Raw genomic sequence first — 57,671 nt, 5'->3', positions numbered from 1 at the left:
AGGCTCCACGCCACCAGCCAGAAATTACAACCCGCTGGCGCGTCCGCTCTGCCGCTGCCGGTAAGCGGAGAAGCCATTCAGACCCAGATCACCATCGTGCGCAAGATTGGTGAAGAATGGCGCAAACAACTCGTCGAAGAAGATTCAGAAGTGCTTCCGGGAGATACGATCGAGGTGAGGTTCAGCAGCGATCTAGGACGTGCAGCAAGCCAGTAGGGGGCCGCGTTTGCGGTCCCGCTATTGCTTGAAGGCCCGGGAAATCTGATCGGTCAATGGCTTAAGCAAATACGACCAGACGCTGCGCTCCTCGGTGCTTATGTGAACTTCGGCAGGCATGCCTGGCTTTAGGATTTTCTCGCCCTTCAGGCAGGTGGCCTGGTTGTCGACGTGGATGCGAGCCGAAAAATAGGAAAGCTGGCGTTCCTGATCCTTGATCAGATCTGCAGAGATACGCTTCACCGAACCCTCGCAGACGGGTGTCGTTCCGACGTCGAAAGAGGGAAAGCGGATTGATACCCGCTGCCCGGGCTGGACATCATCCATCCGGGTCGGCGGAATGAGCGCATCCACGACAAGGTTGTCGGTGTCGGGTACAACCACCATGAGCACCTCCCCCGGTCCAACTACGCCTCCGACGGTGTGGATAGAGGATTCTTGTACCGTCCCGGTCTGGGGAGATCGGATATCCGTCCTTGCGAGCTCGTCGTCGGCCACTATCTTGCGCTCTTCGAGCTCTGTGCGCTTCGCTTCGTTTTCGCGGAGCTCGCTTGTCACGTCGCTGCGCATCTGCTCGTCGAGCTGAAGCACCTGCAAGTCCGTTTCGCTGATGTGGGCTTGCACCTCAGCGATTGCTGCAACAAGTCGCCCCGACTCTCCGCGAGAACGAGCCTCTTCCAGGCTGACATTGCTCAGTCGCTCTTTGGACACCAATTTCTTGGAGTAAAGAGCTTGGACGTCGGCAAGGCTGCGGGTAAGGAGATCCAGGGAGTCATTCGTCGCGGCAAGCTGAGCCTTGAGACCGTCAATCTGATGTCGGAGTTGCATCGAGCGGCTCTGCAACTGCGCCTTTTGGCCAGCCAATGCCGTAGCCCGGCTTTCAAACAAGGCACGTTCCCCGTTGACAAGGGCAGCCACCCGCGGGTCGCTCATCCTCACGCGCAGACTGGGTGGAACCTGCATTTCCGGCAGTCCTTGCCGCTCTGCCTCGAGCCTGGCCAGACGGATGGTGACCCGGTCGAGATCTTCACTGACAATCTGCAGGTTTGAGCGTGTGAGCGTGTCGTCAAGCCTGACCAACACGGCGCCGGCACGCACATGATCACCATCCTGGGCGAAGATTCCACCGATGGTGCCGCCGGTCCGATGCTGGACCTTCTTTACACTGCTTTCGACCACAACAGTCGCTGGCGCGATCACAGCGCCGGCGATCTTGGTTAGTCCCAACCACGTCCCTCCGCCAACGAGCAGAAAGGCGGTGGTTGCCAAGCCCAGAACCAGGTTGGCACGGATGCCATCCGGATCATTGATCAGCCTGGTTCCGAGCCAACGACTTGCGTCGTCGACACGAGCATAAGAAATCGTCGCGTCAGACACGGAATAGAACCTCAAGCGTTGCCGGCATTTTTTTGCAGCGGAACGACTGCCGGCTGGGGGAAGGGGCGGACGACATTTGAGAGAACATCTTCTCGCGGGCCAAATGCGTGGACCATCCCGTTCGACATGACCAATACCTGATCGATATTGACGAGCGCAGAGGGGCGATGCGCCACGACGATCACGATACCGCCACGCTGACGCACCGCCAGGATCGCCCCCGCCAACGCAACATCACCGTCTGAATCCAAGTTAGAATTCGGTTCGTCGAGCACGACAAGAAACGGATCGCCATAAAGTGCCCTGGCCAGGCCGACCAGTTGCCTCTGCCCGGCCGACAGGGCCGTCCCGCCTTCGCCGATTCGTGTTTGGAATCCTTGAGGCAATCGCATGATCATCTTGTCGACACCAGCCGCTCGAGCGGCTGCCATGACGCCTTTTGGGTCGCTCTGGCCACCAAATCTCGAAATGTTGTCGGCAACCGTTCCATCGAACAGTTCGACATCCTGCGGCAAATAGCCGATATGAGCACCGAGCAGTTCCGAACTCCACTGATCGAGAGCAGCGTCGTCCAATCGAACCGTTCCCCGAATTGGCTTCCATACTCCGACCAGGGCACGCACCAGCGTTGTCTTCCCGGAACCGCTAGGGCCGACGACTGCCATCCCAGCGCCGCTCGCCAGGCGAAAGCTTACATTTAGAACCGTCGGCCGTTGTGCGCCTGGGGGGGCTATCGTCAACTCCTCGACGGAGAGTTGCCCCCGCGGGCTGGGAAGCTCCATAGGAGCGCTTTGGCTACCGAAAGCATCCAGCGCTGCAGTCAAGTCGGAATAGCTTCGGCGCGCGGCCAGAAATCCTCTCCAGTTTGCGATCGCGGCGTCGACCGGCGCCAAAGAGCGGCCAAGCAATATCGAAGACGCGATGATCACACCCGGGGAAGCGTCCCCCCCGATCACCAGATAAGCGCCCAGCCCGAGTACACTCGATTGCAAGGCCATCCTGAGTGTCTTCGACAATGATCCGGTTCCGCCCACGATGTCGGAGAGCCGTTCCTGGTTCTTGAGATAGGCATGGCTGACTTCTCCCCAGCGTCGGCCAAGCCTGGCGGAGAGACCCATCGCCTGAACGACTTCCGCGTTGCGGCGGCCGGCATCGGCAAGGACGCGTTGCGCGACCAGTGTTTCGGAAGTTCGGGCTGCGGGGCCGCGGCCGGCAATTTCTGCGACCACGGTCAAAAGCACGACAACAACGGCGCCGACGGTTGCCAGTAGCCCAAGGGAAGGGTGCAACAGGTAGATGACCACCATGTAAAACGGCATCCACGGGGCGTCGAAAAAAACCGTCGGCCCCAGGCCGGAGAGAAAGCCGCGCAGCTGGTCCAAGTCGCGAAGCGGCTGCACCCGGTTCGCGTCCTGCCCGGCGACCAGGGGCACCGACAGCGATATGGTGAAGGCCTTCTGCTGCAGATTTCTGTACAGGCGATTGCCGATTCGAACCAGCAAGCGAAGCCGCACGAAATCGAGCAGCCCGTATATGGCATAGAGGCCCAGCATGCCGACCGTAAATCCCACGAGCGTCGGAACGCTCTGCGAGGGAAGCACACGGTCATACACCTGCAGCATGTAGACGGAGCCGGTCAGGGCTAGAATGTTTATCACCGCCGAAAAGAGACCAATGCCAACCAGCCCGGACCAACAACCCGACATGGCTGAGAGCAAATGTTGCGTACGATGTTCCCTCACGACGCGCGATCTCTCACTCGAGATTGTCGCACGGCCTCGTGGACGCTGTCAGCGTAGGACAAGATCTTACCTTTCGTTGTGACCCGCCCACCCCGAACATTACATCAAGCTAACATTCGTCAAATTTTATCAAAATGCAGCAAAATCGTGACGCTCAGACGCTAAATCGTGAATCGCCACGAACAAGCTGGGGATAACCGACCCTGGAAAGCGAGCGTTTATTGACCATTTGAAGGTCGACGGGGTTTGCCCTTTGTCGGATCACGTTTTGATGTCTGTTGGATGAGGAAAGTGACCTGATCAGACATTCGACGCGCGTGGTTCATCGGGGTTCTTCATATGGGCGACAACGACACGGCCCTCGCCAGCTTCGTTCGAGATCGTGCCAATATTCTCGTACGCCTTTGCGCGGTTGAGCAGACTCACGACTTGCCGGTCCTGGCCAAGGCCAACCTCGAACAGCAGTATGCCACCTGGCCGCAGGTATTGCGGCGCGTCTCTTATCACCCGCATGTGGATGCTCAGGCCGTAAGGGCCAGCCGCAAACGCCTCGCGCGGCTCGTGCTCGGTCAAGTGAGAGCGGTCGCCCTCGAGCCGCTTTTCCGAGATGTATGGCGGGTTGCAGACGATCATGTCGATCCTGCCGACAAGTTCCGGGCCGGAGAGAGGCTCAAACAGGTCGCCCTGCAGCACCGAAACGCGCCCTGCCAGTCCATGATGGTCGACGTTGCGGCGCGCGGCTTTAACGCACCCATCCGTTAGGTCGCTCGCCCAGATCCGCGCGGTGGGGGTATAGTGCGCTATGGCGCATGCCAGATTGCCGGCGCCGCAGCACATATCGATAACGCGGGGTTCTGCAGTCCTCAACTGATCCAAGGCGCCGAGGGCGGCTGTGCCCAGCAGTTCCGTCTCCGGGCGTGGCACAAGCGCGCCAGGTGCCACGAGCAACTCCAGCCCCATGAAGATGGTGCGCCCTTTGCTGTAGGCATCCTCGACGCTGATTTCTTGGCTCACGACAACCCGCTTTTCCCAATGCTGTCGTTCGGGAGACAGCTATGATCAGTTCTTTTTTCGGATGACGTATTGTGCAATCCCTTGGATGGAATCGAGGTTCTCAGGCAGAAGCTCGCTGTCTTCGACGACAATGCCAAAGGTTTCCTCAATGAATCCGATGACCTCCAGGACTCCCGTCGAGTCGACGATACCTTGGTCGAGCAGTGACGTATTGTTTTCCAGAGCCTCAGCGTCAGCAACATAGAAGTTGGACGCTAGGAATCCCCGAATTTTCTCGCTGTAAGTCTCTATCCTGTCTTCGCTGGACAACATTTTGCTTCCCCGATTAAAACAAGAAAATTGACGCCAAGTCTCGCGGAAAACGCCTCATGACAAAGCCGTCTTCTTAAGTTTTCCCGTATCTGTCATTGGCAGGCTGGGTACAATGACAATTGATTTTGGGACCATGAAATTTTCCAGGCGCCTCTGACATTCCTTCTGCAGTTGTTTCTCGTCGATGGACCTCCCTTGCTCCATCACGACGAACGCCTTCACCGCCTGCCCAAGAAGTTCGTCCGGAACGCCTATCACGGCGGCCTCCCGCACCCCTGGAATGCCAACAAGCGCGTTCTCAACCTCTTTGGGCGCGACCTTCTCGCCACGGGATTTGATGATCTCATCGCCACGACCTACGAAATAAAGGTACCCTTCCGCGTCGATCCGACAGTAGTCGCCGGTGTAGAGGACCTGTTCACCGGGCAGAGGACCAGGTTTAAGCTTCCTTGCGGTCGCCTCTGGCTTGCCCCAGTAGCCCTTCATCACGGTCGCGCCGCGGATGACGAGCTGGCCGACGACGTCGGGGCCGACCCGCTTGTCGTCGTCGTCGACGATCCACATTTCCGTGTTCGGGATCGCTATCCCGACGCTCGACGGCTTTCGTTCAAGGTCCTCTGGCGGCAGGTAGGTGCAACGCTTGCACTCGGTGAGCCCGTACATTGAATAGATGCGCGCGCTCGGAAAAAGATCCTGGAGCATGAGAATATGCTTCAACGGCAGGGCGGCCGCGGTATTCGTAACATAGCGAATGCTCGAAAAATCCTGATCCTTCAGCGATTTGAGCTCCGAGAGCGCCGCAAAAATAGTAGGCACGCCGGGGAAACCTGTGACCCGTTCTTGCTTGATCAGTCCAAGGATCTGCGCTGCAAAAGCAAACGAGCGTTCAAGCACCAGACGGGCGCCAGTGCGGAACGCCATGATCATCTGGTACAGGCCGTAATCGAATGCCAAGGGCAGGACATTGAGGATCACTTCGTCTTCGCCGAGCTCAAGATACGATGCGATCGAGGTGCAAGCCGCCATCATGTTTGTGTGCGTCAGCATCACGCCCTTGGGCTCGCCGGTAGAACCTGACGTGTAGATTATGGCGGCGAGATCAATGTCGATGCATCGGCGCGCCGGTGCCTCCCCGTTGCCGGCAATCGCAACATCCCAGCGAACCGCATGAGGCAGTTGCATCAACTCGGCGTCATCTATAGGCCCGGAGACAATCATCCGGCGCAGTGACGGGCAGTTGCGGGCCGGCTCACTGAAGACCGAGGTCAGATGGTTGTCCGTTATCAGCGCGGCTGGCAGGCAATCGTTGAGCAGGTAATGAAGCTTGTCGCTCTTGGTCAGCGGATTGACGATGCACACCACGGCATTCGCCTTGAGCACGGCCCAGAAGCTGACGACCGTCTCGACGGTGTTGTCGGCGAAGATCATCACGCGATCGCCGCGCGTCACTCCGGCGTCAGCCAGGTGTTGCGCAACGTTGTTGGCACGAGTCTCGATCTCGGCATAGGTCACGCGTTGCCCGCCGCAGACCAGCGCCACCTTGTCACCCAGCCGATCGGCCGAGTGCCTGAGATAGTCGTGCAACAGCGGTATGGCTCCATGCATCATGCCAACACCTCTTCCTTGATCTCATGGTCAACGTCGACGCTGAGCTCGATCTTCTGCCTGCCGATGGGGCGGCTTGCGATAAACTGCTGGTGAAGAAGCTGGGTAGAGAGCACGCCCACCAGCGCCATGTTGTCGGAATTGGAAAGGTCTTGGTCCACGGTCCGGGCTCGACACTTGCCCAACAGGCGCGCGACCGACTCCGCATCGAAGACGTTTGCGTCGCGCAACGCTCTTTCCGAAAGTGCCTCGCGCACATAGGCTGGTGCATTGTCGGCAACGAAGCATTGAGCGTTCGGCGCCCTGTAGGGCTGTTTCTTGCGGGCGATGATTTCCGGCGGCAGGATCGGCTCGGCCACCCGCTTCAGCACGTGCTTCTCGTCCAGAATGCGCAGCTTGTATTTGGCTGGAAGCGAGTTCGCGAGTTTTACAACGTCATCGTCGAGGAACGGGAACCGCCCTTCGACAGAGTTGCCCATCAGCATTCGGTCTCCCTGCGAGGAGAGCAGATAGCCGGACATCAAAGTCTGGATTTCGATATACTGGTCCTGTGCCAGAGAGTCCCAGCGCGAAAATTCGTCGGGCAGGCGCGCAAGGAACGCGGCGGCCGCGTTGTACGGTTCCGTCTCGGCTTTCATGTCGGCAGAAAACAACCGCTTGAGAGCGCTGGTCGTGCGCCAACGGGTGCCATGTGCGAAGCCTGGCGCATCATGGGCGTGGATATCATGTCCGAAGAACTGACGCGCCATTGCTTGCTGATGCACCGGGGAACGAGTGAGATAGGGATACAGGCGTTCCAGCAATCGCGCGCGTCTCGTCGAGGATGGTTGATGCCCCCAGAAACGGCGCACCTTCCCTTCCCGGAACAGGTCGTAGCCAGCGAACATTTCATCCGCGCCTTCGCCCGTCAGCACGACCTTGATTCCGTGCTCGCGTACCAATCTTGAAAGCAGAAGCAGTGGCGCCGGCGCGGTCCTCAGGATCGGACGTTCGGTGTGGTAGATCACCTCCGGAAAGACATCGGCGATATCGCTGCGAGAAACCGTCACCTCGTGGTGCTCGCTGCCGGTCGCGCCTGCCACCAATCGCTGGTAGCTGGTCTCGTCATATTCAGCATCGGCAAACCGCAGCGAAAACGTCTGGAAGCGGTCGCCGGCGATGCGGCTTGCCATCATGGCGACAAGCGAGCTGTCGAGTCCGCCAGACAGGTAGCAGCCAACAGGCACATCGGCCTGGTCGATCCGCAGCGCCGTCGCGGACTGCAGAGCCTCGCGCACTTCGTCCACGGCATCATCGAGCGACCCCGGGAATTCATGGCGTTCGTCGAACGCCTCCGGATAGCTGGGTTTCCAGAATGCCTGCTCACGAACGGTTCCGTTCTCATAGACCCGAATGTGGCCAGGCTTGAGTTCCCAGACCCCTTTGAATACGCCTTGCGGCGGGACCACCGTCCAGAGAGTGAACGTCTGATCAATGCCGGCTGGATCGAAGGCTCGCGGCAAAGCCGCGTCGGCCGCGAAAATGGCCTTCACTTCGCTGGAAAAATAGAGGCGCCCAGCGTGCTCGCAAAAATGCAGGGGGCATATGCCGAACCGATCGCGCGATAGCACGAGGCGGCCGGCCAGCGAATCCCAGATCGCGATTGCCCATTGCCCGTTCATCCGCTCAAAAGCGGAGTCGCCCCATTCGCGATATGCATGAACTGCCACTTCGGTGTCGCTGCGGGTGCGGAAGCGATGACCGAGCGCGACCAGCTTCTCGCGAAGCTCAACGTAATTGAAAATCTCGCCGTTGAAGACAATCCAGGTCTTGCCGCTCGTGTCGGCAAGCGGCTGTTGCCCATTCGAAAGGTCGACAATTGAAAGGCGTGCGTGGGCCAGCCCCGCGCGATTGTCGCGGTAGAGGCCGTGTTCGTCCGGACCGCGATGCACGAGCGACCCCGCCATGCGCAGAAGCGCCTCGCGCGAAGGCCGCGCCGCGGTAGCGTCCAGTGCCACGATTCCGGCTATGCCGCACACGCTCAGCCCTCGTCCATCTCGACGGCGGGCAGGGGTCTCGCGTGAAGATAACGCGCTGCGCGCCGCTTGCTTTCAATGTCCTTGAAGACTTTCTGAACCTGGTCGGGAGTGAGGCCGGCGACCGCTGCGATCTCGTTGGCAGAAATGCCGTGGTTCAGGCCATAGAGACACAAATCCGTCAGGTGATATGGCAATGCGAAATAGAACTCCTCCTGGCTTTGCGCCATGGAGAACGTATCCGTGGTTGGCGGCCTGCGCCGCACCTCAGGATCTATCCCGAGATACTCCGCGAGTTGATAGACTTGCGTCTTGTAGAGGTGGACGATCGGCAGCACGTCGGCGATTCCATCGCCCTGTTTGACGAAAAAGCCTTGGTCGTGCTCCAGCCGGTTTGGCGTGCCTGCCACCGCGTAGTTGAGACGGTCCGCGTGATAATACTCCGTCATCTTTCGCACGCGTTGCTTGTAGTTGGTGGCGGCGACGATCTGCAGATAGGTTGCGGGTGGCAGTCTGACCGTGTCGACTTTGCCATCCGGATCCTCGACCGTCAGTCTGGTAATGTTGATGCCGTTGCTTTCCAGAACCGACGCCATCACCAGCTTGCACTTCCAGCCTTGACCGTAGGCGGGAACGACGGTCCGTATCGCCTCGATCTGACGTGAATAGGCACCGATGCCCTCCAGGGCAGGCGTGATGTCTTCAACGATCGAATCGATACCAAGTTGCGACGCAACCGTTCGGCCAAGCCGCAGCGAGTCGCCGGAAGAATGGGATTCCGGCATGAATAGGCCGAGGACCTTATCTTTCCCGAACGCGCCGACGCAGAGTGCTGCGACAACGGAGCTGTCGATGCCCCCAGAGAGGCCGACAACGACGCCTCGGCGCCGGAGTGTACCAAAGACCTGTCGACGCAAGGCTTCTACGATGCGATCGACCTCGGCACGAGCGTCGAGCACCAGGGCATCCTTGCCAAACCCGGAGATCACGTCGATGACCGTTCCTCCCCCTGGCGAGATTCTTCTGGCAGATAAGTTCGGGCCACGGCCGCCTCGATGAGCGGTCGGTTGAAGGCCACGTTAGGCTCTGAGACCATGTCGATGTGGGTGCCAATGATTGGGATTACATCCAGGTCTGCGAAAGCATTGTCCCACCCGATGGCGCGAGGCATTCCAGGACGGGCGCAGCGAAATAGGGTACCGGTGATCGGCAGTCGGGGTCTTGGCGTCTGGAGCCACTGAAAAAACGCTTTTGCCCTCAAAACTTCCTGAAGCTCCAGCTTGGCCCTAAAGCTGGTCGCGTTGAATTTCTCCTGGGCATAGCGATCAAGCAAGCGGGCCAGTTGCATCTCGTAGCCCATTCGGACCACGACTTTTGCAAGGGCGCGGCAAGCCATTCTGTAGGCGGTAATACGATTGGTTCGGATTCGATGAATTGTGCGGACGACCGTCTCTCGGTAAGTGCTCCGTTCACCGAGCAGGCTGGTGTCGAGGATGCCCAGAAATTTCACATTTCGCCCGACAGCCAGCAGCCTTGAAGCAACTTCAAAAGCAACGACGCCGCCAAGCGAATGGCCGAGAAGTCGTACGTTACCTTCAGGCTGGGCGCGGCGTATCTGGTCGAGCGCGGCCTCGGCCATATCTGCTACCGAGTTTTTTCCCTGCAATATCATTGCCAGGGCGGGATACCTGATCGGGACAACCCGGGCGGTTCTACCCATGGAGGCCGCGAAGGCGGCAAGGCTAGGGCCATAGCCGACGGACCCGGGGAGCAGGAAGAGAATTGGCGGATGCTCTTTGCGCGAGCTGGCCTGCTCGTTACCTGCTTTCGCGGCCGCGACGGCCTTCACCATTTCGTCGAAATTCATTCCGACGGTGAAAGGTTCAAGGTCGATCTCCAGGCCGAGGACGCTTTCGATCTCCATGACACAATGCAGCAGCTTCAGCGAATCGCCGCCGGCGTCATCCCAACGTCCCGCGGCAACGCGCGTGTTCAGGATCTTGGTCCAGGCACGTTGCACGATCTGCTGGATAGTCCGTTCGGGTCCTGTATTCGGAGCCTGGACAATGCGGTCTTGCCTCACGCTTGCGCCGTCCAACTCGGCAAGCCTCGCCATGTCGACCTTCCCGCCCGGCAGGCGTGGAATTTCGGCAATGGCGTGCAGTCTCAATGGGCACAGAGGCGGCGGCAGTGTCGTTCGGGCAAGATGGCGGAGATCGTCCGCGAAGTTGGAAGTGGCCGGCCCGCGAGGTACGGCGAAGGCGATGAGCTCCGTTGACGCCGTCACAATCGCTACAGCGTCCTCAACGGAAGGCGCGCCACGCAAAACCCGCTCCAGCTCCGCGGGCTCAACGCGTCGGCCGTTGATTTTTATCTGACGTCCCTTGCGACCCATGATCTGTAGCAGGCCATGGTTGTCCAGTTGGACGAGATCACCCGTTTCAAAGATGCGGACGGACGGGTTCTCGGGGTCTGCAGCCACGGGCACGACGACGCCGTTCTCCCAATGGCCAAGCAAGACATACGGACTTTTTATGACAAGCTCTCCAGTCCCGCCGGGCGGCACCGGGCGTCCTTGCTCGTCGATGATCGCGAAACTAATCCCTGGAAGGAGCCATCCAACGGGAACCGAGGCAGCCTGCTCCGGCCAATCGGTCGGTACAAACCATTGTGATCCTGTCGTCTCGGTTGACGAGTAGCCGATCTGCACCAGGCAGTTGGTTGAAACGGCGTCGCGTAGCAGCTTGATGTCAGACCATGACACCTTTTCGCCGCCGATCCGAGCCACCCTGAGACTGCGGAATGCGTCTTCTGATTTGTTCGCCATAAGCGCACGCAGGAGGGCCGGCACCAGGTAAGTGACAGTCACTCCCTCGGCTTGCATCCGGTGTAAAACCGCGCGCAAGCCTACGGCTTCGACCTCAAGAAGATGCAATGTGGCGCCGGTAAGAAGGGCGGCGAGCACCTCTCGACACCCAGCGATAGTGGCCGGTCCCGTAAGAGGCAGGAATACATCCTGCGCATTGATGTGACAGGCATTTACATATTGCTGAACACGCCATAGCAGGCTGCGTTGACTGTTAACGATGCCTTTTGGCCGACCTGTACTGCCTGAAGTGTAAAGGACGATCGCGGGGGCATCCACGGATACCGGATGGAGCTTGGGAACGCGATCGCTCTTCGGTTCGCCGCGGGGCGAGACATTTATCCAGCCGACAGCTCGCGGCAGGCCCGTGGGTCGGACATCTCCATCCCCTATGATGGTCGATAACCGCGCCTCGGACACGATCGCATTGATCCTGGTATCCGGATCCCTCGTGTTCAGCGGTACCAAAGGCCGCCCTGCGGCCATGCTCGCCAGCATCGCCAATGGAAAGAAGGCCGTATTCGCAAGAAGAATACCGACGGCGTTTTCGGCGGGAGTGATGGCGAGGATGCGGCTAGCCAGTGCTTCGACAGCCGAGACGAGTTCCGAATAAGTGAAGCGGTTGGTTGCGTCGGTAATCGCCAGCTTTTCGGGATACTGACTGGCCACATTTTTCAAATGATCGACAATGGCGACATCGGCATAATCAGCGTCCATCCGCTGATAGGGGCGCAAGACAGGGCCGCCTTGGTCGAGAGCGTATTCCGGGACGTTCGTCCATTTGTTATTTGCCGCCGATTGAGAATCCGTCCGCGGATATTCAATCGCGAGTTCCGATCCTGAGTAGGCTGGTGACATGACGGGCTCACGCTATGGATAGCGTCAGTTATCGCCGCCCGCCCAAACCATTTCATCGATCATTCTGATGATGCTGGCGACGCTAGAGGTGTACATCGAAAAATTTCGCGCCCGCCTCATGGCGGCGGGGCGTCAGACTAAAGAACAGCCGTGCGACCTGGAGAGCTGATGCCGCGGCGCGGGGCGGGGCAGATTTTGCATTCTAAATGGCTCGTCTAGCGCCACGGTCTGTGTTGCCAAAAGGCATGTCGCGCTCAGCCACTCGCTTACACGATATCCACCGAGAAAATTTTGACGATAGTTACAGCGCGCAGCGCGCGATCGACTCGGTTGCTGTCCTTCGGACGGTCCTTTGGAAATACCGCAATCTATACGACCGGCGATACGACCGGTTTTGCATCGACGGCACTTAGCGAGTTCCGCCAGCGATCCTGTTTGTCCACGCGGCGATGGCCAGTCCGCAGATCGCGCCTGCAAAATCAGCAATCCAGTCGAACATGTCCATGTCCCGCGCCACCAGCGGGGTGGCCTGAAGAACCTCGATCGCCGCCCCTACAAAAAGGACGAATACAACCAGCCTCAATTTTTGCTTGGGCCAACCGAGACCGCCGAGGACCCCCAAAGTCGTGAAGGCGACCGCATGATTAAGCTTGTCGTGGCTGAACGTGAAACCCATGCCCAGCATATCGAGGATACCGCCGGGCAGCAGAGCTAACAAAACAATTCCCACCAACGCGAATGGAAAGGTCATTCTCGCCACCAGCGAGCAGGTGTCCGTTGCCGGCAAACGCGTCAGTCCTTCAATCAAGCCTGCTGAAGCTTTCTCAAGTCGCGGCAATTAACCTCATCAATTCTCCCGCTTAGAACCTCCGCCATGCCGGCGCATCGGCTAAATGAATGAGGGCCTCGGAGGTGAAAGCTCATTGGGTTTAATAACACCGGGATGTGCCTGCGTTGCCGCAGCGGACCCGATCATCCGCATGTGAAAAGGTTCACCTAGCCAGGTGTTTAGTTGCGCTATGTACGAGAGGAGAGTCGCAACGGTTTGGGGAACACGGCGTCTGGAGCAGCGGGGTGGCAGCAGCTAGCCGCCGGGCCTAGCCAGCACGGTTTTCGCAATCTCGCCAGAACGAACATATCCGTTCGGACCAATTGTGGGCGAAACATGCGAACGAACCACGTGGGTATCTAAATTTGCTACCCTGTGCGTGCTCTCGGGGTGGCAGGTGTGCAGCTGGCGCGGAGATATTCGTGGAAGAAACGGCTGTCGACAATCACTTCACCCTACCAGGGGAGTGTCACTTGGAACGAGGAAGCCGCCTTCTAGCAGGTCCAGAGCGTCCAGCGCTTCTTCGACCCGCAAATGCGCCAAAGGAATTCCGTCAACGAGCAAAACTTTTTGGTCGCCTACGTCGTAGACTTCCCAAAGCCTGTCCATTCCCCGCCGGATGGCGTGCCGTCGTTCCATGTGCGGACAATATGAGCCATATGCGAGTTTGAATAGGGAACGATCCCGGCGGTGACAAATTATAGCGTGGATAAACTGGTCAAGCTTGGTTGCACTTAATCATGGATACAATCCTGGAATGGTTTTACAGTGAGTGAACGAGGCCTGAAATTCCTTCAGGAGTGGATGGATAGCAATCTGCCGCATCATTCATCATCTGACACGATCTTAGCGCAAGAGCTTGCAAGGCGATTAACCAGCGACGCAAAAAAGGCTGGAATTCGATCAGAAGAGATCTCGGAGGAGGTCGGCAGCATCTTCTCAACGATGCTCGAGGCGCTTGGAAGTAGGGATCCCGTGCCGGATTGAGAGCAGAACGTGGGCTGCGCAACCGAAGAAGCGCTCCGGCCCACAACGATAGGAACTACAGCTGCCCTGTCGGACATGTTGAAGTAAGATGCCTGGTTGGCGCCCTCATGCCGCCATCCTGCCGATCGAGAAGTATTCGATGCCGTAGCGCGCGATCACCTTGGGATCGTAGAGATTGCGGCCGTCGAAGATGACCGGCGTCGTCAGCGCGTCCTTGAGCGCGTCGAAGGACGGCGCGCGGAAGCTCTTCCATTCGGTGCAGATCAAAAGCGCGTCGGCGCCGCGCAGCGCCGCTTCCTTGGTGCCGCACAAAAGCAGATCCTCGCGCAGGCCGTAGATCGCCTGGCACTCCTGCATCGCCTCGGGATCGTAGGCCTGCACCTTGGCGCCGGCCGCCCACAACGCTTCCATCAGCGTGCGCGCCGGCGCCTCGCGCATGTCGTCGGTGTTGGGCTTGAAGGCCAGCCCCCAGACGGCGAAGGTCTTGCCCCTGAGCGCGCCCTTGAAATAGTGGTTGACCTTGTCGAACAGGACCGACTTTTGCGCATTGTTGCGCTCCTCGACGGCGCGCAGCAGCTTGGCGTCGAACTTGACGCCCTCGGCGGTCTTGATCAGCGCGCGCACATCCTTCGGGAAGCACGAGCCGCCATAGCCGAGGCCGGGATAGATGAAGTGGTAGCCGATGCGCGGATCCGAGCCGATGCCCTTGCGCACCTCCTCGATGTCGGCGCCCAGCTGCTCGGCGAGATTGGCCATCTCGTTCATGAAGCTGATCTTGGTCGCCAGCATGCAGTTGGCGGCGTATTTGGTGAATTCGGCGCTGCGCACATCCATCACGATCATCTTCTCGTGGTTGCGGTTGAACGGCGCGTAGAGCTCGCGCATCACCATCTCGGTGTCCTCGCTGGAGGTGCCGACGATGATGCGGTCCGGCTTCATGCAATCGGCGACCGCCGAGCCTTCCTTGAGGAATTCGGGGTTCGAGGCGACGTCGAAGGCGAGATCCTCGCGGCCGCGCTTCTTCAGCGTTTCGGCGATCCTGGCCTTCACCTTCTCGCAAGTGCCGACCGGCACGGTCGACTTGCCGACGACGATCTTGGCGCTGTCCATCTCACGGCCGATGGTCTCGGCGACGGCCAGCACATATTTCAGATCGGCCGAGCCATCCTCGCCGGGCGGCGTGCCGACCGCGATCATCTGGATCTGGCCATGCCTGACCGCCGCCGCCGCGTCGGTGGTGAAGCGGATGCGGCCGGCCGCGTGGTTTTCCCTGACGAGAGCCTCCAGGCCCGGTTCGAAAATCGGCACCAAGCCCTGGTTAAGCCGCTCCACCTTCTTCTCGTCGATATCGACGCACACCACCTCATGGCCGACCTCGGCCAGCACAGCGGCCTGCACGAGACCGACATAGCCAATCCCAAACACCGTCAAATTCATTTGGCTCTATTCCTGTCAAAGGCCGGGCCGCGGTCCGGTAAACTGGATATGCCGAAAAGGTGGGCTGTTCGACAACACTCCCCGTCATATCCGCTCTTGAGACGCTGCCGACCAGAGCGGCCCGACAGTCCGCCGTTTGGGGTGGATCGGGATGAACCGCCGGGCCTAACCGACTTTAAAAAAGTCGGCTGGCGGCCTCTATATCAACTCTGGCTAATGGTTACGCCCTTTGAACGAAGGACGTCGGGCAGCTCTTCTACAGCTGGGAGTGCTGCACCATCAAGAGAGGCAATGCTTCCCATGATTAAAATTCGGCGTAACAAAGAGCCCGTGACCGAAGCCGACGGCTGGTACTGAGTGCCCAGGAATGCGGAAACTGGCAATGTGTGCGGCAGGCGATTTGGCAACGAGGGAGAGCCTGCGCTGTTGCGCGAACAGCTGTGCCTTGTCCGTCAGTCGGACCTTGCGTGAGACCAACGTCTTAGCAGGCAACTCATAGGTCCCGGCCACGAAACATCTTCCAGAGAAGTCCATTGGTGGGTGCTGGCGAGCATAGTCTCTTCATTGCCAGCTCGTGGATGCCCACCATCACCTGCGATGGGGGATCTGCATCAATCGGGGGTGTTTTGATTGCCGATCCCAGACAGCTTAAATCACGAATATCTCAGATTTGATTGTCCAAGATGCGAGCATCCAATCATCCGCAAGGGCTCATGGTTCAAGGTCATTGCCACTTTCAGATGCCCCCGCTGCAACACGACGCTGCGGCTGGGATATCCTGAAAAGTTACGCATTTTCGAGACCCACAGGCATCTGACAGGCGGACCACCGCCAGCCGGAGCCAGCGGGTGAAGGCGGTTGGCGTCGGTCGGCAGCGCCGACTCGTGGCCTGATCCGACAGTCGGGGTGCAGCAACAGCAACGCTGACGCGCCACGGCGTGGCAAGGTCGTCGACTAGATCGGCGACGTGCGCAAAGAGCCGGGAACGCTGCTCTTTGGCGCGACTCCCGGTAAAGGCCAAGATCGATCTTCATGGTCACTTCACGCCGATGCCGGCGGTCAGGCCGCCATCTATCTTGTAGTCCGCGCCGGTGCAAAAGCCGGCCTTGGAAGAGCACAAAAAGGCGATCAGCTCCGCCACTTCCTCGGGCTCGCCGATGCGGCCGAGGGGATGCGCCGCGCCGAAGCGCCTGTAGGCTTCCTCGACATCGGCATCGCTGCCGTTGTCGCCGCGCGCGGCCTTCTCGAGGATCGGCGTGCGGATCGAGCCGGGGCTGACCGAATTGACCCGGATGCCGGCTGCCGCATAGTCGAGCGCCAGCGAACGCGTCAGCGTGTGGATGGCGCCCTTGGTGGTGGCATAGGCGGCGACGTTCTGCTGGCAGGCGAAACCCTGCACCGAGGCGACATTGACGATGGCGCCGCCGCCGCGCTTGATCATTTCCGGAATGCCGAAATGGGCGGTCAGATAGATCGAGCCGACATTGACCGTCATCGCCTTGTTCCAGGTTTCCCAGTCGGTCGTCGTCGCGGTTCCATAGGGATGGACCGCCGCCGAATTGACGATCACGTCGAGGCCGCCGAAACGCTCGACTCCGGCCGCGATGGCCCCGCGGACCTGGTCCGGCACGGAGACGTCGGTGTCCACGACCAGCGCGCCGGCCCCGGAGCTTTCCAACTGCGCTCGCATCGCGGCATTGGCCGAACGGTCGATGCCGCAGGCGACGATCGCAGCGCCTCCGGCGGCGAGGCGCCTGGCAGTTGCGAGACCGATCCCGGTCGTTCCGGTCACCAGCGCGACCTTGCCGTCAAAATCCTTCATTGCCGAACTCCTTTGGTCACGTCTCGGAAGCCGGCTCTTCCGTCTGGAACCGCAGGCCGAAATCGAGATAGCGGCTCGTCAGATAGGCGTACGCCAGCCTGTCGCGGGCCTATTTGACTCTCGTTGTCGTCCAACAATAAGTTGCCCACCTCGCGGAGGAAAGCGGCAATGGAACAGTGCTGGCGCTGGTATGGCCCGGACGATCCGGTAACACTCGATCATGTCAAGCAGGCGGGTGCGACAGGCGTGGTCTCGGCCCTGCACGACATCTATGACGGGCGTGTCTGGCCGCTGGAAAACATTCTCGAGCGCAAGCGCATCATCGAGGCGGCGGGGCTGACCTGGTCGGTGGTCGAGAGCATTCCGGTCCACAACTCGATCAAGATCGGTTCGCCGGAGCGGCTCCGTTATGTCGGTTTCTACAAGGACACGATCTGCGCCCTGGCGAAGGCCGGTATCGCGACGATCTGCTACAATTTCATGCCGGTGGTCGACTGGACGCGGACGGATCTGGCCTACCGCCTGCCGACGACGGGTTATGCGCTGCGCTTCGATGCGATCGATTTCGCGGCTTACGATCTGTTCGTGCTGAAGCGCCGGAATGCCCGGGACGGCTACACGCCTGCCCGCATCGCCGAGGCGGAAGCGCGGCTGAAGGAGCTCGGCGACGAGAAGATCGACAGGATCGAGCGCAATCTCATCGCCGGCCTGCCCGCCACCGAGCGCGCCTACAACCGCGACAGCTTTCGCGAGGCCCTGGCTGACTATGATGCAATCGGACCGAAGGAATTGCGCGAGAACCTGGCCTGGTTCCTGCGCGAGATCATTCCGGTGGCCGAGGAGGAGGGGGTGCGCATGTGCATCCATCCCGACGATCCGCCATTCTCGCTCTACGGCCTCCCGCGCATCGTCTCGACCGCCGAGGATGCGCGCTTCATCCTCGATACCGTCGACAGCCCGGCCAACGGGTTGACGTTCTGCACCGGCTCCTACGGCACGCGCGCCGACAACGACATTGTCGCCATGGTCAAGGAGTTCGCCGAGCGCATCCATTTCGTCCATCTGCGCAACGTCACCATCGAGGGCGACGGCTCCTTTTATGAAGCCGAGCACCTCGAGGGCGGCACCGACATGGCGCATGTCATCCTCGCGCTGATGCAGGAAGAAGCGCGCCGCCGCAAGGAAGGCCGCGCCGACTGGCGCATTCCGATGCGGCCAGACCATGGGCACCTCCTCGCCGACGACATCGGCAAGACAAGGATCAATCCGGGCTATTCGCTGATAGGCCGGCTCAAGGGCCTCGCCGAACTGCGCGGCATCATGCGCGCCGTCGAGCGGTTCGGGCTGGCTTGACTTCCAAACGGGCTCGGCTTCGCGCCCGGCCCTTAAATCCGTAAAGACATAATGGCGCCGCCAATGGGCGATGGTATCCTTCGGGCCGCCATCGGCAGGCAGGCTCAAGCGGGCGTGTCAGGTCGGGGTTGCGGCGCCGATCCGCCGGAACATGAAACAGGCCGATAGTCGCGGCGGACGGGGAGAAAGCAATGCGCACCAGAACCAGCATCCGCGTCGTCGGCTGCCACGCCGAGGGCGAGATCGGCGATGTCATCGTGGGCGGCGTGCTGCCGCCTGCCGGCCGCACGATGATGGAGAAGATGATCACGATGGAACGCGATCACGACCATATCAGGCGCATGCTGATCTGCGAGCCGCGCGGCAGCGTTGCCCGGCATGTCAATCTCCTGTTGCCCTCGACGCGCGAGGATTGCGCCGCAGGCGCCATCATCATGGAACCGACCGAATATCCGCCGATGTCCGGCTCCAACACGATCTGCGTCGCCACCGTGCTGCTCGAGACCGGCATGGTGCCGATGCAGGAGCCGGAGACGCGCTTCAAGCTCGATATGCCCGGCGGCGTCATCGAGGTGCGCGCCGAATGCAGCGACGGCAAATGCCTGTCGATCACGCTGCGCAATGCCCCCGCCTTCGCCGAGCGCCTCGATGCCGACATCGAGGTGGAAGGGCTCGGCACGATCAAGGCCGATATCGCCTATGGCGGCATGTTCTACGCGATTATCGATGCGCCCGCGCTCGGCTTCTCGGTCACGCCCGACGAGGCGCGCGACTTGGCCGTGGTCGGCGAGAAAGTCCGCCGCGCGGCGCGCGAGCAGCTCGATGTCGTGCATCCGCAGTTCGACAATGTGCGCGGTGTGTCCATCGTGCAATTCGCCATGCCGTTCCAAGGACCGGGCAACGTCACGCGCAACACCTGCATCGTTTCGCCCGGGCGCTCGGACCGCAGCCCGACGGGAACCGGCACCTCGGCCCGCATGGCTGTGCTGCAGGCGCGGGGCCAGATGAAGGAAGGCGAGGTGCTGATCCACGAATCGATCATCGGCTCGCGCTTCACCGGCAAGATCCTCGAGCTCGCCGAAGTCGCCGGGCGCAAGGCAATCGTGCCGCAGATAACCGGCAGGGCCTGGATCACAGGAGAGCACAACTACTATCTCGATCCGACCGATCCCTATCCGCAAGGCTACGTGCTGTCGGACACCTGGGGCACCTCCACTTCGGTGACGCAATAGAATTTCTTGCAACGGCTCGAATCATCCCAGCGTCCAGACGCTTTCCGGCTCCTGGCCGAGGCGTTTGCGCTTGCAGAATGTCAGCGGACCTTGCAGGGAGGCGCCCGCTCTGATTCCCTGCGGTTGGTGGGGATCGCCTGATTCGTGTGCTTGTTGTTCCGGTTCCGCATGATCGTGCGGCGGCGCAGCAGGTACCCACGGTAGAAAGATGAGAAAATGACCGCCAAGCCGGAAATCCTGGAGATGAGGCCCAAGATCACCGTTGTCGGGGTCGGCGGCGCCGGCGGCAACGCCGTCAACAACATGATCGCCGAAGGGCTGCAGGGCGTCGAGTTCGTCGTCGCCAACACCGACGCGCAGGCACTCACCATGTCGAAGTCGTCGCGGCTGATCCAGCTGGGGGCGCATGTGACCGAGGGCCTGGGCGCCGGATCGCTACCCCAGGTTGGCAGTGCCGCAGCGGAGGAATCCATCGACGAGATCATGGATCACCTGGCGGGAACGCATATGTGCTTCATCACCGCCGGGATGGGCGGCGGCACGGGGACCGGTGCGGCGCCCGTGATCGCGCGTGCCGCGCGCGATGCCGGCATCTTGACGGTGGCCGTGGTCACCAAGCCTTTTGTGTTCGAAGGCAAGCGCAGGACTCAGGCGGCCGAGGAAGGCATAGAACGGCTGCGCGAGAGCGCCGACACGGTGATCGTCATTCCAAACCAGAACCTCTTCAGGGTCGCCGACGCCAGGACAACATTCGCCGACGCCTTTGCCATGGCGGACCGCGTTCTCTACGCGGGTGTCGGCTGCATCACGGACCTGATCGTCAAGGAAGGCCTGATCAATCTCGATTTCGCCGACGTGAAGTCGGTGATGCGCGACATGGGCCGGGCGATGATGGGAACCGGCGAGGCCTCCGGGGAGGGGCGCGCCAAGATCGCAGCCGAGGCGGCGATTGCCAATCCGCTGCTCGATGAAGCCTCCATGTCCGGCGCCAGGGGGCTGCTGGTGTCAATCTGCGGCGGCATGGACATGACCCTGTTCGAGGTCGACGAAGCCGCGACACGGATAAGGGAAGAAGTCGACGCGGATGCCGACATCATCGTCGGCGCTATCTTCGACCACGCATTGGCGGGAAAGTTCCGCGTGTCCGTCGTCGCGACCGGTCTGCGCAAGAGCGCGGACATCGCGCAGTTCGAGCAGCGGATCGCCTGAGACTACGGCGATATCGCGGCTGCGCTTGTTCCCGACGGCATGGTGCGACCGGTCGATGTCCGCTTCCGGTGGCGAGCAATCCCGGACCGCGCATGCTACCGGTCAGCGCGCGCCTCTTCGTCGCAAGCCGTCACGACGGCATCCGGCTAGCGTCTGTCCATATTGGACACTAATTGACCGATCCGTTCAATGCCGCCAATGTCTGGCAAAGCGTCGGCATCAATCCCTTCCTGCTGCGTGTCGAGAATCGCGGCTGACGGAGGAGAGGCTCGATGAAAAGCTTCGTCTATAACGGCCAGCCGGCACGCGTCGTTTTCGGATCTGGCACCATCGCAAGATTGCCGGAAGAGATCGACCGGCTCGGGCTGAAACGCGTGCTCGTGCTGGCAACGCCGCCGCGCGAGGCTGATGTCCGGCGTCTTGCCGGATCGCTGGGCGGCGTGGCCGCCGGCGTCTATGCCAAGGCGACGATGCATACGCCGGTATCGGTGACCGAGGACGCGCTGCGGGTCGTGAAGGAACTCCAGGCCGACGGCCTGGTTGCGGTGGGCGGCGGCTCCACGACGGGCCTCGCCAAGGCGATCGCCTTGCGCACCGACCTGCCGCAGATCGTGATGCCCACGACCTATGCCGGCTCGGAAATGACGCCGATCCTCGGCGAGACGAAGGATGGCGTGAAGGTCACCCAGTCGAGCCCGAAGGTGCTGCCGGAAGTGGTGATCTACGACGTCGACCTGACGATGACGCTTCCTGCTTCCTTGTCGGGAACAAGCGGCATGAACGCCATCGCCCATGCGGTCGAGGCGCTCTATGCCAGGGAAAGCAATCCGGTGATAAATCTGATGGCCGTTGAGGCCATTGGCGCGTTGGTGCGCGCCTTGCCGGTCATCGCCGGGAGCCCGCATGACCGCTACGCTCGCTCCGAGGCGCTCTACGGCGCCTGGCTCTGCGGCATCTGCCTCGGCTCGGTCGGCATGGCGCTGCACCACAAGCTCTGCCACACGCTCGGCGGCAGTTTCGATCTGCCGCACGCGGAGACCCATACGATCGTGCTGCCGCATGCGCTGGCCTACAACGCGCCCGCGGTTCCGGCCGTCATGGAAACCCTGCGGGCCGTGCTGAAGGCGGATGATCCTGCCGTGGCTCTCTACGATCTCGCTGGCCGGATCGGAGCTAAACGCGCTCTATCTGAGATAGGCATGCCGCCAGACGGGATCGACATCGCGGCGGACCGCGCGCTGGCCAATCCGTACTGGAATCCGCGGGTGCTGGAGCGGGAACCGATCCGGGCTCTTATCGCGCGCGCCTATGCCGGCGAGCCGCCGCAGGCCTGAGAAACCGAGCGTCGCAGGATTGAAAACCGAGCCGCCGCAGGCCGGCCTCACCTGAATATCAGTCTGTCTGGATCCAAATCGCCTTCGTCTCCAGATATTCGTGCAGGTGCTCGACGCCGCCTTCGCGGCCGTAGCCGGACATCTTCATGCCGCCGAACGGCACGGCCGGGTCGATGGCGTGATACATGTTGACCCAGACCGAGCCGGCCTTGACGCGACGTGCGAGCTTGTGCGCGGCGCCGAGATTGGTGGTGAAGATGCCGGCCGCGAGGCCGTAAGGCGTCGCGTTAGCACGCGCGACAACCTCATCCAGCGTGTCGAAGGGCATGGCTGAGATAACCGGCCCGAAGATTTCTTCGCGCGCGATCGTCATCTTGTCAGACACCGCACCGAAGACGGTCGGGGCGATAAAATTGCCGCCGTCATAGAGCTCGCCCGTCAGCCGCGAGCCGCCGGCGACCAGTTTGGCGCCTTCGTCGCTGCCCGCCTTGATGTAGCCTTCCACCTTGCCGGCCTGCCTGGCATTGATCAGCGGCCCGATTTCGGTCTCGGCCTCGATGCCGTGGCCGACGCGCAACTTGCCGGCGAACTCGGCGACCCGGCGCACGAACTCGTCATGGATCTCGCGCGCCACGAACAGGCGCGAGCCGGCGATGCAGATCTGGCCCGAATGCACGAACACCGCCATCGCCGCGACCGGCACGGCCTTGTCGATATCGGCGTCGCGGCAGACGATGATCGGCGACTTGCCGCCGAGCTCCAGCGAGATGCGCTTGAGGTTGGCGACGCCGGCGCGCGCGATCGCCTGGCCGGTCAGCGTCGAGCCGGTGAAGACGATCTTGTTGACATCCGGGTGCTCGGCAAGCCGCGCGCCAGCCTCGGCGCCCGTCCCGGTGACGATGTTGACAACCCCGTCGGGGACGCCGGCCTCCTGCATCAGCTTCGCGATCAAGAGCGGCGTCAGCGATGCCTCCTCCGACGGCTTCAGCACGATGGTGCAGCCGGTGGCCAGAGCCGGCGCGATCTTCCAGATCGAGGCGGCAGTGGGCGCATTCCAGGGAATGATCGCGCCGACGACGCCGACCGGCTCGCGCCGGGTGAAGGTGACGATCTCGCCGGGGATGGAATTGTCGATCGTCTCGCCGTGCAGCGCGGTCGCCATGCCGCCATAAAAGCGCAGCATGCCGATGACCCGGCGCCGGTTGGCCAGCGTGCGGGTGATCGGCAACCCCATGTCGAGCGTGTCGGAGACGCTGAGCTCTTCCCAATGCTTCTCGAACAGGTCGGCGATCCTGAGCAGCACGCATTGCCGCTCGTAGGGCGAAAATTTCGACCACGGGCCTTCGAAGGCCGCGCGTGCCGCGGCCACTGCAGCGTCGATATCCGCTGCTCCGCCGCGCGGCACCGTCGCCAGCACTTCGCCCGTCGCCGGGTTCAGCGCCTGCATCTGCTGGCCGGATTGCGCCGCGACCCACTTGCCGCCGATGAACATCGGCCGGAATTCGCCATGGTAGAGCATGGCGGCCTTCGCCTTCGGGTCGAAGTTCAGCGTCATCATCTCCTCCTCATGAATTCCGACGCGACTATTACTCCCGCTGGCGGCGACCTCAAACAAGGAAAGCCAGAAGGGTGTTCAGATAATCGGACGCGCAACGCGCGTCTTGCCTCGGCGATGCATCGATGGGCGGCGGCACAGGCCGCTGTTGCTCCGGCGGGGCTAACGAGCGCCGGGCTGTTCCATCGCCTCGACAGTTTTGCCAAGCGTACGGTTGCGCAGGCTCCGACCGGCGGTTATGCCGGATTGAGATTTTCCCGCGAGAGGCAGGGCTGATGAAGGTCGTTTCCATCTCCAAATCGCATGGCGGAATCCAGGGCGTCTATTCGCATGCTTCCGAAGTCTGCGCCTGCGACATGACCTTTGCGGTATTCGTGCCGCCGCAGGCCAAGGACGGGCGGCTCCCGGTCCTGTGGTACCTGTCGGGCCTGACCTGCACGCACGCAAATGTCATGGACAAGGGCGAGTACCGGCGGATGGCGTCCGAGCTCGGGCTGGTCGTCGTGTGTCCCGACACCAGCCCGCGCGGACCCGACGTTCCGGACGAAAAGGACAATTGGCAGTTCGGCTGCGGCGCCGGCTTCTATCTCGACGCGACGCAAGAGCCCTATGTCAAGAACTACCGGATGTATTCCTACGTCGCCGAGGAATTGCCGGCGCTCGTCGCCGCCAACTTTCCCGCCGACATGTCACGCCAGGCCATCTTCGGCCATTCGATGGGCGGGCACGGCGCGCTGACGATCGCGCTCAAGAACCCCGAGCGCTACCGGAGCTGCTCGGCCTTCGCGCCGATCGTGCAGCCGTCGACGGCCGGGTGGTCGCGGCCGGCTTTCGAAAAGTATCTCGGAGCGGACGAAAAGAACTGGTGCGCCTATGACGCCACGCTCCTGATCGAGGATGGGAAGCGCTTCCCGGAATTCCTCGTCGACCAGGGCACCGCTGACGGCTTCCTGCAGGACGGCCTGCGCCCATGGCTGCTCGAAGAAGCTTGCAAGAAGGCAGGGATCGACCTCACCCTGCGCATGCAGGAAGGCTACGACCATTCCTACAACTTCATCTCGACCTTCATGGACGATCACCTGAAATGGCATGCCCGCTGCCTTGGGTGATTTTCGGCGTCAGGATGCGCGCCACATGGTCGGCGATCGCCAGGCTGGAGGTCAGGCCGGGACTTTCGATGCCGAAGAGGTTGATCAAGCCGTCGACGCCATGCGTCGCGGCACCCTGGATCATGAAGTCGCTGTTGGCGTCGCCCGGCCCTGACAATTTCGGCGGGATGCCGCTATAGGCTGCCTGCAGGCTGTCGTCGGCCAGATCGGGCCAGTATTTGCGGATTTGGGCATAGAAGCGCTCGCCGCGCGCTGGATCGACGCGATAGTCGATTGTGTCCGTCCACTCGACGTCAGGCCCGAAACGGGCGATGCCGGCCAGGCCGAGGGTCAGATGGACGCCGAGGCCGCCAGGCTCGGGCACGGGATAGACCAGATGTGAAAACGGCGCCCGCCCGGCGATCGAGAAATAATTGCCTTTGGCGTAGCGAAGCGCCGGCAGGAATTGCCGGCCGAAGCCTTCGATCGAGCCGGCAAGCGCGACCGCGCCGAGACCGGCCGCGTTGATGAAGCGCGGTGCGGCGACCTCGAACTCTGCGCCGCTCGCGGAATCCATCGTCCGCAGAACGATGCGGTCGGCCTCGGCGCGGCCCGAGACGATGCGGGTATTGAGCGAGAGCATTGCGCCGCTCTCCTCGGCATCGCCGAGCAGGGCAAGCATCAGCCCGTGGCTGTCGACAATGCCGGTCGAGGGCGAGAGTAGTGCTGCGGTGCAATGCAGCGCCGGCTCCAGCGCTTGCGCCTCCTCAGCGGTCAGGAAGCGCAGGTCATCGACACCGCAGGTGTTGGCGTTGGCGCGAATGGCGGCCAGCACCGGTTCCTGCGTCTCGTCGGTCGCAACAATCAGCTTGCCGCAGCGGCGATGAGGGACCGAATGGCCGGCGCAGTAGCGATAGAGCATATCGCGTCCCGCGACGCAGAGCCGGGCTTTCAGCGAACCCTGCGGGTAATAGATGCCGGCGTGGATGACTTCGGAGTTGCGCGAACTCGTTTCGGTGCCGATGGCGTCCGCCGCTTCGACGATCAGGGTTTCGAGGCCAAGCGCCGCCAATTTGCGCGCAATCGCCAGACCGATCACGCCGGCGCCCGCGATGATGCAATCGACCTGCTCCACGTCCTGATCCTGCTGCGCGTCACTTATATCATTGCCGAGACAGGCCGAAGCTTGTTGGCGCTATCGATCCCGACGTCGCGGCTCTTGCGATCAGCCAGCGCGATGAGGCATCAACCGCCACAATGCAAGGCGGAATCTTCGGACTTCTCGATCAGAGGAGCGGTCCTATTTCCGCTTTGACGCCTGCACACAGGAGCCATCATGATGGATGCCACACCGAATTCGCCTGAAGCCCGCGACATCCGCTATCACATGCATGGCTATACCAACGCCCGCAAGCATCAGGAAACCGGTCCGCTGATCATCGAAAAGGGCGACGGCATCTATGTCGAGGACATTGCCGGCAACCGCTACATCGAGGCGATGGCGGGCCTGTGGAGCGTCGCCGTCGGTTTCTCGGAAAAGCGGCTGGTCGAGGCGGCGACAAAACAGATGTCGAAGCTGCCCTTCTATCACGACTTCGGCTCCAAGGCGCATTCGCCGCTGATCGATCTCGCGGAGAAGCTGGTGCAGATGGCGCCGGTGCCGATGAACAAGGCCTATTTCACCAATTCCGGCTCCGAGGCCAACGACACCGCGATCAAGATGATCTGGTATCGATCGAACGCGCTTGGACAGCCGGCGCGTAAGAAGATCATCAGCCGCAAGCGCGGCTATCATGGCGTCACCATCGCGTCGGCAAGCCTGACCGGCCTGCCCAACAACCATCTCTCCTTCGACCTGCCGATCGCCAATATCCTGCACACGTCGACACCGCACCACTGGCGCGACGCCGAGCCTGGCGAGAGCGAGGAGCAGTTTTCCGCGCGACTCGCCGAGGAGCTGGAAAAGCTCATCCTCGCCGAGGGACCCGAAACGATCGCCGCCTTCGTCGGCGAGCCGATCATGGGCGCCGGCGGGGTCGTCGTTCCGCCCGCCGGCTATTGGGAAAAGATCCAGGCGGTGCTGGCGAAATACGGCATCCTGCTGGTGGCCGACGAGGTGATCTGCGGCTTCGGCCGCACCGGCAAGATGTTCGGTTCGCACACCTTCAGCATCAAGCCAGACATCATGGTGCTGTCGAAGCAGATTTCCTCGTCCTACCTGCCGATCTCGGCGCTGCTGATCAACGATCGTGTGTTCGAGCCGATCGCCGACGAGAGCGACCGCATCGGCACCTTCGGCCACGGCTTCACCGGCGGCGGTCATCCGGTCGCCGCCGCCGTCGCGCTGGAGAATATCAAGCTGATCGAGGAGCGCGACCTGGTCGGCAATGCGCGCAAGGTCGGCGCGCATCTGCAGGCGAGGTTGCGTCAACTCGCCTCGCATCCGCTGGTGGGCGAGGTGCGCGGCGTCGGTCTCATCGCCGCCGTCGAGCTCGTCGCCGACAAGGCAACCAAGGCTCCCTGGGGCAAGCCGGCAGCGCTCGGCGCGCTGGTCAACGGCTTGCTGCAGCGGAACGGCGTCATCTCGCGCAATATGGGCGATGCGATCGCCTTCTGTCCGCCGTTGATCATCACCGAGGCGCAGGTCGACGCCTTGGTCGATGCGTTCGAGCGCTCGCTCGACGAGGCGATACCGCAGGTCCACCCGCGGAGCTGACCAAGCCGCGAAGGCCTAGCCAGCGGTAGCCTGCGGGCTGACAATCGGACGTTCACCTTCCGGTGAGCGCGAGAAATTCCGGCGGAACATTCGCCTTTTTGCGCTGTTACATCCAAGCTGCAGCGCGGAAAGGAGCTTCCGCATGGAAAATCCGCAATCCACGGCGAGCATTGCCGGCCATCCCATCCATCCCATGCTTGTCACCATCCCGATCGCCTGTTTCGTCGGGACCTTGCTCACCGATATTGCCTACTGGCGGACAGCGGAAATGACCTGGGCCAATTTCTCGGCCTGGCTGCTGACCGTGGGTGTCATTGTCGCCATCCTGGCCGCCATTGCAGGACTTACCGACTTTCTTGGGGACCGCAAGATACGCGCTCAGCCGACCGCATGGCTGCACATGGGAGGTAACCTCGTCGTGCTCGTGCTGTCCTTCTTCAACATGCTCGTCCACACGCGCGATGCCTGGACGTCCGTGGTGCCGACCGGGCTGATCTTGTCGGCGCTGGTGGTGATTATCTTGATCTTCACCGGCTGGCTCGGCTGGGCTCTGGTCTATCGCCATCATGTAGGAGTGGCCGATGAGGCGACTTGACAGCGCAATCAAATGGACGACCGTGGCGCTTTGCTGCGCAATGGCCCTGGGCGTTGCCGGCTGCAGCGATGACAACACCGACCCGAACGCACAGATCGGCCCGAATCCGAAACTGCCGGAGATAACGCAATACCTATTCCCGCCGATGCATCTTGCCTCGGTGGTCGGCTGGAAGAACGATGAAAAGCCGACGGTCGCGCAAGGCCTGCAGATCGAGGCGATGGCCAAGGGGCTTCAGCATCCGCGTTCGCTTTACATGCTGCCCAATGGCGACATCCTGGTGGTGGAGTCCAAGGCGCCGAAAGAAGCGTCGGTCAAGCGGCCGAAGGACATCGTCATGGGTCTGGTCGAAAGCTGGGTCACCTCTGGCGGCGACACCGGCCCGAGCAACCGCATCACGATCTTGCGCGACACCAATGGCGACGGCAAGCCGGATTACCAGGGCGTGTTTCTCGACCATCTCAACGCGCCCTTCGGCGTGGCGCTGGTCGGCAACGACTTCTATGTCGCCAACACCGATGCCATCATGCGCTATCCCTATCAGCCGGGCGACACGAAGATCACGGCGCCGGGCAAGGTGCTGACGGAACTGCCGGGCGGGCCGATCGATCACCACTGGACGAAGAGCCTGGTGGCGAGCCCAGACGGTTCGCTGCTCTATGTCGGCGTCGGCTCGAACTCCAACATCACCGAGAACGGCATCCAGGCCGAGAAGGACCGCGCTGCGATCTGGGAGGTCGACCGCGCCACCGGCCGCTCGCGCATTTTCGCCAGCGGGCTGCGCAATCCCAACGGCCTGACGTTCGAACCTGAAAGCAAGGCGCTTTGGACGGTGGTCAACGAGCGCGACGAGCTCGGGCCGAACCTGGTGCCGGACTATATGACCTCGGTGAAGGACGGCGCCTTCTATGGCTGGCCCTACAGCTACTATGGCCAGCATGTCGATCCGCGCGTGATGCCGCAGCGGCCGGACATGGTGGCGAAGGCCGTCCCGCCGGACTACGCGCTGAGCTCGCATGTCGCGCCGCTCGGGCTTGCTTTCTACACCGCGAACAACCTGCCGCAATCCTATCGCGGCGGCGCCTTTGTCGGCGAGCATGGCAGCTGGAACCGCTCCCGCTTCAACGGCTACAAGGTCGTCTTCGTGCCGTTCAGCGGCGGGCATCCCAACGGCATGGCGCAGGATGTCGTCACCGGCTTCCTCAACGACAAGGGCGAGGCGAGGGGCCGCCCGGTCGGTGTTGCCGTTGATAAATCCGGCGCGCTGCTGATCGCCGACGATGTCGGCAACACGGTGTGGCGGGTGACCGCTGCGGCACCCGGCTCCTCGTAGGAACCTGGCTCAACGCCGACGTATCAGCCCAACGGTTTCTGCAGCACGTCGAATTGCGGGTTGGTTTCCGAGAAGATCGGCAGGGCCGCGGCGCCGAGGACGGATGTGTCCTTTCCCGCGGCGCCGACCACGACGCGCGGCGTGGTACGGGCGCTGGTCGAGCTCACCGAGAGATGGAGCGGTTCCAGCCGGCCGGCCAGTGCCTCGATCACCGGCAGCGGCATGAAGCCGCCGAGCACGACGGTCTCGGGGTCGAGCGCCATTTCAAGGACGTCGATCGCCTGCCGCAACGGCTCGACCGCCTCGGCGAGCCATGCTTCGAAGCGGCTGTCGCCGGTTGCCAGAAGCTCTTCCAGCAGGTCGGGTGAGGCATGGTCCGGATCCGGCAGGTCGAGCTTGTCATAGGCGGCGCGCAGCGAGACGTAGCGCTCCAGGCAGCCGCGCTTGCCGCAGTCGCAGGGCAGGCCGCCCGGCCGCACGATGATGTGGCCGATCTCGCCGGCATTGTGGCGGCTGCCCTTGTAGAGATGGCTGTCGAGGAAGAGGCCGGCGCCGAGGCCTGTTCCGATGAAGAGATAGACGAAGCTGTCGAGCTTGCGGGCAACGCCATAAAGCCGCTCGCCTACTGCCGCCGCTGTGGCGTCGTTCTCGACGATCACGGCGATGCCGGTCAGGCGCTCCAGTTCTTCGGCCACCGGAAAGTCCTGCCAGCCTGGAAGGGCGGTCGGCCCGACAGAAGTCATGCCTTCGACGCCGAACGGCCCGGGCATCGCCATCCCTATGCCGAGCAGTCTCGTGCGGTCCAGCCGGCTGGTTGCGATCAGGTCGCTCGAGATCGCGGCTAGCAGCGGCATGGCCTGCGTGGGGGTTGGGCGGTCGACATCTCTCTCGATGCGCGCGCGCACGGTGCCGGAGAGATCGGTGACGACGCCGACGGCCAATTGGTGGTCGAGCTGCAGGCCGATCGAATAACCGCCATCGGGGTTGATCGAATAGGGGACGGCGGGTTGGCCGCGCGCGCCTTTCAGCGTTGCTTCAGGTTGCAGCAGCCCGGCCGCTTCCAATTCCTCGACGATGTTGGAAATGGTCTGCGACGACAGCGCCGTCAGCCTCGCGATCGCCGCCCGCGACAGCGCGCCGTTGATGCGGATCGCTTCGATCACCACACGCCGGTTGTGCGATTTCGCCTGCTCGAGATTTGTGCCGGAGATGGCTTTCTTGGGGATCATGAGATAGTTACCAGCCGCGGCAACCCTAGAATGCCACTTTAGAAAATCAAGTTGATTTGATTATCGGCTGGCCGAAAGCTTAGGCCGCTCCACAGGCTCGCATTTCCACATATCGGAATTGATTGCCAGGCTCGGCCGTTCAGCCGAAACGCGCCGCGGAAAAATCGGCGGCCGATGGCAGGGCTCGGCCGGCGATTAAGCTGGCGACCCAGCGTGCTGTCACCGGGGCCAGCGTCAGCCCCAGATGGCCATGGCCGAAGGCATAGATCACATCAGGCGATTTCGTCGAGGGTCCGATCACTGGGCGAGAGTCCGGCAGCGAGGGCCTGAAGCCCAGCCATTGCGACGAAGGCTTGCCGATGTCGGGGAAAAACTGCCGCACGCCGCGACCGAGCAGCGCCAGCCGGCGCGGATTGGGCGGCGCATTGAGCCCGCCGAGCTCGACAGTGCCGGCAACCCGGAGCCTGCCGTCCATCGGCGTCATATAGAAACCGAGATCGACCGGGCAGACCGGGCGGTTGAGCAAAGGGGCCGTGGTCGGAAACTCCAGATGGTAGCCGCGCTCGGTATCCAGTGGGATGCGGTCGCCGGCCTGGGCCGCGAGCGGGCGGGATCGCGCGCCAGCCGCAATCACCACTTTTTGCGCCGCGATGACAAGCCCTGGGCCGCTCAGCCGCACGCCGCCGGCACCCGCTGCGAGGCCGGTCACGCTCGCGCGCATGAATTGAGCGCCCTTGGCGGCAGCGGCTGCCGCCAGCCGCGCCATCACCGTCCTGGGATCGCTGACATTGATCGAATCCGGGAAATAGAGGCCTTTGGCCTCGAACGTCGCGAGCCGCGGCTCCAGCGCGGCCACCTCATCGGCGGTCAGAACCTGCTGATGGACGCCGAGTTCGGCCCGCAAAGCCCGTCCGCCCTCGGAGGCGGCAAAATCGCTGTCGCGACGGTAGACATAGAGGCAGCCGTTTCGGCGCATCAGATCCTGAAGCCCGGCCTCCTGCACCATTTCGCCCCAGGCCGGCAGGGCTTCGGCGAGGAGGCCGGCTAGCGCCAGCGCATTGGCTCGGGTTGCCGCCGGCAGCGATTGGCGAACAAAGCGAACCAGCCATGGCGCGAGCTGGAAAAGTGCTGCCCAGCGCAGCGAGAACGGGCTGTCGGGATCGAGCAGCAGTTTCGGCAGCGCGCGCAGCACACCAGGATTACCGACCGGCATGCAGGCATATTCGGCGATCGTGCCGGCATTGCCGAACGAAGCGCCCGAGCCGGGCTCGTTCGGGTCGATGACCAGGACCTCGCGTCCTTCGCTTGCAAGGCGCAAGGCCGTAGCCAGCCCGACGACGCCGGCGCCGATGATGGCGATCTCGACTGATTTCGGCGCGGAGGTCATGGCCTCAGACGAAGCCCGGCAATTGCAGATGGCCAGCGGCGAGCAGCTCGGCCATGATGGTCAGCGCCGAACGCAGGTCCTCCTGCGATCGCGCCGCGCCGACATTGATGCGCACGCCGTGCTGCACCGGCTCGCGCCCGACGGCGAAAGCGTCGCCCGGCAGCACGGCGACGCCGCGCTCCAGGCAGGTGCGGGCAAAGCCGGCGCCACGCCAGGGCTCGGGCAGGCGCAGCCAGGCATGCGTCGAGATCGGGTTGCTTTGAACGTCGAAACGGCCGAGGATTTCGCTCAAGATCGCCTGGCGCTGGCGCAACTCCTGCTTCTGGATGTCGATGATGCGGGCGGCAGCCCCTTCCTCGATCAGCCTGGCGCCGATCAACGCCGTGAGCGGGCTGATGCTCCAGCAATTGATGCGGAGCGCCGCGGCGACCTGGCCGGCGATCGGGCGCGGGGCGATGACGAAGCCGAGGCGCAGGCCGGGCGCTAGGCATTTCGACAATGCGCCGAGATGGATCGTCAGCTCCGGCTCGAGGCTGGCGAAGGAGGGCGGCGGATCGTCGGCCAATGGACGGTAGACGTCGTCCTCGATGATCAGCACGTTGTGACGGCGTGCGACGGCCGCCAATTCATGCCGGCGCTCCTCGCTCAGCGTGATCGTCGTCGGATTGTGCAGTGTCGGCACCAGAAAAACGGCACGGGGGCGGAGCTGAACGCAAGCTGCCTCGAAGACATCCGGACGCATGCCGCCGCGATCCATCGCGACGCCACGCAGATCGAGACCATGGACGCGACACAGCGCGTTGATGCCCTGATAGGTCACCTCGTCGGCAAGTATCACTTCGCCATCCCTGGTGACGGCGCCGAGCACGCAGTCGAGGCCGTGTTGGGCGCCGGCTGCGAGCACGACACGGCCGGGATCGCCATCGCCGGCGACCGATTTCAGCCAATCGGCGACCGCGACACGGCCCCAAAGCGGCCCCTCTGGCGGATGATAATCCTGCAGCGAGGCGTAGTGACGATCCTTGGAAAGGCGCGGCATCAGCGCCGCGACGGCGTCGAGATAGGCTGACGTGGGCGGCCTGTTGACGGAAAGATCGACGATACCGCTCTGGTCGCTCGGCGCCGACACGAATCCCGGACGCTCGACAATGTCGCGGGCGGCGACCGTGGTGCCGCGCCCGGGGCGCGCCTCGAGCAAGCCTTGCTCCTGCAAGGTGGACAGTGCCCGCGTCACGGTCGTGACATTGATGCCCAATGCACGGGCGATCTCGCGTTGCGGCGGCAGCCGGTCGCCGACGGCAAGCGTGCCCTCGGCAATGCGTTCGGCGATCGCGTCGGCAAGACGGCGATAGACCGGACTGTCATCCTCGGTGAGGCGAAGGTTTTCGAGCATGAGGGATTCGAACTGCGGCTGACGTCTCACTTGTCGGGCATCTAGCATAAGACAACGATCCATACAATAGAGATTGTACGGCACTCAATTCGATCAAAATTATCACACAACATCGCATTTTTGCGCTTGACGGTGAAAGTTGTCCGCATCTATGGTCACTTTCAGCCTTATTGTGTGACCATACAAGCCGGACGCTTCCTGTTCAGCGGGCCGGTTCCGGGAGGACGAGGCATGGATCGCAAGCAGCAGACCGAATCGCCCCGCGGCAGCCGGGAAGGCGCGCGATGAGCGCCGGCCAGACCGTCGTGTCGGCAAGCGCCAACCAAGGCTTTGTCGAATTCGCCGACGTCGAGAAGTCCTATGACGGACGCAGCTTCGCGGTAACGCGGATGAACCTTGCCGTCGCGCGCGGCGAGTTCCTGACGCTGCTCGGCCCCTCCGGCTCCGGCAAGACCACCACGCTCAATATGCTCGCTGGCTTCGAGCGACCGACGCATGGCACGATCACGCTAGAGGGCCAGCCGGTCGATCGGCTGCCGCCTTACCAGCGCAATATCGGCATGGTGTTTCAGAACTATGCGCTGTTCCCGCATATGACGGTAGAGGAGAATGTCGGCTTTCCGCTTTCCGTCCGCCAGGTGAGCAAGGCCGACATCGCGGCCCGTGTGGGCCGCGCGCTCGACATGGTTCGGCTGAAGCAATTCGGCGATCGCCGCCCGACGCAGCTTTCCGGCGGCCAGCAGCAGCGCGTGGCGCTGGCTCGCGCGCTGGTCTTTCAGCCGAACCTGGTGCTGATGGACGAGCCGCTCGGCGCGCTCGACAAGAAATTGCGCGAGCATATGCAGCTCGAAATCAAGCAGATCCACACCATGCTCGGCGTCACCATCGTCTATGTCACGCACGACCAAAGCGAGGCGCTGACGATGTCGGACCGCGTCGCGGTGTTCAACAATGGCGGGATCGCCCAGCTGGGCTCGCCCGACGATCTCTACAACACCCCGCAAAGCTCATTCGTGGCGAGCTTCATCGGCGAGAACAACACGCTGGAAGGCGTGGTCGACCGCGTTTCAGGCCAGGAATGCCGTGTCCGGCTGAGCGGCGGCGGCGAGATCACCGCGCTGGCGGTCGGGGTGACGCAAGGCGCCGCCTGCCACGTCGCCGTCCGGCCCGAGCGGCTCAGCCTGTCGGCTGCCGCCAGTGGCGGCAACGCGCTGGCGGCGACCGTCGATGGGCGCATCTATCTCGGCGATCACCTGCGCCTGCTGGCCAGGCTCGCCAACGACCAGGTGCTGACCGTCAAGGTCGGCCCCGAAGCGACGATGGCGAACGGCGAGACCGTGACGGTCTCCTGCGCGCCCAACGATTGCCGCGCCTTCCCGGCCGATGCCGGAACGGGCGGCGCCATTCCAAAACAGGGGAAAATGCAATGACACAATTGAGAACACGCCTATTCGCGCTCGCGGCCGCCACAGCCTGCATGGCTATGACCGGCGCCGCCTTCGCAGACGAATTGTCGATCATGGCGAGCGGCGGCGCCTGGCAGGACGCGCAGCGCAAGGCCTGGTTCGAGCCCTTCAGCAAGGAGACCGGCGCGAAAATCCTGGAGCAGGAGTATCTCGGCGATCTCGGCAAGGTCAAAGCGATGGTTGAGACCGGCAATGTGCCGATCGACTTGGTGACGGTCGAGACCGCGACGGTGCTGCAGGGTTGCGACGCCGGCATCCTCGAGCGGCTCGACTATTCCAAGATCGGGCCGCGCGACAAATTCATCGAAGGCTCGGCGCTGGATTGTGGAGTCGGTCTCGATGCTTACGGCGATATCCTTGCTTATGACCCCACCGTGCTGAAGGAAGCTCCGACCTCGGTCCTCGACCTCTTCGACGCGACGAAATTCCCGGGAAAGCGCGCCATGCGCAAGTTCCCGGCGCAGAACCTCGAATGGGCGCTGATGGCGGACGGCGTCGCACCCGCCGAGGTCTATAAGGTGCTGGCCACGCCGGAAGGCGTCGACCGTGCGTTCAAGAAGCTCGACACCATCAAGAAGGACATCGTCTGGTGGGACGCCGGCGCGCAGCCGGCACAGCTTCTCGCTTCCAGGGAAGTGGTGATGACCACCGCCTGGAACGGCCGCATCCAGAACGCGATCGACACCGACAAGAAGCCGTTCAAGATCGTCTGGAACAACCAGATCCTCGAATACGACATGATCAGCATTCCGAAGGGCGCGCGCAATCCGGAGCTTGCCTACAAATATCTCGCGTATATCAGCAAGCCCGAGAACAACGCCAAGCTCGCAAGCTACATCACCTATGGGCCGGTGCGTACCGACGCGGCGTCCTTCGTCGCATCCGACGCGCTGCCGAAACTACCCAATGCTCCCGATCATCTCGCCGGCGCCTATCTCGTCGCCGACACCGAGTTCTGGGGCGACTATGGCGAGGACCTTGTCAAGCGCTTCAACGCCTGGCTTGCTCAGTAGGAAGGCGGGATGTCGGCGCTCCAGCCCAGCGAAATCGACCGGCCGACGCTGGCCCGCGACCGGTCAGCCGCCGACGCGGATCTGAAATCCGTGTCGGCGGCGCTCCGCCGCGCCGAACTCGGCGACCGGATGCGCTCGTTGCTTCTGGCAGCGCCGCTGCTCGTCCTTCTGGCCCTAAGTTTCGGTATTCCGATCGTGCTGCTTTTGTCGCGCGCGGTCTATGACCCGACCATCGCGGACGCACTTCCCAAGACGACCGCGGCCCTGGCCGGCTGGAACGGCCAGGGCCTTCCCGGCGACGACGCCTTCGCCGCGTTGGCGGCGGACCTCAAGGAAAACCAGGCCAAGGGCACAGCCTATGAACTGGCCAAGAGCCTGAACGCGCGGCTGCCTGGAGCCCGCAGCCAGGTATTGAAGACGGTTCGCAAGCTGGAAAGCGCCGACGGTCAGGCCGCGCTCGACACCATGAAATCGGTGCCGTTCTGGTCTGTACCATCGACCTGGCCGGTGATCCGGAGCGGCACAAGCAGCCTTACCTCGTTCTACCTGCTCAGCGCGCTCGATCTGCGCTGGAACGCCGATGGCGGCATCGAGCGGGTGCCACCCGAGCAGGCGATCTTCATACAGGTGTTCCTGCGCACTTTCTTCGTTGCGGCGTCGGTGACGCTAGCAACGTTGATCCTCGGCTTTCCGCTCGCCTATCTCATCGCCAACGTGCCGAAAGGGCTGGCCGCCATCCTAATCGTTGCGGTGCTGCTGCCGTTCTGGACCTCGATCCTGGTGCGCACCGCGGCCTGGACCGTGCTTTTGCAAAAGTTCGGCCTGGTCAATGATTTCCTGCTTCTTATCGGCGTTACTAGCGACCGGCTCGACCTGATGTACAGCCGCATCGGGCTGGTCATCGCCATGACGCATATCCAGTTGCCGTTCACGCTGCTGCCGATCTACAGCGTCATGCGCACCATCCCGCCTTCGCAGATGAAGGCCGCCTATTCGCTAGGCGCCAGGCCTTTCACCGCGTTTCGCCGTATCTACATCCCGCAGGTGTTTCCGGGCGTGATGGCCGGTTGCATGCTCACCTTCATCCTGTGCCTCGGCTATTACATCACGCCGGCGCTGATAGGCGGGGCAGGCGACCAACTCATCAGCAATTTCATCGCCAATTACGTCAATGTCGAACTGAACTGGGAGATGGCGGCGGCGCTGTCCTTCATCCTGCTCGTCTTCACCTTGGCGCTGTTCGGCATTTTTGCCCGCGTCCTCGGCCTCGACCGCCTGAAGCTGGTGTAGCCCATGCTGCTCTCTCCCTATCCCACAACAGGCGAACGCATCCGCATCACACTGCTGTGGATTTGGTGCGGGCTGGTCATCCTGTTCCTGTTGGTGCCGATCCTCATCCCGGTGCCGCTCTCCTTCAACAGCGGCGCCTTCTTCATCTTCCCGCTGGAGGGCATCTCGACGCGCTGGTACGAGGTCGTGCTCGGCACCCAGCGCTGGCAGTCGGCGATCGGCAATAGCCTGATCATCGCCCTCGGGACGACGGTGATCGCGACGACGCTCGGGACACTAACGGCGATCGCGCTTTCCGACGAGAAGTTTCCGGGTCGGCGCATTATCATGCCGCTGCTTCTTTCGCCGCTGATCGTGCCGGTGGTGATCACAGCCGTCGGTTCCTATCTATTCTACGCCCGCGTTGGGCTCGCCAGCACTTATGCCGGCATCATCCTAGCGCATACCGCCTTGGCCAGCCCCTTCGTGGTGGTGACGGTGGGCGCTAGCCTGACCGGCTTCGATCGCAACCTGATGCGAGCCGCGGCGATCTCCGGCGCCAAACCCCTGACGTCGTTCTTCCGCGTCATGCTGCCGCTGATTCTGCCCGGCGTGCTTTCGGGCGCGGCCTTCGCCTTCGTCACCTCCTTCGACGAAGTGGTCGTCGTGCAGTTCCTGGCCAGCGCCAGCCAGCGCACCATGCCGCTCGAAATGTTCATCGGCCTGCGCGAAAAACTTTCGCCCGCCATCACTGCCGCGGCGACCCTAATGATGGCGCTATCCATCCTGCTTTTGCTGGTGGCGAACATTTTGGCACGGCGCAGCCGTAAGTCCTGAGGCTAACCCGCGACCAATTGGGCAGGAACGATCTCGCGGCTGACGCATTTTGCCTCGCGTCAACAGCTGAGGGACCAGATGCGCATAGCCCATGTCGCGCCGCTTTTTGAATCCGTGCCGCCGAAACTTTACGGCGGCACGGAGCGGATCGTCTTCTACATCACCCAAGCACTCGTCGAGCTCGGGCATGACGTCACGCTGTTCGCGAGCGGTGACAGCGAGACATCGGCGCGACTGGTGCCAGGCCGCGACCAGGCGATACGCCTCGATCCGCGGCCGAAGAAATCGGAAATCGCCGCTCATCTGGCGATGCTCGCCGATGTGCGCGAACGCGCCGGCGAATTCGACGTCATTCATTTCCATCTCAGCCATTTCCTGCATTTTCCGTTCTTCGAGCAGATCGCGGGTCGCACGGTGACGACGCCGCATGGCAGGCTCGACTATGTCGACCTGGCGCCTGCCTACAAACGTTTCCCGCGTTTCCCCATGATCTCGATCTCGCACAGCCAGAAGCGCGGTTTGCCGGATGCGAACTGGCTGGCCACGATCCATCACGGACTGCCGCTCGATGCCTACCGGCCGACCTATGAACCACATGGGGAAGAGCCGTATCTCGCTTTCCTCGGCCGCCTGTCGCGCGACAAGCGGCCGGACCGCGCCATCGAGATCGCGCGCCGGTCCGGGTTGAAGCTGAAGCTGGCGGCCAAGATCGGCGACGACGACCGCGCCTATTTCCGCGATAATATCGAGGCGCTCATCGATGGCGACCGTATCGACTATGTCGGCGAGATCACGGAAGACGAGAAGGCCGAATTCCTGGGCAACGCGGCAGGCCTGCTGTTCCCGATCGACTGGCCGGAACCGTTCGGCCTCGTCGCGATCGAGGCCATGGCTTGCGGCACACCGGTGATCGCCTGGGACAACGGCGCCCTGCCGGAGATCGTCGACGATGGCATCACCGGCTTCGTCGTCGACAATGTCGACGATGCGGTCGCATCGATGCCCGCGCTTCTCGAACTCGACCGGCGGCAGGTGAGGGCGGTCTTCGAGAAAAGGTTCTCGGCGACAAGAATGGCGCGCGACTACCTTTCTGCCTATATGCGTCTGACCGGCATGCCGGAGGCCAGGGCCTCCTGACCGACTGCCCAGAGCCGGATGATTTCAGGTCTGGTCGACCTGAAATCTGAATCCGGCTCCAAATCAAAGAGATAGAGCATGATGTCATCCGAAAACCGCCTCACACTTTTCGGCATCATGCTCTAGGGTGGGGCAACCGAAGAGGTGACGAATGACGGAGCTCGACGAGCGCAAGCTCGATCCTGCCGTGGCCCTTTCCTCGCTCGACGAGACGGCGCCGCGAGAACCGCACCGGCTTTTTGCCCTCAAGCAGGGCGACTGCTTCGCCGTCGCCGACGCCTATGGCGACATCAGGGGTTCGGGCGACGGGTTCTTCCGCGACGACACGCGCGTGCTGTCCGAATTCCGGCTGACCATCGGCGGCAGGCCGATGTCGCTGCTCGGTGCATCGCTCAGCCAGGACAATGTGCTGTTCACGTCCAACCTGACCAACCTGCCTATTCAAAGCGCTGCCGGCCGCGATATGCCGCAGGGCGCGATCCATATCGAGCGCGTCAGGCTGATCTGGCAGGACAGGCTGTTCGAGCGCATCACGCTTTCCAACTACAGCCGCGAGCATTCCACCATAACCGCGTCGCTGCATTTCGCCGCCGACTTTCGCGACATGTTCGAGGTGCGCGGCTCGACCCGGGTGAAGCGGGGCACCACGCATATCGCCAAGACCGACAAGACCACGGTCCTGCTCGGCTATGATGGCCTGGACGGCTTGCCGCGACTTTCGGCAATCTCCTTTTCGCAGGCGCCAGACCAGTTGAGCGACAATCGCGCCGATTTCCTCATCGCCGTGACCAAGCGCAGCCGAAAGGTGCTTTATGTCGAGGTCGGCCCCGCGATCGCCGACCCGCCCGATCGCGACCGCTTCCGCGCCGCGGCGGCGCGCGCGCGGTTCGGCATGCGCGCCAAGCGCAGGCACGGCGCCACAGTGCACAGCTCGGGGCGCGTGTTCAACGATTGGGTCGAGCGCGCCCGCGCCGACGTGGCGCTGCTTACCACCGAGCTTCCGACCGGCCCCTATCCCTATGCCGGCATCCCGTGGTTTTCGACCGCATTCGGGCGCGACGGCGTGATCTCAAGCCTGCAGATGCTTTGGCTCAATCCCGGCCTGGCGCGCGGGGTGCTTGCTTTTCTGGCCGAGCACCAGGCGACCGAAACGTCGCCCTTTTCGGATTCGCAGCCCGGCAAGATCATGCATGAGACACGCAAGGGCGAGATGGCGGCGCTGCGCGAACTTCCTTTCGGCCGCTATTACGGAGGCGTCGACACCACGCCGCTCTATATCCATCTGGCTTCCGCCTATGCCGACCGCACCGGCGACATGGCCTTCATCGACAAGCTTTGGCCTTCGCTGAAAGCCGCTGCCGACTGGACGGAGGAGGCGAGCCGCGCCACCGGTTTCGTCACCTACCAGCGCGCCGCCGAGTCCGGCCTCGCCAACCAGGGGTGGAAGGACAGCTTCGATTCGGTCTTCCACGCTGATGGGCGCATCCCAAAGGGGCCGATCGCGCTGGTCGAGGTGCAGGGCTATGTCTTTGCCGCCTTCCGCGGCATGGCGGCGCTCGCACGCCGCCGCGGCGAATTCGCCGACGCCGAGCACTGGGAGGGCCGCGCTGAGGAAATGCGGATCGCCGTGGAACGCGATTTCTGGCTGGACGACATGAATTTCTACGCCTTGGCCATCGATGGCGAGGGGCAGCCCTGCAAGGTTCGAACGACAAATGCCGGGCACCTGCTTTTTGTCGGGCTGCCGCAGCCCGACCGCGCCAAGCTGGTCGCCGAGCAGCTGCTGTCGGCCGCCTTCCATTCCGGCTGGGGACTGCGGACGCTCGCCGACGATGCGGTGTTCTTCAACCCGATGTCCTACCACAACGGCTCGATCTGGCCCCACGACACTGCGCTTTGCGGCGTGGGCCTCGCGCGCTACGGCGAACGCGACAGCGTTGTGCGGCTGATGAGCGGCACTTTCGAATCGGCCGTTCATTTCAATATGCGGCTGCCCGAATTGTTCTGCGGCTTCGCCCGGGCGCCGGGCGAAGCGCCGATCGCCTATCCGGTGGCCTGCCTGCCGCAAGCCTGGTCGGCAGGCTCAACCTTCATGCTGATGCAGGCCTGTCTGGGCCTGGAAATCGATGGCTGGAAAGGCGAATTGCATGTCACGCGCCCGAGGCTGCCGATCGGTATCGACACCCTGATGCTCCGGCATCTGAGTGTCGGGGACAAGGTCGTCGATGTGACCTTCCAGCGGGTCGGCGACCGTGTCGCCGCCTTCCTTTCCGATCGTCATGAAGGCCAGGTGCCGCTTATCGTGCGGACTTAGAAGAAGGCGTCGCAAGACCGCGTTCAACAATCGAAAAATGTCGGAACTCATGGCCGGCTTGTGCGTTGCACAGGTGGACCGGTCTGCCGTCCGCAGCCGGCAAGAACGAAAATAATGAGCGGACAGCCGGAGGCAGCCTGGCATTTCAATGACACAATACAGCGTTCTGTTACTGGTCCTTATTCTCGTAAGCCTTGGACTTTCCGCATTTGCCATTTTCATTTCGATATCCCGGTACCGTCGCAATCACCCGAGGATTTCGGCTGTGGCAGGCCCCGGCGACGACTTCGCCACAGAGGCCGCGCGCAAGGTGCTGCGCGAATTCGAAAAGAACGGGCAGTCGGTCGACGCGGCCCTGGTCACATGGTCGCCGGAGACGTTGCGCAAGATCCTCGCTGACGAGTTGCCGGATGCGCAGGTCATCATTGTCTCCAATCGCGAGCCTTATATCCACAACGAAACCAGGAACGGCGACGTCGAGCTTGTCGTGCCGGCGAGCGGACTGGTCTCGGCGCTGGAACCGATCACGCGCGCTTGCGCCGGCACCTGGATCGCCTATGGCGGCGGCACTGCCGACCGGACGGTGGTGGACAGGAACGACCGCGTGCAAGTGCCGCCCGGCAATCCTTCCTACACGCTGCGCCGCGTCTGGCTGAGCGACGACGAATATCAGGGCTACTATCTTGGCTTCGCCAATGAGGGCCTGTGGCCGCTCTGCCATATCGCGTTCACGCGCCCGATCTTCCGCGAATCCGACTGGGAGGCTTATGAGGCCGTCAACCGCAAATTTGCGGAGACGGTGGTTGCCGAGGCGCGCAACGAGCGGCCGATCGTGCTGGTCCAGGACTACCACTTCGCGCTTCTGCCGCGCATGATCCGCGAGCGCCTGCCGGAGGCGATCGTCATCACCTTCTGGCACATACCGTGGCCGAACTCGGAAGTGTTCAGCATCTGCCCGTGGCGCGAGCGTATCCTCGACGGCCTGCTCGGCAGCTCGATCGTGGGCTTCCACACACAATTCCACGCCAACAACTTCACCGAAAGCGTCGACCGTTTCATGGAAAGCCGGATCGAGCGAGCCGACGCGGCCATTTCCTATGGCGGCCAGGTGACGCTCGTGCATTCCTATCCGATCTCGATCGAGTGGCCGGTCGAGCTGCTGAAAACTCTTCCGAGCGTCGAGGAGTGCCGGGCGCGCGTGCGCAAGCGGTTCAGAATTCCAGCTGGCGCCAAGCTTTGCGTCGGCGTCGAACGCCTCGACTACACCAAAGGCATCCTCGATCGCTTCCATGCGCTTGAGGAACTGTTCATCCGTCATCCAGAAACGATCGGCAATGTGGTATTCCTGCAGATCGCTGCACCAAGCCGGGGCACGCTGCCTGCCTACAAGCAGCTGCACGATGAATGCCTGCGCTATGCCGACGAGCTCAACCAGCGCTACGGCAGCAAATCCTATCAGCCGGTCGTCATGGTGGCCGAGCACCATTCGCAAGCCGCAGTCTATGAGCTTTATCGCGCCGCCGATATCTGCCTCGTCACCAGCCTGCATGACGGCATGAATCTCGTTGCCAAGGAGTTCGTGGCGTCGCGCGACGACGAGCAGGGCGTGCTGCTGCTCAGCACCTTCGCGGGCGCCTCGCGCGAATTGCTGGAGGCGCTGATCGTCAATCCGTACGACGCGGCGATGATGAGCGAGGCGATGCTGCAGGCGATGACCATGGGGCCGGACGAGCAGCACGAGCGCATGCGGCGCATGCGCGACATCGTGCGCGACAACAATGTCTATCGCTGGGCCGGCAGCATGCTGCTCGACGCGGCGCGGCTCAGGAAGCGCGGCGACCTCGACCGGGTCACGGCCCTATACGACCGACCGGCAAGTCCCACCGGCGACAATGTCGTCTCCATGTTCGAACGCAAACAGGCAGTCGGATTCCGATGAATAGTCAGGCAGACCTTACCCCGCCGCTTCCCGAAGGCCGGTGGGCGCTTTTCCTCGACATCGACGGCACCTTGCTGGAGCACGCGGCGCATCCCGACAGCGTGTCGGTCAGCGCCGAGTTGCGGCAATTGCTGCAGACGATCGAGCGGCGGCTGGACGGAGCGCTCGCCTTCATCACCGGCCGCTCGATCGCGGCCGTAGACCATCTGTTCGATCCCTTGAAGCTCAGGATCGCCGGCCTCTACGGGCTGGAGCACAGGCTTGCGCCGGATGGCCGGATCGAGGCCGCCGACGAGCCGGCGGACATGGCGGCGCTCGCCGACGAGATCGAACTGGAGCTGGCAAGCAAGGCCGTCTATGTCGAGCGCAAGGGACCTGTGCTCGCCATCCATACGAGAGCAGCGCCCCAGCTTCTGGCACGGGCGACGGAACTGGTCGAGGCAGCGCTTGAGCGCCTGCCCAAAGGCTACCGTGTGATCGCCGGCAATGCCGGCGTCGAGCTGATGCCGCTTGAGGCAGCCAAGGGCGCTGCGATCCGGCGCTTCATGCAGACTGGTCCGTTCAGCGGCAGGCGTCCTGTGTTCCTTGGCGACGACACGTCCGACGAGAACGGCTTCGAAACGGTCAATGCCGCCGGGGGAATTTCGATCCGGGTCAAGCCGCAGGGCGAGACCACCGCGCGCTTCGCCATCGAGGATGTTGCGAGCGCCATTGCCTGGCTCGAGGCCAATTTCGGAGGGCCGGCCATGCAAACGCCAAGGAGCGATCTCGTCGTTTAGGCAGGCGCTGCAGGCCCGTGATCATGGCGATACTCTCGTTCTTATCGGCCTTCTTCGTCTCGCGCACGCCGATCTGCTTGCCGAGCGCTCAAGCTTGGTCGGATCATTAATACGTCAGTTCCTTACCGGTTTTGCCCGAGGCGGGAAACAGGAAGGCACCGCCGGGATCGAAGAATATCTGCCGCCTGCCCAGCGTTGCATCATGCTTTGCCGCTGCCGAAGATGTCGGCCGGATGTCGATTTCCTGTCCGGCGCTCGTGCGCGCCACAATACGCCGGCGCTCGCCGTAGAAGGCGACATCGACGATCTCGACCGCAAGCTCCGCATTGTTGGGCGAGCGCTCCAGGCGAAACGCTTCCGGCCTGATCATCAGCCTGGTTTTCTGTCCGGGCGCGAAGCTGCCATTGGAATTGATGCCGGAGACAAGCGCGCCGTCCGCGAGGCGGATGGTCGAGGCGCCGCCCACCGTTTCCAGATGCTCGGCGGCGAGGAAATTCGAGTTGCCGATGAAGCCGGCAACAAAATCGGTTGCGGGCCTAAGGTAGAGGTCCTCGCCCGTGCCGATCTGTTCGATGCGGCCATCTCTGAAGAGGGCGATGCGGTCCGACAGATGCAGAGCTTCTTCCTGATCGTGGGTGACGTAAAGGATGGTGACGCCGGTCTCGCGGTGGATGCGGCGGATCTCGGCCTGGATCTCCTCGCGCAGCTTCTTGTCCAATGCCGATAGCGGTTCGTCCATCAGGAGGATGGGCGGATCATAGGCCAGCGCGCGGGCAAGCGCGACGCGCTGCTGCTGGCCGCCCGAGAGCGCCGCGGGCAGACGCTCGGCGAAGCTTTCCAGCCGCACCAGGGAGAGCATGTCGGCGACCGTGCGCCTGACCTCGGTCTCCGGCCGGCGGCGGACTCGAAGCGGGAAGGCGACGTTTTCGGCGACGCTCAGATGCGGGAACAGCGTGTAGCGCTGAAAGACCATGCCGATGTTGCGTTTGTGCGAAGGCACTGAAAGCAGCGACTTGCCCTGCAGCTGCACGTCGCCGGAGGTCGGATCCTGGAAGCCGGCGATGGCGTAGAGCGTGGTCGACTTGCCGGAACCGGACGGCCCGAGGAAGGTCAGGAATTCGCCCTTCGGAATATCCAGCGTCACATCGCGAACGGCGGTGAAGGCACCGAACGCCTTGCGCAATTTGCGGATCGAGAGGAAGGGTTGGGTCATGTCTGCAGCTTTCGGCGCAAGAGTGCCGTCACGATCATCAGGGCGAGCGTGAGCGCGACCAGCAGGCTCGATGCGGCGGCGATGACGGGGGTGAGGTCGGAGCGGAGACTGCCCCAGATCTTGACAGGCAAGGTTTGCAAAGTGGGGCTCGCCATGAAGATAGCGACCACGACCTCATCCCACGACGCCAGGAAGGAAAAGATCGCGGCGGAGAAGATGCCGATGCGGATCGAGGGCAGGGTGATCCTGAGCTTAGCCTGCAGCGGGCTGGCGCCGCAGACGATGGCCGCATCCTCGATAGACTTGTCGAATCCTTCGAGCGCGGTGGCGATCGGAATGATGGCGAAGGGCAGCGCCAATACGGTGTGGGCGACGACGAAGCCGATCGTGGTGCCGCCGAGGCCAAGCCGCAGGAAGAAGGCGTAGATGGCGATAGCGAAAACGACAACCGGCAGGACCATTGGCGTGAGCAGAAGCCCGCGCAGGACCTCGCGGCCGCGGAACTGGCCGCGAATCAGCGCGAAGGAGGCGAGCAGGCCGATGGCGACGGCGAGGATCGCCGTCATCGTGGCGATACGCGCGCTGGTGAGGGCCGCTTCGATCCAGGACGGGTCGGCAAACAGCTCCTGATACCATTTCAGCGTCCAGCCGGGGGGCGGAAAGGCCAGCCAGCGCGACGAGCCGAAGGAGAGAAGCACGATGAAGACCACAGGCAGCAGCAGGAAGGCTGCGACCAATGCCGTGAAGGCAAGGAGCGCGACCTTCAACCAGCCGAGGCGGTCATAATCGAGCAGCATCTCAGGCGCCTCCCGCCGGGCGTTTTGACCCGACCAGGCGCAGCTGCAACGCATAAAGCGCCATGGTGACGACGAGCAAGATGAAAGCGGCAGCACTCCCCAGGCCCCAGTTGAGCAGCGACTGGATCATCTGCGCGATCATTTCGGCGAGCATCATGTTCGACGTGCCGCCAAGCAGAGCCGGCGTGACGAAATAGCCGAGCGACATGACGAAGACCATCAGGCCGCCGGCGGCTATGCCGGGCAGTGACAGCGGCAACAGGATGCGCCTGAAGGCGGCGAGCGGGCTGGCACCACAAAGAGCGGCGGCGCGCAAAGTCATCGGATCGATGGCGCGCAAGGTGCCGACCAGCGGCAGGATCATGAAGGGCAGCATGATGTAGACCATGCCGATGGTGACGCCGGTGAGATTGTTGATCAGCGGCAGCGGCTGGTTGATGATGCCGGCGCCCATCAGCGCCCGGTTGATGACGCCGGTACGCTGCAACAGCACCATCCAGGCGTAGGTGCGGGTCAAAAGGTTCGTCCACATGGAAAGGATGATGATGCCGAACAGGATCGAGGCGAGCGCCGGCGGCATGATCGCCAGCATCCAGGCGACCGGAAAAGCGACGACCACCGTGACGAGGGTGACGACGAAGGCGACGAGGAAAGTGTTGAAGAAGACGCGCGCGTATGTGCCGTCGCCAAGCAGCGCCGCATAGTTCTGCAGGCCCGGAGCGGGGTCGGTGACGCTGCGCAGCAAAAGCGCCAGCACCGGCACGACGAAAAACAGTCCGATCAGGATCAACGCCGGAAGCAGGCCGCCAAGGCCTGCCGGTATTCGAAGGCTTGCGATCCCTTGCTGTGCTTCCACCGACATGGCGGTAATCCCGGATTGCGGGTCGGGACGGCCAGCGCCGCCCCGATCCTGTCAAAGGACGGTCCTTACTTCGCCTGCCAGGCGTACCAGCGCGTGGCGATCTCGTCGCGATGCTCGGCCCAGTAGTTCATGTCGAGATTGATCTGTCCGTCGACATGGGCGTCCGGCAGGCCCTTGACCACGTCGGCGGGCATTTCCGCCTTGGCCTTGGTGTTGATCGGCGCGTAGCCGCTCGCCTCGGCGAATTTCGCCTGGCCGGTCGGGCTGGTCGCGGCGGCGAGGAATTTCATAGCGCCGTCCTTGTTCTTGGCGCCCTTCGGCACCACCAAGACGTCGGCGGCGGTGAGGTTCTGGTTCCAGGACACGCCGACATCGGCGCCGTCCTTCTCGAGCGCGAAGACGCGGCCGTTCCAGAGCTGGCCGAAGGCGGCCTCGCCAGAGGCGATCAGCTGCTGCGATTCGGCGCCGCCACCCCACCAGACGATGTCCGACTTGATGGTGTCGAGCTTCTTGAAGGCGCGGTCGAGGTCGAGCGGATAGAGCTTGTCGGCCGGCACGCCGTCGGCGAGCAGCGCGATCTCGATCACGCCCGGCGCCGACCATTTGTAGAAGGTCCGCTTTCCCGGAAATTTCTTGGTGTCGAACATGTCCGCCCAGCTAGCCGGCTCACCGGAGACGGCGCTCTTGTTCCAGGCGAGCACGAAAGAATAGTAAAAGCTGCCGACCGCGTTCTCATTGCTGAAGCGCGGGTCGAGATCGGCCTTCGGCACGACGGCGAAGTCGATCGGCTCGAGCAACCCGTCCTTGGCCGCTTTGATGGCGAAATCCATCTCGACATCGACGACGTCCCAGGTGACGTTCTTGGCGTCGACCATGGCCTTCAGCTTGCCGTAGTCAGTCGGTCCGTCCTGCAGTACCTTGATGCCCGAAGAGGCGGTAAAAGGCTCGGCCCAGGATTTGGTCTGGGCTTCCTGCGTCGTCCCGCCCCAGCTGGTAAACACCATTTCATCGGCCTTTGCGGCCGTGGTCGCCACCAACCCGGCAAGGACGCCGGCGAAAATCAGTTTCATGTCGTTCTCCTCTGATTGGTTGTTCCGTTTCTTGTTCTTGTCGGCACCCTCGCCATGCCGTCTCAGCGCATGACGAAGGGATCGGGAATCGGGTCGTCCGAGGTGCGGATCCACACCGATTTCGAGCGCGTGTAATCGCGGATGGCGTCGAGGCCCCCTTCGCGGCCGAGACCGGAAAGGCCATAGCCGCCGAACGGAACCAGCGGCGAGACGGCGCGGTAAGTGTTGACCCAGACGACGCCGGCATGGATGCCGCGCGCCATGCGATGCGCCTTGGCGAGATTCGAGGTGAAGACGCCGGAAGCGAGCCCGAATTGCGTGTCGTTGGCTAAAGCCAGCGCTTCAGCCTCGCTGTCGAAGGCAAGCACGCTCAGCACCGGACCGAACAGCTCTTCGCGCACGCAGGCGAGAGCCTGGTCCTGCGCCTCGATGATCGTCGGCGCGTAGTAGTATCCGTCAGCCTTGCCCTTCGGCCGCGCGCCGCCGGTGACCAGTCGGCCGCCTGCTGCCACGCTCTCCGCCACGATTGCCTCGATCCTTTCGCGCTGGCGCGAGGTCGCCAGTGGGCCCATCTCGGTCGCGGGATCCTGCGGGTCGCCGATGACGATGGCTTCCGCCTTGTGCTTCAGCCGCGCGAGGAATTCGTCCTTGACCGAGCGCTCGACCAGCAGCCGCGAGCCCGCGACGCAGCTCTGGCCGGTGGCCGCGAAGATGCCGGCGACGACGGCATTGGCGGCGCTGTCGAGATCGGCGTCGGCGAAGACGACGACCGGGCTTTTGCCACCGAGCTCGAGCGTGGTGTAAGCGAGATTCTCGGCGGTGTTGGCGACGATCCGCCGGGCGGTCGAAGGGCCGCCGGTGAAGGCGACACGGGCGACGAGCGGATGGCTGGTTAGGCGGTGCCCGCAATCATGGCCGAAGCCGGTGAGGATGTTGACCGCGCCGGCTGGAAAGCCGGCTTCGCTAACCAACTCGGCGAAAGCGAGCAGCGGCGCCGGCCCATCCTCGGAGGCCTTGAGCACGACGGTGCAGCCGGCGGCAAGCGCCGGGCCGAGCTTGACCGCCGACAGGAAGAGCTGCGAGTTCCAGGGTACGACGGCGGCAACGACGCCGATCGGCTCGGGCCGCACCGTCACTTCCATGTCAGCCTTGTCGATCGGGATGAAGGCGCCTTCGTGCTTGTCGGCCAGTCCGCCATAATAGCGGTAGTAATCGCCGACATAGGCGATCTGTGCGCGCGTCTCGCGGATGATCTTGCCGGTGTCGCGCGTTTCAAGCTCGGCGAGACGGCCGGCATTGGCGGCGACGAGATCGCCGAGATTCACCAGCAGTTTTCCACGCGCCGTTGCGGTCAGCGTCGACCATGGGCCGGAGCGCAACGCCCGGTGCGCCGCCTCCACGGCGCAGTCGACATCGGCAACGGAAGCGGCGGGCATCGTCGCCCAGGGCAGGCCCGTCGACGGATCGATGCTGTCGAAAGTGGAGGACGCCTCGGCGAACTGGCCGTCTATGTAGTTCCTGAAGACGGTGCTGCTCATCGCGACCCCATCTCTTGGAAGGCCGGCATCACCTTGTCGATGAACAGCCGCAGCGACTTCTTCTTGCGCTCATGCGAGAGGCCGCTGTCGATCCAGATCGAGTACTGGTCATAGCCTTGCGCCTCGTAGCTCTTCAGCCTCGCGATCACCTCGTCGGCCTCGCCGATGACCAGGTTCTGCCGGATCTTGTCGGGCGCATATTGGGGCATCGCCGCGATCTCATCCTCGGTCAGCGGCTCGAGAACGCCCTGGCGGACGGGTTTCTTGTTCTGGAACCAGGCGCCGAACTGGCAATAGAACTGCGAGAGGTCCTGGGTCAGGCGGTCGGCGTCGGCGGCGTCCTCGGCGACGAAAGTGTGCATCAGGAGCATGATCTGTGGCCGCGCTATGTCCGGATGCGCCTGGCAGGCGGCATTGAAGCGTTCCATCAGGCTTGCGACCTCGCCGTCGCCGGAGGCCAGCGGCGTCACCTGGACTTGGCATTGGTTGGCCACTGCGAAGTCGTGCGAGTTCGGATCGCGCGCGGCCACCCAGATCGGCGGGTAGGGTTTTTGCAAAGGCTTGGGCGAGGAGGTCGTCGGCGGGAACTGCCAGAACTCGCCGGAATGCTCGTAATCGCCGTCCCAGAGGCCACGGATCGCCGGTATGATCTCGCGCATGCGCTGGCCGGCGCCCCAGGCATCCAGCCCCGGGAAGACGCGCTGATACTCGTAGCTGTAGGCGCCGCGGGCGATGCCCAGATCCAGCCGGCCGCCGGTGATAACATCGGCCATCGCCGCTTCGCCGGCGAGTTTGATCGGGTGCCAGAAGGGGGCGATGATCGTGCCAGTGCCGAGACGGATAGTATTCGTCTTTGCGGCGAGATAGGCGATGTTGATGAACGGGTTCGGCGAGATGGTGAATTCCATCCCGTGATGCTCGCCGATCCAGGCCGTCTCGAAGCCGGCCTGCTCCGCCAGCAAAACCAGTTCTTCAAGCTCCGCCAGCAATTCGGAGTGCGGCTTGGCGAGATCCGAGCGCTCCATATGGACGAAAAGCGAAAACTTCATCGATCTCACCGTTGGGCGGAATGGATTGGGCCGGAATGGATTGGCGCCGACGGCGCCGGCTTGGCAAGCGGCCGGACTTCGCCCTCGACCTCGTTGCCGACATAGACGCCGAAAGTGTCCTCGGCGCGCTCGCGCGCGTAGCGGGCGAGCATAGAGCTGACAGCCGGGTCGGCGATCTTCAATTCGGAGATGCGTTCGATCTCGACAAAGCGGATCTGGCCGTCACCGGAGACGGGAGCGTCCACCGTTCCGCGATAATAGACATGGGTACGCGAGGCATCCGTCGCGTCGTCCCACACCGCGTAGAGGAAGCCGAGCTCTGCGTCGATCGCCTTGGCGGCAAGTTTTCCCCTGAGGCTGCGAGCGTCGTTGGCGGCGCCGAGGCCGCGACCGGCCGGCAATTGGTAGGATCCTTCGGCGGTCTCGAAGAAGAGCACGCGGCCTTCGTTCTCCAGGATGGCGCCGACCTCGGTTCCGGGCGGAGCGGCCGCCGCAAGCGCTTCCTGGCTGAGGCCCGGCGTGACATAGGCGCCGCGGCAGTAGCCGAGAGGCTGGGCGCCATTGTGGCTGAAGTTATGGACGCGGCCAATGAGGATCGAATGGTCGCCGGCATCAACCAATTGCTCCATGCCGCAATCGAACACCGCGACCGACCCCTCGATCAGCGGATTGCCGGTCTGTCCGGGCTGCCACGCTACGGAGGCGAATTTGTCCGCGGCCTTCGAGGCGAAGATGCCGGACGCGGATTTCTGGGCTTCCGACAGGACGTTGATGGCAAAGCCTCTCGAAGTCGAGAAGGCCCGATGTCCCAGCGCCTTCTTGGCAAGGCAGACCAGCACCAGCGGTGGCTCGAGCGAAACGGAGGTGAAGGAATTGGCGGTGAAGCCGCGTGGATCGCCAGTCTCGTCGATCGTGGTGACGATGGTTACGCCGGTCAGGAAGGAGCCAAGCGCGCGTCGGAACTCCATGGCGTCGAATGCGGTGCCGTCTTCCACCGCCGGTCCGCCAACGGCCGCGACCTGGTCAAGGAAACCTATGATGTGCTGATTCACTTTTTGCGGAGAAGCGATTGTCATCATGTGCTTTTCGTCGTTCAGCACCACACATCGCCCAGCTGGCGCCAGTCGTGCCATCGCGGCCGACATGGCGGCTGTCGAGTTGCGATCTTCCGAGCCGGTCATGAACAGCGCGGGTACTGTGAGATCGGGCAGACGATCGGCGTGCGCGGTATCGGCGCTGGCAAAGAGGCGGTAGGTGCGGGCATAGCCTTGCCGATCGACGCCTTCAAGCGCCGCGCGGGCCGTCGCGGCCGCGTCCGAAAGAGCCGGCGGGATCGGATCGCCGAACCAGCGGGCGATCGTGGCGGCGATGGCCGATGGGTCGCCGGGTCCGCCAAGCGCTGCCGCCCGTTCGCGCACCGCCTGCGCGAGCTCGGGCGGGCGCCGGAAAACGGCGTTGAGGCAGATGAGGGCGCTGATGCGCGACGGGGCGCGAAGCGCGATTTCCTGTGCGATAAGCGCGCCCATCGAGTGGCCGATGACAGCGACGCGGGCAAGGCCGAGATGATCCAACAGACGGATCGCCTGATCGGCGAAGTCCGACAGGCGGGCGTTCTCCGGCGGCAGGGGCGAAGAACCGTGGCCGAGCATGTCGATGGCGATCACGTCGAAGCGGTCCTGCATCGCGGCGATCTGGGGCTGCCAGATCGCGGCATCCATGCCGACGCCGTGGATGAGCAGGACCGGCGCGCCCGAACCGGCGCGGATGAAGCCGGTGCCGTCGGGCGCCTTGCTGCGGATCGTCGCGGCGTCAGCCATGCAGATCTCCGAGCTCCTTCAGATCCTGGTAGCGGTCGCCGATCCGGTGATGCGCGCGGCCGCCGATGGACGCGCCGAGCGCCACCACCAGCTCGTCCGGCGCGGGCGCGTCGCCGATCTGGAAATGCACGGTCAGATAATGCGAGCGGCGGCCTTCGTCGTTCTTGTCCATCAGGGGGATCATGATCGGCGTGTTCGGACCGCCGCGCAGATTTGTGAAGGCGAGATAGGTCTTGGCGCCGACGGCGCGGCGATAGTGGTTGCCGAAATGCAGCGTGTGGATCAGCGCCGACGCATGCTCGACCTCACCCGACGTGCCGCAAATGGCGGCCTTGCCGTAGCCTTCGATCGCCTCGCCCGAACCCGCCACGCCGATGATCTCATTGGTCAGCGTTTCGCCGAGCACCGGCGCGTAAGCGCGGATCTCGGGCGCGAGATCCTCGGTGAAACCGCGGCCTGCCCACGGATTGGTGAGCACCGCGGCGACGCCGATCAGACGCAGCGGCCGCGGGGCCGTCTTGCCGCCCTCGATCAGAGTGTTCTCGGTATAGGTCACAATCTTGCGGATGGCCGGCTGCATGAAATTCCTCGGGATGGAGCGCCTCGCGGCAGCACCAATTTCTGTATTGTCTTATGGTATACCATGCTATGGAGTGCCGGGTACCTTGTCAACCGGTCATGGAATCTGTTTTTGTGATGAGGCGAGCGCCTCGCCGTTTCGGGGAAACGGCGAACCGCTCCAACTCTTTGTTTTGACGCAATTCCGGACGGAAAACCGCTACGCACTTTTCCTGGAATTGCTCTGAGGATTTGAGGAAAATGGCTGCCGACACGCTTCGCATCGACCGCTCCGCCAAGACGTTGAGGACGCTGGCGCTGGAGCGTATGCGCGAGGCGATCATGGATTTTCATTTCCACCCCGGCGAAAGGTTGGTCGAGCGGCCGTTATGCGATCAGCTCGGCGTCAGCCGTTCAGTTGTGCGCGAGGTGTTGCGGCAGCTGGAGGCCGAAGGCCTGGTGCAGATGATACCTGGGCACGGGCCAGCCGTAGCGAAGCCCGATCTTGGCCGGACCGACGAGATCTACGAGTTGCGCGCGCTGCTGGAGGGCATCGCGGCGAAGGCCTGCGCCACGTCGGCCACCGACGGTCAGATCGCCTTGCTTGATGCGGCGCTGGCGAAGCTGCTCGAGGCGTGGGCGTCGGGCGTGCCGGCCGAGGTGATGCGGGCGACGGCGAGCTTCTACGAAGTGCTGTTCGAAGCCGCCGACAAGCGCATCGCCTGGGAGATCGTCACCGGCCTCAATGTCCGCATCAACCAGCTGCGTTCGATGACGATCCTGTCGCAGAACCGCCGCGAGCCTGCGATCGCCGAAATGCATGCGATCATGGATGCGATCCGCTCACGCAAGCCGGAAGCGGCGGAGGCGGCGGCGCGGCGGCATGTGGAGACGGCCTGGCAAATCGCGCGCGACGCGCTTCGGCTGGGTTCGCTCTAGACGGCCTGTTCGAACTTAGTTCCTGTCGACCGGCTTGGAGCGCATGCGCGAAACCGTCTCGCGCTCGGCGCGCTTGGAGCGCAGCGGCGGCAGGCCGCGGTCGATAAGGTCCATATCCTCCAGCACCATGTCGCCCATGCGCTTGAAGGCGACGTCGAGCGCGCCGGCGCGATGCGCCGAACGCAGGAAGCCGGGCAGGGTGCGGACGGGATGGTCCTTTGCCAGCGGCTCCTCCGGGAAGACATCGCTCGCGGCGACGATGTGGCCGCTCTTAACCGCTTGCATCAATGCCGGGAAATCGACAACGCCGGCGCGGCTGAGCAAAATGAAGGCCGCGCCCTTGCGCATCCTGGCAAAGGCGTCGGCGCCCAGGAAACCCTCATTCTCGCTGGTGACAGAAGCGACGACGAAGACGAAATCGCTTTGCGACAGCACCTCGTCCAGCGAGGCCGGCTCCACGCCGTTGTCGACCAGGATCGACGGCGGCAGCCATGGATCAAAAACTTTCGTGCGGGTGCGGAAGCCGGTCAGCAGGCGGTTGAGCGCGCGGCCGAGATCGCCGAAGCCGATGATGCCGACATCGGCGCCGGAAAGCAGGCGCGCCGTCTGGTTGCCGTCGCCGCCCCACAACTCCTTGCCCTGCCGGAAAGCGAGGTCTGCGTCGACGATGTTTCTGGCGAGGTTCAGCGCCATGGCAAGGCCGAGTTCCGCGACCGGCTCAGCAAAGACCAGGCCGGTGGTGACGACATGGATGCCGCGCGCAAACAGCGTCTCATAGGGCATGTTGTTGAGCAGATTGGTCTCCACGTTGAAGATGCAGCGCAGCGCCTTCAGCTTCTCCAGCGTCTCAGCTGAAATCGGCGGCTGGCCGATGATAAAACGCGCCTCGGCCAGGGTTTCGGCGGGCAGGGCGGCAACGCCTTCCGGGGTGGTCTCGACAATGCGATAGTGTTTGCGCAGGCGCGCCAGCTGTGGCGGCGTGAAGATGAGTTCCAATGTGCGCGGTTCGGGCGCGCTGATGACCAGCGGCAAGGCTTTGTCGGGCATGTTTTTCCTCCGGGCGCGATTGGATCGCGTCAACCACGCATTCAAGTCTTACTCCCGATGAAACGATTTACAAGAACGAAAAATCGATTTATCGATTACAATAGCGAGGCAGAAAATCGGCTGCCTGCCCTCGGGAGGAGGTCAATGGCACAACACCAAACCCGGCAGCGGCGTCCGTCGATCCACGACGTGGCAAGCCATGCCGGCGTGTCCGCGGCCACCGTCTCCAAGGTGCTGGCCGGCGTCACCACGGTCAAGCCCGAAAATGCGCAGCGTGTTTTCGATGCCGTCGAGCATCTGGGCTATCGCGTCGATCCTTTAGCCTCCGATATGCGCAGGGCCAAGCGCCGCATCATCGGCGCCATCATGCCCGAGTTCGAAAGCGAGTTCTTCGGCCAGATGGTCACCGAGCTCGAAGGCCTTGCCGAGCAGCGCGGCTACACGTTGGTCGCCGCATCGAGCCGTGAATCGGAGGCGCGCGAGAAGGAAATCCTTGCCCGCATGCATGACTGGCGCGTTGCCGGCGTCGTGCTGGCGCCTGTGCGCAACGAGCATGGTCCGGCGGCCGCCTTCATGAAAGCCCACGGCATGACCGGCGTGCTGATCGACCGCGTCTTGTCCGACGACGCTTTCGACACCGTTTCGGCCGACAGCGCCGCCGCCAGCGCCGAAGTGGCGCGGATGCTGATCGGCAATGGGCACAGCCACATCCTGGTCATCGGCCTTGCCGAGCAGGCGGCGACGGTGCGGGCGCGCCTGGAAGGTTTTCGCAGCCAGGCCCTGGCGCTCAACCCATCGGTGCGCATCGACGTCATCACCTCGGAAGTCAGCGTCGAGCCGCTGAGGTCCTCGCTGCGCGATTACTTTGCCAGGGGAGAGCGGCCGACCGCCGTTTATTCGCTGCTTTTGAAGGGCACGCTCGTCGCGCTGTCCGAATTCCGCCGGCGCGGCTGGCATTGCCCGAACGACATCTCGTTGGTCGGCTTCGACGATGCGGAGTGGATGCAGGTGACATGGCCGGCGATCGCCGCCGTGGTGCAGCCGGTGCACCGGATTGCCAGCGAGGCGATGAACCTTTTGTTTCGCAGGGTCGAGGGTGATGTGGGACCACCCACGGCGCGGCTCGAGCCCTGCCAGGTGTTGATGCGGGAATCCGTTGGCTCGCCAGGCAGCGGTCCGCATTCCGGGGGAGGAGACCGACAACAGCCCCCATTGTCGTGAGCGGAAGCATGCGCCGGCCCTGGCCGTGGCATCCGGCGCCAAGGATCAACGGAGGATAGAATGATATCGCATTTCCCGAGGATAAATCGATTTACCCTTGCCGTGGGCGTCGCGCTTGCGTTTTCCGCCGTCGGCGTTGCCAAGGCCGAGGACGGCGAATATGGCGTGCTGATGAAGACACTGGCCAACCCGTTCTGGGGCGCGATGGCGCAGGGTGTCGCGGACGGCGCCAAGGAAGCCGGCGTGAAATATTTCCAGCAGGCGGCCGAGAGCGATCAGGCAGCCGAACCGCAGCTGAACCTCTGCAACACCATGCTCGAGCGCAAGCCGGTGGCGATGATCACCGCCGCCATCAACTCGACCAACCTCCTGCCTTGCCTGAAGTCGGCGCAGGATGCCGGCATCAAGATCGTCGACCTCGACAACAATCTCGACCAGGCGGTGCTCGACAAGGAAGGCGTCAAGGTCACCTTCCATATCGGCTCCGACAACATCGCCGCCGGCGCGCAGGGCGCGGAGTATCTCGCCAACAAGCTCGGCAAGGACGCCAAGGGTCCGGTGCTGGTGATCGAAGGCCTGTCCGGCAACATCACCGGCGAGAAGCGTGCCAAGGGTTTTGCCGACAAGCTGAAGGAGCTGGCGCCCGGCCTCGAAATCGTCGCTTCGCTGCCGGGCGACTGGGACCGCGGCAAGGCCGCTTCGATCGCCACCGACACGCTGACCGCGCATCCTGATCTCGTCGCCATCTTCTGCGCCAATGACGGCATGGCGCTTGGTGCAGTCGAGTCTGTCTATGCGGCGGGCAAGGGTTCGCAGGTGACGATCATCGGCGTCGACGGCAATGTCGACGCGGTGAAATCGATCAAGGAAGGCCGCCTCAATGCCTCTGTCGCGCAGCTTCCCTATCTGGTCGGCAAGCAGGCGGTGGAGAACGTCAAGAAGGCGCTCGGCGGCGAGAAGGTTCCGGAAAGCATTGCCGTGCCGACTTTGGTGCTGACCAAGGACGTGCTCGACGCCGGCAAGGAGCCGATGCTGCAATATGTGAAGTGAGGAAGGAAGGGAGTAGGGGAGTAAGGCAGTAGGGCAGTAGGGGAGTAGGGGAGCGCGGTTTGTGCTTCGTCCATCTTTGCCTACTCCCCTACTAACCTACTAACCTACTCCCCTACTGCCTTACCCGAAGGGTAGAAAAAATGGCTTCTGAACAGCCCGGCTTCTGGGCTCGGGTGCAGCGAGCATCCGTCGAAAGGCTCCACATCCGGCTGGAGTCGCTGGTGGTGCTTCTGGCGCTGAGCACGGCAATGG

Annotated in this window: 47 protein-coding genes (2 of these 47 only partly in view); 22 read left to right on the top strand and 25 right to left on the bottom strand. The window is 63.0% G+C overall.

What is annotated here, in order from left to right; translation table 11 throughout:
• On the top strand, positions 1-216 hold the 3' portion of the coding sequence (locus LB552_RS21135; protein ID WP_224522969.1) for a polysaccharide biosynthesis/export family protein. 1,047 nt of this gene lie to the left of the window's left edge; 216 of the gene's 1,263 nt are visible here — the last part of the coding sequence; its start codon lies beyond the left edge, outside the window; its stop codon occupies positions 214-216.
• 21 nt (positions 217-237) lie between these two features.
• Here LB552_RS21135 and LB552_RS21130 read toward each other — a convergent pair whose 3' ends face one another.
• The 9 genes from LB552_RS21130 to LB552_RS21090 all read right to left on the bottom strand — a co-directional run bounded on the left by LB552_RS21130 (position 238) and on the right by LB552_RS21090 (position 12,843).
• Positions 238-1,593, bottom strand: coding sequence for an HlyD family type I secretion periplasmic adaptor subunit (locus tag LB552_RS21130; RefSeq protein ID WP_224609971.1), 1,356 nt, complete (start codon positions 1,591-1,593; stop codon positions 238-240).
• Between the two features lie 11 nt (positions 1,594-1,604).
• A complete protein-coding gene (locus tag LB552_RS21125; protein WP_140839502.1) occupies positions 1,605-3,299 on the bottom strand; it encodes a type I secretion system permease/ATPase in 1,695 nt (564 codons plus the stop codon).
• Positions 3,300-3,635: 336 nt separating this feature from the next.
• Positions 3,636-4,349: a N5-glutamine methyltransferase family protein gene (locus LB552_RS21120; RefSeq protein WP_224609969.1), complete on the bottom strand. Its 714-nt coding sequence runs from the start codon at positions 4,347-4,349 to the stop codon at positions 3,636-3,638.
• Between the two features lie 45 nt (positions 4,350-4,394).
• On the bottom strand, positions 4,395-4,661 hold the full coding sequence (locus LB552_RS21115; RefSeq protein ID WP_095768673.1) for an acyl carrier protein: 267 nt from the start codon (positions 4,659-4,661) through the stop codon (positions 4,395-4,397).
• A gap of 54 nt (positions 4,662-4,715) precedes the next feature.
• Entirely contained in the window at positions 4,716-6,269 is a 1,554-nt protein-coding gene (locus tag LB552_RS21110; protein WP_176477101.1) for a class I adenylate-forming enzyme family protein, read from the bottom strand.
• Positions 6,266-8,284 carry an asparagine synthase (glutamine-hydrolyzing) gene (gene asnB / locus LB552_RS21105; RefSeq protein WP_224609968.1) on the bottom strand — a complete coding sequence of 673 codons (2,019 nt, stop codon included), beginning with the start codon at positions 8,282-8,284 and terminating at the stop codon, positions 6,266-6,268. The genes LB552_RS21110 and asnB overlap by 4 nt, the downstream gene beginning before the upstream one ends.
• A 2-nt stretch (positions 8,285-8,286) precedes the next feature.
• On the bottom strand, positions 8,287-9,270 hold the full coding sequence (gene nadE, locus LB552_RS21100; RefSeq protein WP_181174700.1) for an NAD(+) synthase: 984 nt from the start codon (positions 9,268-9,270) through the stop codon (positions 8,287-8,289).
• On the bottom strand, positions 9,267-12,005 hold the full coding sequence (locus tag LB552_RS21095) for a non-ribosomal peptide synthetase (protein WP_224609966.1): 2,739 nt from the start codon (positions 12,003-12,005) through the stop codon (positions 9,267-9,269). Before LB552_RS21095 ends, nadE begins: the two co-directional genes overlap by 4 nt.
• 409 nt (positions 12,006-12,414) lie before the next feature.
• The gene (locus tag LB552_RS21090) at positions 12,415-12,843 is read right to left on the bottom strand and encodes a hypothetical protein (protein WP_224609964.1); all 429 of its coding nucleotides are present in this window, start codon (positions 12,841-12,843) and stop codon (positions 12,415-12,417) included.
• A gap of 795 nt (positions 12,844-13,638) precedes the next feature.
• On the opposite strand from LB552_RS21090, the gene LB552_RS21085 reads away from it, so the two are divergent.
• A complete protein-coding gene (locus LB552_RS21085) occupies positions 13,639-13,821 on the top strand; it encodes a DUF768 domain-containing protein (RefSeq protein WP_095768678.1) in 183 nt (60 codons plus the stop codon).
• 105 nt (positions 13,822-13,926) lie between these two features.
• On the opposite strand, the gene LB552_RS21080 is transcribed toward LB552_RS21085, so the two are convergent.
• Entirely contained in the window at positions 13,927-15,258 is a 1,332-nt protein-coding gene (locus LB552_RS21080; RefSeq protein WP_140845616.1) for a UDP-glucose dehydrogenase family protein, read from the bottom strand.
• 1,036 nt (positions 15,259-16,294) lie between these two features.
• The gene (locus LB552_RS21075) at positions 16,295-17,080 is read right to left on the bottom strand and encodes an SDR family NAD(P)-dependent oxidoreductase (protein WP_224609962.1); all 786 of its coding nucleotides are present in this window, start codon (positions 17,078-17,080) and stop codon (positions 16,295-16,297) included.
• Positions 17,081-17,248: 168 nt separating this feature from the next.
• Between LB552_RS21075 and uxuA the strand changes: the two genes are divergently transcribed.
• The 4 genes from uxuA to LB552_RS21055 all read left to right on the top strand — a co-directional run bounded on the left by uxuA (position 17,249) and on the right by LB552_RS21055 (position 22,208).
• Positions 17,249-18,433: a mannonate dehydratase gene (gene uxuA / locus LB552_RS21070; protein WP_224609960.1), complete on the top strand. Its 1,185-nt coding sequence runs from the start codon at positions 17,249-17,251 to the stop codon at positions 18,431-18,433.
• Between the two features lie 191 nt (positions 18,434-18,624).
• Positions 18,625-19,665 carry a proline racemase family protein gene (locus tag LB552_RS21065; RefSeq protein WP_224609958.1) on the top strand — a complete coding sequence of 347 codons (1,041 nt, stop codon included), beginning with the start codon at positions 18,625-18,627 and terminating at the stop codon, positions 19,663-19,665.
• A 216-nt stretch (positions 19,666-19,881) separates the two neighbouring features.
• Positions 19,882-20,874, top strand: a complete 993-nt coding sequence (gene ftsZ, locus LB552_RS21060) for a cell division protein FtsZ (RefSeq protein WP_095769817.1) — start codon at positions 19,882-19,884, stop codon at positions 20,872-20,874.
• A 272-nt stretch (positions 20,875-21,146) separates the two neighbouring features.
• Positions 21,147-22,208: a maleylacetate reductase gene (locus LB552_RS21055; RefSeq protein ID WP_224609956.1), complete on the top strand. Its 1,062-nt coding sequence runs from the start codon at positions 21,147-21,149 to the stop codon at positions 22,206-22,208.
• 58 nt (positions 22,209-22,266) lie between these two features.
• Here the strand turns inward: LB552_RS21055 and LB552_RS21050 are convergent, their stop codons facing one another.
• Positions 22,267-23,763 (bottom strand): aldehyde dehydrogenase family protein, encoded by a 1,497-nt coding sequence (locus LB552_RS21050; RefSeq protein ID WP_224609954.1) that lies wholly within the window; start codon positions 23,761-23,763, stop codon positions 22,267-22,269.
• A 275-nt stretch (positions 23,764-24,038) separates the two neighbouring features.
• On the opposite strand from LB552_RS21050, the gene fghA reads away from it, so the two are divergent.
• The gene (gene fghA, locus LB552_RS21045; protein WP_224609952.1) at positions 24,039-24,872 is read left to right on the top strand and encodes an S-formylglutathione hydrolase; all 834 of its coding nucleotides are present in this window, start codon (positions 24,039-24,041) and stop codon (positions 24,870-24,872) included.
• Here fghA and LB552_RS21040 read toward each other — a convergent pair.
• Positions 24,829-25,986, bottom strand: coding sequence for an NAD(P)/FAD-dependent oxidoreductase (locus LB552_RS21040; protein ID WP_224609950.1), 1,158 nt, complete (start codon positions 25,984-25,986; stop codon positions 24,829-24,831). The genes fghA and LB552_RS21040 overlap by 44 nt on opposite strands.
• Positions 25,987-26,190: 204 nt before the next feature.
• Here LB552_RS21040 and LB552_RS21035 point away from each other — a divergent pair, with 204 nt between their 5' ends.
• The 3 genes from LB552_RS21035 to LB552_RS21025 all read left to right on the top strand — a co-directional run bounded on the left by LB552_RS21035 (position 26,191) and on the right by LB552_RS21025 (position 29,495).
• Positions 26,191-27,567, top strand: a complete 1,377-nt coding sequence (locus LB552_RS21035) for an aspartate aminotransferase family protein (protein ID WP_224610035.1) — start codon at positions 26,191-26,193, stop codon at positions 27,565-27,567.
• 142 nt (positions 27,568-27,709) lie between these two features.
• Entirely contained in the window at positions 27,710-28,162 is a 453-nt protein-coding gene (locus LB552_RS21030; RefSeq protein ID WP_224609948.1) for a DUF2231 domain-containing protein, read from the top strand.
• Between the two features lie 40 nt (positions 28,163-28,202).
• On the top strand, positions 28,203-29,495 hold the full coding sequence (locus tag LB552_RS21025) for a PQQ-dependent sugar dehydrogenase (RefSeq protein ID WP_411966392.1): 1,293 nt from the start codon (positions 28,203-28,205) through the stop codon (positions 29,493-29,495).
• A 23-nt stretch (positions 29,496-29,518) separates the two neighbouring features.
• Here LB552_RS21025 and LB552_RS21020 read toward each other — a convergent pair whose 3' ends face one another.
• The 3 genes from LB552_RS21020 to LB552_RS21010 form a co-directional block, all read right to left on the bottom strand.
• Complete coding sequence (locus tag LB552_RS21020) at positions 29,519-30,724, bottom strand: ROK family transcriptional regulator (RefSeq protein WP_224609944.1); 1,206 nt, start codon at positions 30,722-30,724, stop codon at positions 29,519-29,521.
• Between the two features lie 139 nt (positions 30,725-30,863).
• Complete coding sequence (locus LB552_RS21015; RefSeq protein WP_224609942.1) at positions 30,864-32,111, bottom strand: NAD(P)/FAD-dependent oxidoreductase; 1,248 nt, start codon at positions 32,109-32,111, stop codon at positions 30,864-30,866.
• Between the two features lie 4 nt (positions 32,112-32,115).
• Positions 32,116-33,504, bottom strand: coding sequence for a PLP-dependent aminotransferase family protein (locus LB552_RS21010; RefSeq protein WP_224609940.1), 1,389 nt, complete (start codon positions 33,502-33,504; stop codon positions 32,116-32,118).
• Positions 33,505-33,788: 284 nt separating this feature from the next.
• Between LB552_RS21010 and LB552_RS21005 the strand changes: the two genes are divergently transcribed.
• The 8 genes from LB552_RS21005 (at position 33,789) to otsB (ending at position 44,258) form a co-directional block, all read left to right on the top strand.
• Entirely contained in the window at positions 33,789-34,934 is a 1,146-nt protein-coding gene (locus LB552_RS21005; protein WP_224609939.1) for an ABC transporter ATP-binding protein, read from the top strand.
• Positions 34,931-35,983 (top strand): ABC transporter substrate-binding protein, encoded by a 1,053-nt coding sequence (locus LB552_RS21000; RefSeq protein ID WP_224609937.1) that lies wholly within the window; start codon positions 34,931-34,933, stop codon positions 35,981-35,983. The genes LB552_RS21005 and LB552_RS21000 overlap by 4 nt, the downstream gene beginning before the upstream one ends.
• Before the next feature lie 9 nt (positions 35,984-35,992).
• Entirely contained in the window at positions 35,993-37,273 is a 1,281-nt protein-coding gene (locus tag LB552_RS20995; protein WP_224609934.1) for an ABC transporter permease, read from the top strand.
• Positions 37,274-37,276: 3 nt separating this feature from the next.
• Entirely contained in the window at positions 37,277-38,089 is an 813-nt protein-coding gene (locus LB552_RS20990) for an ABC transporter permease (protein WP_140838984.1), read from the top strand.
• 78 nt (positions 38,090-38,167) lie between these two features.
• Positions 38,168-39,226, top strand: coding sequence for a glycosyltransferase family 4 protein (locus LB552_RS20985; protein WP_224609932.1), 1,059 nt, complete (start codon positions 38,168-38,170; stop codon positions 39,224-39,226).
• Positions 39,227-39,377: 151 nt separating this feature from the next.
• Positions 39,378-41,540, top strand: coding sequence for an amylo-alpha-1,6-glucosidase (locus tag LB552_RS20980; RefSeq protein WP_224609931.1), 2,163 nt, complete (start codon positions 39,378-39,380; stop codon positions 41,538-41,540).
• Between the two features lie 148 nt (positions 41,541-41,688).
• On the top strand, positions 41,689-43,479 hold the full coding sequence (locus tag LB552_RS20975; RefSeq protein ID WP_224609929.1) for a trehalose-6-phosphate synthase: 1,791 nt from the start codon (positions 41,689-41,691) through the stop codon (positions 43,477-43,479).
• Entirely contained in the window at positions 43,476-44,258 is a 783-nt protein-coding gene (gene otsB / locus LB552_RS20970; RefSeq protein WP_224609927.1) for a trehalose-phosphatase, read from the top strand. The genes LB552_RS20975 and otsB overlap by 4 nt, the downstream gene beginning before the upstream one ends.
• Positions 44,259-44,364: 106 nt before the next feature.
• Here the strand turns inward: otsB and LB552_RS20965 are convergent, their stop codons facing one another.
• The 8 genes from LB552_RS20965 to LB552_RS20930 form a co-directional block, all read right to left on the bottom strand.
• Positions 44,365-45,471 carry an ABC transporter ATP-binding protein gene (locus tag LB552_RS20965; protein ID WP_224609925.1) on the bottom strand — a complete coding sequence of 369 codons (1,107 nt, stop codon included), beginning with the start codon at positions 45,469-45,471 and terminating at the stop codon, positions 44,365-44,367.
• Positions 45,468-46,268, bottom strand: a complete 801-nt coding sequence (locus LB552_RS20960) for an ABC transporter permease (RefSeq protein WP_224609923.1) — start codon at positions 46,266-46,268, stop codon at positions 45,468-45,470. Before LB552_RS20960 ends, LB552_RS20965 begins: the two co-directional genes overlap by 4 nt.
• A gap of 1 nt (position 46,269) precedes the next feature.
• Entirely contained in the window at positions 46,270-47,130 is an 861-nt protein-coding gene (locus tag LB552_RS20955; RefSeq protein ID WP_224609921.1) for an ABC transporter permease, read from the bottom strand.
• Positions 47,131-47,195: 65 nt separating this feature from the next.
• Positions 47,196-48,200, bottom strand: a complete 1,005-nt coding sequence (locus tag LB552_RS20950; protein WP_224609919.1) for an ABC transporter substrate-binding protein — start codon at positions 48,198-48,200, stop codon at positions 47,196-47,198.
• Between the two features lie 62 nt (positions 48,201-48,262).
• Positions 48,263-49,738: an aldehyde dehydrogenase gene (locus tag LB552_RS20945; protein ID WP_224609917.1), complete on the bottom strand. Its 1,476-nt coding sequence runs from the start codon at positions 49,736-49,738 to the stop codon at positions 48,263-48,265.
• A complete protein-coding gene (locus LB552_RS20940; protein WP_224609915.1) occupies positions 49,735-50,787 on the bottom strand; it encodes an LLM class flavin-dependent oxidoreductase in 1,053 nt (350 codons plus the stop codon). Before LB552_RS20940 ends, LB552_RS20945 begins: the two co-directional genes overlap by 4 nt.
• Positions 50,788-50,792: 5 nt before the next feature.
• Complete coding sequence (locus LB552_RS20935) at positions 50,793-52,604, bottom strand: alpha/beta fold hydrolase (RefSeq protein WP_224609913.1); 1,812 nt, start codon at positions 52,602-52,604, stop codon at positions 50,793-50,795.
• Complete coding sequence (locus LB552_RS20930) at positions 52,597-53,184, bottom strand: amino acid synthesis family protein (RefSeq protein ID WP_224609911.1); 588 nt, start codon at positions 53,182-53,184, stop codon at positions 52,597-52,599. The genes LB552_RS20935 and LB552_RS20930 overlap by 8 nt, the downstream gene beginning before the upstream one ends.
• Before the next feature lie 239 nt (positions 53,185-53,423).
• On the opposite strand from LB552_RS20930, the gene LB552_RS20925 reads away from it, so the two are divergent.
• The gene (locus tag LB552_RS20925; RefSeq protein WP_224609910.1) at positions 53,424-54,101 is read left to right on the top strand and encodes a GntR family transcriptional regulator; all 678 of its coding nucleotides are present in this window, start codon (positions 53,424-53,426) and stop codon (positions 54,099-54,101) included.
• Between the two features lie 15 nt (positions 54,102-54,116).
• Here the strand turns inward: LB552_RS20925 and LB552_RS20920 are convergent, their stop codons facing one another.
• On the bottom strand, positions 54,117-55,148 hold the full coding sequence (locus LB552_RS20920; RefSeq protein ID WP_224609908.1) for a hydroxyacid dehydrogenase: 1,032 nt from the start codon (positions 55,146-55,148) through the stop codon (positions 54,117-54,119).
• Between the two features lie 144 nt (positions 55,149-55,292).
• Here LB552_RS20920 and LB552_RS20915 point away from each other — a divergent pair, with 144 nt between their 5' ends.
• From LB552_RS20915 to LB552_RS20905, 3 genes are all read left to right on the top strand, one after another.
• Positions 55,293-56,369 carry a LacI family DNA-binding transcriptional regulator gene (locus tag LB552_RS20915; RefSeq protein ID WP_224609906.1) on the top strand — a complete coding sequence of 359 codons (1,077 nt, stop codon included), beginning with the start codon at positions 55,293-55,295 and terminating at the stop codon, positions 56,367-56,369.
• Between the two features lie 60 nt (positions 56,370-56,429).
• Entirely contained in the window at positions 56,430-57,419 is a 990-nt protein-coding gene (locus tag LB552_RS20910) for a substrate-binding domain-containing protein (protein ID WP_224522932.1), read from the top strand.
• A 140-nt stretch (positions 57,420-57,559) separates the two neighbouring features.
• On the top strand, positions 57,560-57,671 hold the beginning of the coding sequence (locus LB552_RS20905) for an ABC transporter permease (protein WP_224609904.1). It continues 875 nt past the right edge of the window; only the first 112 of its 987 coding nucleotides appear in the window; the start codon lies at positions 57,560-57,562; the stop codon falls past the right edge of the window.

Origin of the sequence: Mesorhizobium sp. CA7 (genome assembly GCF_020165015.1) — a bacterium.
Lineage (GTDB): Bacteria > Pseudomonadota > Alphaproteobacteria > Rhizobiales > Rhizobiaceae > Mesorhizobium.
Note: the sequence above shows the minus strand (reverse complement) of the source record. Positions and strands in the feature narration are given on the sequence as shown.

Bases quoted from the DNA above. Each gene is read 5' to 3' on its own strand.
- LB552_RS21125 (WP_140839502.1), bottom strand. From the start codon at position 3,299: ATGTCGGGTTGTTGGTCCGGGCTGGTTGGCATTGGTCTCTTTTCGGCG.
- LB552_RS21115 (WP_095768673.1), bottom strand. From the start codon at position 4,661: ATGTTGTCCAGCGAAGACAGGATAGAGACTTACAGCGAGAAAATTCGG.
- LB552_RS21110 (WP_176477101.1), bottom strand. From the start codon at position 6,269: ATGATGCATGGAGCCATACCGCTGTTGCACGACTATCTCAGGCACTCG.
- LB552_RS21095 (WP_224609966.1), bottom strand. From the start codon at position 12,005: ATGTCACCAGCCTACTCAGGATCGGAACTCGCGATTGAATATCCGCGG.
- LB552_RS21085 (WP_095768678.1), top strand. From the start codon at position 13,639: ATGGATAGCAATCTGCCGCATCATTCATCATCTGACACGATCTTAGCG.
- LB552_RS21080 (WP_140845616.1), bottom strand. From the start codon at position 15,258: ATGAATTTGACGGTGTTTGGGATTGGCTATGTCGGTCTCGTGCAGGCC.
- LB552_RS21075 (WP_224609962.1), bottom strand. From the start codon at position 17,080: ATGAAGGATTTTGACGGCAAGGTCGCGCTGGTGACCGGAACGACCGGG.
- uxuA (WP_224609960.1), top strand. From the start codon at position 17,249: ATGGAACAGTGCTGGCGCTGGTATGGCCCGGACGATCCGGTAACACTC.
- LB552_RS21065 (WP_224609958.1), top strand. From the start codon at position 18,625: ATGCGCACCAGAACCAGCATCCGCGTCGTCGGCTGCCACGCCGAGGGC.
- ftsZ (WP_095769817.1), top strand. From the start codon at position 19,882: ATGACCGCCAAGCCGGAAATCCTGGAGATGAGGCCCAAGATCACCGTT.
- LB552_RS21055 (WP_224609956.1), top strand. From the start codon at position 21,147: ATGAAAAGCTTCGTCTATAACGGCCAGCCGGCACGCGTCGTTTTCGGA.
- LB552_RS21050 (WP_224609954.1), bottom strand. From the start codon at position 23,763: ATGACGCTGAACTTCGACCCGAAGGCGAAGGCCGCCATGCTCTACCAT.
- fghA (WP_224609952.1), top strand. From the start codon at position 24,039: ATGAAGGTCGTTTCCATCTCCAAATCGCATGGCGGAATCCAGGGCGTC.
- LB552_RS21035 (WP_224610035.1), top strand. From the start codon at position 26,191: ATGGATGCCACACCGAATTCGCCTGAAGCCCGCGACATCCGCTATCAC.
- LB552_RS21030 (WP_224609948.1), top strand. From the start codon at position 27,710: ATGGAAAATCCGCAATCCACGGCGAGCATTGCCGGCCATCCCATCCAT.
- LB552_RS21025 (WP_411966392.1), top strand. From the start codon at position 28,203: ATGGCCCTGGGCGTTGCCGGCTGCAGCGATGACAACACCGACCCGAAC.
- LB552_RS21020 (WP_224609944.1), bottom strand. From the start codon at position 30,724: ATGATCCCCAAGAAAGCCATCTCCGGCACAAATCTCGAGCAGGCGAAA.
- LB552_RS21015 (WP_224609942.1), bottom strand. From the start codon at position 32,111: ATGACCTCCGCGCCGAAATCAGTCGAGATCGCCATCATCGGCGCCGGC.
- LB552_RS21010 (WP_224609940.1), bottom strand. From the start codon at position 33,504: ATGCTCGAAAACCTTCGCCTCACCGAGGATGACAGTCCGGTCTATCGC.
- LB552_RS21005 (WP_224609939.1), top strand. From the start codon at position 33,789: ATGAGCGCCGGCCAGACCGTCGTGTCGGCAAGCGCCAACCAAGGCTTT.
- LB552_RS21000 (WP_224609937.1), top strand. From the start codon at position 34,931: ATGACACAATTGAGAACACGCCTATTCGCGCTCGCGGCCGCCACAGCC.
- LB552_RS20995 (WP_224609934.1), top strand. From the start codon at position 35,993: ATGTCGGCGCTCCAGCCCAGCGAAATCGACCGGCCGACGCTGGCCCGC.
- LB552_RS20990 (WP_140838984.1), top strand. From the start codon at position 37,277: ATGCTGCTCTCTCCCTATCCCACAACAGGCGAACGCATCCGCATCACA.
- LB552_RS20985 (WP_224609932.1), top strand. From the start codon at position 38,168: ATGCGCATAGCCCATGTCGCGCCGCTTTTTGAATCCGTGCCGCCGAAA.
- LB552_RS20980 (WP_224609931.1), top strand. From the start codon at position 39,378: ATGACGGAGCTCGACGAGCGCAAGCTCGATCCTGCCGTGGCCCTTTCC.
- LB552_RS20975 (WP_224609929.1), top strand. From the start codon at position 41,689: ATGACACAATACAGCGTTCTGTTACTGGTCCTTATTCTCGTAAGCCTT.
- otsB (WP_224609927.1), top strand. From the start codon at position 43,476: ATGAATAGTCAGGCAGACCTTACCCCGCCGCTTCCCGAAGGCCGGTGG.
- LB552_RS20965 (WP_224609925.1), bottom strand. From the start codon at position 45,471: ATGACCCAACCCTTCCTCTCGATCCGCAAATTGCGCAAGGCGTTCGGT.
- LB552_RS20960 (WP_224609923.1), bottom strand. From the start codon at position 46,268: ATGCTGCTCGATTATGACCGCCTCGGCTGGTTGAAGGTCGCGCTCCTT.
- LB552_RS20955 (WP_224609921.1), bottom strand. From the start codon at position 47,130: ATGTCGGTGGAAGCACAGCAAGGGATCGCAAGCCTTCGAATACCGGCA.
- LB552_RS20950 (WP_224609919.1), bottom strand. From the start codon at position 48,200: ATGAAACTGATTTTCGCCGGCGTCCTTGCCGGGTTGGTGGCGACCACG.
- LB552_RS20945 (WP_224609917.1), bottom strand. From the start codon at position 49,738: ATGAGCAGCACCGTCTTCAGGAACTACATAGACGGCCAGTTCGCCGAG.
- LB552_RS20940 (WP_224609915.1), bottom strand. From the start codon at position 50,787: ATGAAGTTTTCGCTTTTCGTCCATATGGAGCGCTCGGATCTCGCCAAG.
- LB552_RS20935 (WP_224609913.1), bottom strand. From the start codon at position 52,604: ATGGCTGACGCCGCGACGATCCGCAGCAAGGCGCCCGACGGCACCGGC.
- LB552_RS20930 (WP_224609911.1), bottom strand. From the start codon at position 53,184: ATGCAGCCGGCCATCCGCAAGATTGTGACCTATACCGAGAACACTCTG.
- LB552_RS20925 (WP_224609910.1), top strand. From the start codon at position 53,424: ATGGCTGCCGACACGCTTCGCATCGACCGCTCCGCCAAGACGTTGAGG.
- LB552_RS20920 (WP_224609908.1), bottom strand. From the start codon at position 55,148: ATGCCCGACAAAGCCTTGCCGCTGGTCATCAGCGCGCCCGAACCGCGC.
- LB552_RS20915 (WP_224609906.1), top strand. From the start codon at position 55,293: ATGGCACAACACCAAACCCGGCAGCGGCGTCCGTCGATCCACGACGTG.
- LB552_RS20910 (WP_224522932.1), top strand. From the start codon at position 56,430: ATGATATCGCATTTCCCGAGGATAAATCGATTTACCCTTGCCGTGGGC.